The sequence below is a fragment of the Frankia torreyi genome, assembly GCF_000948395.1.
Taxonomy (GTDB): domain Bacteria; phylum Actinomycetota; class Actinomycetes; order Frankiales; family Frankiaceae; genus Frankia; species Frankia torreyi.
Map to the genome: position 1 here is coordinate 173015 of NZ_JYFN01000006.1, position 42376 is coordinate 215390.

Consider the following 42376-nt stretch of genomic DNA (forward strand, 5'->3'; position numbering starts at 1 on the left):
CCTAGTTTCAGTGCCGAGGCAGTGCGCGCGAGAAGTGCACGGCGGCGGGCCCGGCGGCCCACTGCTCCGGTTCGCACAGTGACCGACCGAACGATCAGCCGCGTCGCCGGCCAGGACGACCGCCTCAGTGGATGAGGACTTCCAGGGCGACGAGGACCAGGCCGAGCAGGGAGCTGCCGGTCGCGTAGCGAACCAGCCGCCAGCCGCCGAGGCCCGCGGCCCGCCCGGCACGCAGCCCCCAGAGGGCCAGCAGGGCGACGCACGTCCACAGCGCCGCCTCCTGCGCGTCGTCGACGGAGGCGCCGGCGAGCCGCGCCAGCACCAGCACGCCCAGCGGGAGGATCGAGGCCCGTGCCAGCGGCCAGTTCGCCACCAGCGCCGTCCACGCCAGCCGCGGGCCACGGACCCGGGGGCCTGAGGATGGATCGGCCGGAGCGCGGTCCGGGGCGGGACGGCGGCTCACACCGGCGGCCGACCCGGGCGGGTCGGGGCCGGGGTCCGCGTCGCCGGGGCGATCAAGGGCCCCGCTCGGCTCGCCCCGGGCCAGCGGGTGGCCGACGGCATGGGCGTAGCCGTGGGCCAGCCAGAACACGGTCACGGTGACCAGGACGTCGAGCACGATGCCGGCCATCGGGTCGTGCCGCGGGTCCTGGGCGGCAAGCAGGCCCGCGGTGAGCACCGTGCCGTAGATCCCGCTCTCCGGACGCCCCCCGCCCGCTCCCCTCGCCATCCGCCCTCCGCCTCGCCCGCCGCCCCGTCGCTCGCCGCCCTCGCGTCGCCCGCCGCCCCCTCGCCTGCAGGCGGAACCGGTCGGCTCCGTCCATGCTCGGCGCTCGCCGCCGGCACCGCAGGTCGGTGACGGCGGCGTCCGACCTGCGCGGTACGCCGCCAACAGACAAATCGCTGCGCGGGCATGGCGCGGGACGCACCAGGCCACGGGTGGTGTCCGGGGTCGGTACGGTCGGGGCATGCCGCTGACACATGAGGAGTTCGCCGGACTCACCCACCTGGGTTCGGGCAAGGTTCGGGAGCTGTTCGCGGTCGGGGACGACGCCGTGCTCCTGGTCGCCAGCGACCGCATCTCGGCGTTCGACGTGGTCCTGCCGACCGAGATTCCCGACAAGGGCGCCGTGCTGACCGGGCTGTCGCTGTGGTGGTTCGACCAGCTCTCCGACCTCGTCCCGTCGCACGTCATCAGCTCGAACGTGGACGAGTACCCGGCCGAGCTCGCGCCGTACACCGAGCAGTTGCGCGGCCGGTCGATGCTGTGCCGCCGGCTGGACATGGTGCTCATCGAGTGCGTGGCCCGCGGCTACCTGACCGGCAGCGGGCTGAAGGACTACCAGCGCACCGGCGCGGTCAGCGGGCACCCGCTGCCGGCCGGGCTGGTCGACGGCAGCAAGCTGCCGACGACGATCTACACCCCGTCGACGAAGGCGCCGATCGGCCAGCACGACGAGAACATCAGCCGCGCGGACGCGGCCGGGCGGGTCGGTGACGAGCTCGCCGCCGAGCTGGAGCGGCTCACCCTGCAGATCTTCGGGCGGGCCAGCGACCTCGCGGCCGAGCGGGGCATCCTGCTCGCGGACACGAAGTTCGAGTTCGGCCACGACGCCGAGGGCACGCTGCGGCTCGCCGACGAGGTGCTCACCCCCGACTCGTCCCGGTTCTGGCCGGAGGATACCTGGTCGCCGGGCGTCTCCCAGCCGTCGTTCGACAAGCAGTACATCCGGGACTACCTGACGAGCACCGGCTGGGACAAGACCGAGCCGGGACCGGAGCTGCCGGACGACGTCGTCGAGGCGACGCGGGCCCGCTACGTCGAGGCGTACGAGCGGCTGACCGGCATCTCGTTCAAGGACTNCCTCTCCNCCTCCTGAGCCCGCCGCACCGCGGGCGGCAGGCCGGGGAGGCCGGGGTGGGGGCAGCCCCACCCCGCAACGGCGGGTGGCCACAGCGAGAACCCGGTAGCTCACCGCAGTGACCATGAACGCCGGGAACGAGATCGTCGTTCCATGCGCACGCCACCTCCTTCGCCAGCCAGTCCCCCAGGTCAGACAGCCGTCGCGCCCGCATCCGGCCGGCACGTCCGGCGGCCGGAGCAGGCCGACCGGCCGACGCATCTCGCCGCCCGGGCGGCGCGGTGGAGCGTCCGGCACCGGTGGCTGGCCGTCGGCGGCTGGCTGCTCGGCGTCGCCCTGGCGATCGTCCTCGGCAGCACGATCGGCACCCACACCCTGGCCGACGCCGATTACGGAACCGGGGAGGATGCCCGGGCCCAGCACATTCTCGACGAGCACGGCTACGTCAACCCGGCCGACGAGAACGTCCTGATCCAGCGCGCCACCCCCGCGGCGAACCCGCAGGCGCTGCTGGCCGACCCGCAGATCCGGTCGGCGCTGACCGACGCCGCCGCCCGGGTCCGGGCGAGCGGGGTGGCGACGGCGGTGCGCGGCCCGCTGCCCCTGCCCGGCGTGAGCGCCGACCCCGGCCTGGTCTCCCACGATCTGCGCTCGGTGCTGCTGGCCTTCAATCTGAAGGGCACCGACGACGATCCGGCGCCGGTCGAGCCGACGCTGAACGCCGTCGCCGCCGTCCGGGCGGCGCATCCCGGCCTGTCGATCGAACAGTTCGGGGACGCCAGCGCCGACAAGGCCCTCAATGCCACCGTCGGCAAGGACTTCCACCGCGCCGAGCTGCTCGCCATCCCGCTGACTCTCGGCATCCTGCTGGCCGTGTTCGGCGCGGTGGTCGCCGCGGTGATCCCGATGGCGCTGGCGCTGACCGCCTTCGTCGGGGCGCTGGGCCTGGTCGCCTTCGCCAGCCGGCTGTTCCCGACCGACGACACGGCGACCTCGGTCATGCTGCTCATCGGGCTTGCGGTCGGCGTCGACTACGCGCTGTTCTACATCCGCCGGGAACGCGAGGAGCGGGCCGCCGGCCACGGGCCCGAGCGCGCTCTGGAGATCGCCGCCGAGACCTCCGGGCACGCGGTTCTCGTCTCGGGCCTCACCGTCGCGGCGTCCATGGCGGGCCTGTTCATCACCGGCCTGTCGGTGTTCACCGGGGTCGCCGTCGGCACGATCATCGTCGTCCTGGTGGCCGTGCTCGGCTCGCTGACCGTGCTGCCCGCGCTGCTGTCGCTGCTCGGCGACCGGGTGGAGCTGCTGCGCCTGCCGTGGCACCGCCGCGCGGGACGGCCCGCCCGGCGCGGCCGCCTCGTGAGGCGGCGTGATCGGGCCGGCACCGAGCCGGTCGAGCCGTTGGACCCCGCCGCCCACGACCCCAGGAACGACGACCCCAGGCACGACGGGCACCGGTCGGGCGACCATCGGGAGGAGCTGCTCGCGCGGCGGCGCGCCTACCAGGAACAGCTCGCCAGGCCGGGGATCATGGGCCGACTGCTGCGCCGGCCCGGGATGGTCGCCGCGGTGGCCGGCGGACTGCTGGTGCTGCTGGCCCTGCCGGCACTCGGGATGCACACCGCCGAACCCGGCATCGATGACATCCCGAAGAACCTGCCGATCATGAAGACCTACGAGCGGCTCTCCGCGGCGTTCCCCGGCGGCGAGGTGGCCGCGGCGGTGGTCGTCTCCGGCGCCGACGGCAACGACGTCACCACCCCGCAGGCGCGGGCCGCCATCGACGCGCTGCGCACCCGGGCGCTCGCCAGCGGCCGGATGTTCGAGCCGGTGGTCGTCACGATCACCGCCGACCATCGGGTCGCCCGGGTGAAGATCCCGATCGCGGGCAGCGGTACGGACAGGGAGTCGGTCAAGGCGCTGCACACGCTGCGGTCCGTGGTGATCCCGGCGACCATCGGCGCCACGCCGGGCCTGCACGCCGACGTCACCGGCACCACCGCCGGCTCCGCGGACTTCAACGCCCGCCTCAACAGTCGGATCCCGCTGGTCATCGGCTTCGTCATGGTGCTCGCCTTCGGGCTGCTGCTGGCCGCGTTCCGCAGCACCCTGGTCGCGGCCGTGGCCGTCGGGCTGAACCTGCTGTCGGTGGGGGCCGCGTACGGCCTGCTCGTCGCCGTCTTCCAGCACCACTGGGCAGACGGGCTGCTCGGCTACACCTCCACCGGGGCCGTCACCAACTGGCTGCCGCTGATGCTGTTCGTGGTGCTGTTCGGGCTGTCGATGGACTACCAGGTCTTCGTGCTCAGCCGGGTGCGGGAGGCCCGGGAGGCCGGGCTGTCCATGCGCGACGCGGTGACGGTGGGGGTGCGGCGCAGCGCGGGGGTGGTGACCAGCGCGGCGGTCATCATGGTCGCGGTGTTCTCGATCTTCGCGACGCTGTCCCAGGTCAGCATGAAGCAGCTCGGGGTGGGCCTGGGCGCGGCGATCCTCATCGACGCCACCCTGATCCGGGTGATCCTCATGCCGGCCGTGCTCACCCTGCTCGGGGAGCGCGTGTGGCGCGGCGGCCAGCCCGGGTCCGACGGCCCGCGCCGGCCCGACCTGCCCACCCAGCCGATCGGCACCGCCGCCACGGCCGGCACCGCCGCCACGGTCGGCGCGGCCGGCGCGGTCGGCACCCGGGTACCTGCCCGTTCGGACCGCCGGGCGATGCCCCCGGGGTGACGCTCCGCTGTCGACCCCTCGCAGGGGCGCGGGGCACGGGCGCGGGGCTGGGGAAACGGCACGTGGATCATCGGGACGATGCCCGGATCACAGGGAGTCGCGGCGAGCATTGCGGGCGAGTTACAGTGGCGCTCGACGTCCGGTACCCCACCCGAGGACTGGAACGGAAACCATGAGCATCGTCTCCTCCACCGCGCCCGACCGCGCCCCGCGCCCCGGCCGGCCCACCGGTTCCGAGTCCGTCGCCGCCGAGCCTGCAGCGACCGCCGATCCCGCGGCGGCGGCCCGGCCCACGGCGGCGGCCGCCGAGCTTCCCGCAACGGCGGCGCGGCCCACCGCCATCCCCAGCCCGGCGCCAGCGCCGGGCGGACCCGGTCGGCCCGTGCTGGCTCGCGACCGGGCCGAGCTACGGGCCGCCCTCGTCGCACTGGACCGGGCGGCCGGCGCGCACCCGCGAGCCGCCGCCGCGGGCGAGGCGGGGCCCGCCCGCGCGGCCTCGCGGCACGACCGGCCGGTCCGCGCCGTCGTCATGACCATGGGGGCGCTGCACGAGGGGCACGCCAGCCTGCTGCGCGCGGCCCGCGCCCGGGCGGACCAGGTGGTGGCCACGATCTTCGTCAACCCGCTGCAGTTCGGCGCGGGCGAGGACCTCGACCGCTATCCGCGCACGCTCGCCGCGGACCTCGCGGTGTGCGCCCGGGAGGGAGTCGACGTGGTGTTCGCCCCCGCGGTGATCCACGATCCGCCGCCGCTGGTCCGGTTCAGCGCCGGCCCGCTCGGCGCGGTGCTGGAGGGGGCGTCCCGCCCCGGCCACTTCGACGGGATGCTCACCCTCGTCGGGACCATGCTGCACCTGGTCCAGCCCGACCTGGCGTTCTTCGGGCGCAAGGACGCCCAGCAGCTCGTCTGCATCCGGCGGATGGTCGCCGACCTCGCCTTCGACGTGACCGTGATCGGGGTGGAGACGGCCCGCGAGCCCGACGGCCTGGCGAGGTCGAGCCGCAACGTCTACCTCACCGCCGAGCAGCGGACCGACGCGCTCGCGCTGTCCCGGGCGCTCGCCGCCGGCGCGGCGGCCGCCGGCGACGGGGCGCCGGCGGTGCTCGCGGCCGCGCGCGCCGTGCTCGACGCGGCGGACGGCGTGGACGTCGACTACCTCGAACTGGCCAGCCCCGAGGACCTGGGGCCGGTGCGCGGCGGCCCCGCGCTGCTGCTCGTCGCCGCCCGCGTGGGCACGACCCGCCTCATCGACAACATCTCGCTCATCCTCCCCACCGACACCCAGGGAGCCTGACCGTGCTGCGCACCATGCTCACCGCCAAGATCCACCGGGCCACGGTCACCCAGGCCGACCTGCACTACGTAGGCTCGGTGACGATCGACGCCGACCTGCTCGAGGCCGCCGACCTGCTCCCCGGCGAGCAGGTGACGATCGTCGACATCAACAACGGGGCCCGCCTGGAGACGTACGCGATCGCGGGCCCGGCCGGCAGCGGCGTGATCGGCATCAACGGCGCGGCGGCCCGGCTGGTCCAGCCCGGGGACCTCGTCATCATCATCGCCTACGGGATGATGGATGACGCCGAGGCGCGCCGGCACGTCCCGAGGGTGCTGTTCGTCGACGCCGAGAACCGGATCATCGGCCGTGGGCACGACCCGGCCGAGGCGCTTCCCGACGATCCCTCGAGCCTGCGCGGCGACGTCGCCGTGCCGGCCAACCCGGTGACGGCCGCCGCCCGCCGGGGCACCCCGGTCCACCAGGCCCCCGTCGCGGTCGCGGCGAGCCGGACGGTCGTGGCGCCCCGGTGATCGTGCTACCGTGCCGGCTCGGCGCGCCGCGTCCAGGATGGAGCCGCGCCGCGGACATCGTCGTCATCGGATCGGGGATCGCCGGCCTCACCGCGGTCCTGCACCTGCGCCGGGAGCTGCCCGCGGCCCGGGTCCTGCTGGTCACGAAGGCGCATCTCGACGCCGGCTCCACCCGCTGGGCGCAGGGCGGGATCGCCGCGGCGCTCGCCGCCGAGGACTCCCCCGCCGACCATCTCGCCGACACCCTCGTCGCCGGCGTCGGCCTGTGCGACCCGGACGCCGCGCGGGTGCTGGTCGACGAGGGACCGGCCCGGGTGCGGGAACTCGCCGAGCTCGGCGCGCGCTTCGACCGGGCCGACGACGGCTCGTTCGCCCTCACCCGCGAGGGCGGACACCTGCGCAACCGGATCGTCCACGCCGGCGGCGACGCCACCGGGCTGGAGGTCGAGCGGGCCCTGATCGCCGCGGTGCGGGCCGATCCGGCGGTCGAAGTGATCGAGAACGCGCTCGTCCTGGACCTGCTGCGGGATGCCGACGGCCGGGCGGCCGGCGCGACCCTGCACGTGCTCGGCGAGGGCAGTCAGGACGGCGTCGGGGCGGTCACCGCGCCCGCGGTCGTGCTCGCGACCGGCGGGATGGGGCAGATCTTCGCCTCGACCACCAATCCGGGCGTCTCCACCGGCGATGGCGTGGCACTGGCGCTGCGGGCCGGCGCCGTCGTCGCCGACCTGGAGTTCGTCCAGTTCCACCCGACCGCGCTGTGGCTGCCGCCGGCGGAATCGGCCCAGGTGGGCGCCCAACCCGGCGGCCAGCAGCCGCTGGTCAGCGAGGCGATGCGCGGCGAGGGCGCCGTCCTCGTCGACGCCGCCGGAGCGCGGGTGATGGCCGGTGCCCACCCGCTCGCCGACCTCGCCCCCCGCGACGTCGTCGCCAAGCAGATGTCGCGGGTGATGGCCGCGCAGGGGGTCGAGCACCTCTACCTCGACGCCCGGGGGCTCGGGGCGCAGACGATCGAGCGACGCTTCCCCTCGATCACCGCTCGCTGCCGCTCCGTCGGCGTCGACCCGGTGACCATGCCGATCCCGGTCGCGCCGGCCGCCCACTACGCCTCCGGCGGGGTGCGCACCGACCTGTGGGGCCGCACCACCGTCCCCGGCCTGTACGCCTGCGGGGAGGTGGCCTGCACCGGGGTGCACGGCGCCAACCGGCTGGCGTCGAACAGCCTGCTGGAGGGCCTGGTCTTCGCCGCCCGCATCGCCCAGGACATCGCGGGCGCCGAGCACGCGGGCCGGTGCCGGGACGCGGTGCCGGCCGCCCCGGTCGTCGGCCGGGGCAGCGGACTGACCGATCCGGCCGAACGCGCCGAGCTGACCCGGGCGATGACCGACGGCGCCGGGGTGCTGCGCAGCGCCGACAGCCTGCGGGCGACGGCGAAGGTCCTCGCCGGCCTCGGGGACCTTCGGGTCAGCGGCGCAACCGTGACCGCCGGCCCGCCGGCCTGGGAGATGACCAATCTGCGTACCGTCGCAACCGCGCTGGTCGCCGCCGCCGCGACCCGCACGGAGACGCGGGGCTCGCACTGGCGGGAGGACTTCGGTGACCGCGACGACGCGCACTGGCTCGGCCGGATCCTGACCCGGCTCGACCCGGAGGGGGAACTGATCATCAACGTCGAACCCATGCGGCCGGCGCCGTGAGCGGGACCGACGTGCACGGCCAGACCGACGGGCACGGCCAGACCGAGGTGCACGGCTGGACCGAGGTGCACGGCTGGACCGAGGTGCACAGCGGTCGGCTGTCCCCCGCCACCCGCAGCGCGCTGGCCGCGGCCGGCCTTGACCCCGAAGGCGTCGTCGCGGTGATCGGCCGGGCCGTCGCCGAGGACCTGCCGAGCTGCGAGCCGGACGGCCCGGGCGGCGCCGGCGCGGTCGACGCCACCTCCGAGGCGACCGTCGACGCTGCCCTGGTCGGGCACGGCGCCCTGGTCAGCCGCGCGGCGGGGACGGTCGCCGGGCTGCCGGTGGCCGCGGCCGTGTTCGAGAGCCTGCTCGGCCGGTCCGTGACCGTCACCCTGACCGCCCGCGACGGCGACGCCGTCTCCCCCGGCACGACGGTGGCCCGGGTCAACGGCCCGGTCCGGGGCCTGCTCACCGCCGAGCGCACCGCGCTGAACCTGCTGTGCCACCTGTCCGGGATCGCCACGCTGACCCGGGCCTGGGTCGACGCCGTCGCCGGGACGGGCGCGGCGATCCGCGACACCCGCAAGACACTGCCCGGCCTGCGCGCCCTGGAGAAGTACGCCGTGCGCTGCGGCGGGGGCAGCAATCACCGGATGTCGCTGACCGACGCCGCCCTGATCAAGGACAACCACGTGGTCGCCGCCGGCGGGGTGGCGGCGGCCTTCGCCGCGGTGCGGGCCCGGTTCCCGGGGCTGCCCGTCGAGGTCGAGTGCGACACCGTCGACCAGGTCGCCGAGGCGGTCGCCGCGGGGGCGGACCTCATCCTCTGCGACAACATGACCCCGCGGGACCTGCGGGCCTCGGTGGCCGTCGCGAGGCCCGCGGGGGTACGCCTGGAGGCCAGCGGCGGGCTGAGCCTGCGGGTGGCCGCGGACATCGCGGCCACCGGGGTGGACTATCTTGCGGTCGGCGCCCTGACCCACTCGGCGCCCGCTCTCGATCTCGGCCTCGATCTCGATCCCGGCCGGCAGTCGGGACCGGACTGCGCGGGCCCGAGCCCGGCGGGCCCGACCGTGGAGGAGTCCTGATGCTGCTCGCCATCGACGTCGGCAACACCAACACCGTCGTCGGCGTCTTCGACGGCGACGACCTCGCCGACTCCTGGCGGGTCCGCACCGATCCGCACGCCACCGCCGACGAGCTCGTGCTGCTCTACCGCGGGCTGCTCGGCGAGCATCGGATCACGGGCGTGTCGATCTGCTCGACGGTCCCCGCGGCGCTGCGGGAGCTGCGCCGGATGGTGGTCCGCGCCTTCCGCGACATTCCGGTCGTCATCGTCGAACCGGGTACCCGGACGGGGGTGCCGATCCTGATCGACAACCCCAAGGAGGCCGGGGCGGACCGCATCATGAACACGCTCGCCGCGCATCACCTGTACGGCGGGCCGGCGATCGTCGTCGACTTCGGGACCTCGACGAACCTGGACGTGGTCTCGGCGCGGGGCGAGTTCATCGGCGGGGTGCTCGCGCCCGGCATCGAGATCGCGCTGGACGCGCTGGCGTCCCGGGCGGCGCAGTTGCGCAAGGTCGAGCTCACCCCGCCGCGGTCGGTGATCGGCAAGAGCACCGTCGAGGCGCTGCAGTCCGGGATGATCTACGGGGTCGCCGGGCAGGTGGACGGGCTGGTCCGACGGATCCGCGCCGAACTCGGCGCGCACGCGACCGCGATCGCCACCGGCGGGCTCGCCTCGCTCGTCGTCAAGGAGAGCGAAACGCTCGACCGGCACGAGCCGCATCTCACACTCATCGGTCTCCGCCTGGTCTTCGAGAAGAACATCTGATTCCGGCCCCGGCGTGATTCGTCCGGCGAGCGGCGGACGAATTCTCCCCCGGATGGTGGTCGGACAACCGACAGCCCGCCGGATCCGGGGTGCGCGACCGGTTCCACCGGTTACGATTCCAAGCTATGCGGGACCGATCCTCGGAGGCTTGGACGGGTGACGGGCCCGGCCGGGCCGGGCGTCTCGTCCGGCCCTTCCTTCTCGCGCTGTCGACGGTATTTCTGTATACCGCCGTGACGGCGTCGTCCGGATGGAATGCACCGGCGTTCGCGGCGGCGCGCCCCCGCACCCTGGCGGTGCTGGGCGACTCCTACTCCTCCGGCGAGGGCAGTCCGCCCTTCGACGTGCTCACGCCCCGCTGTCGGCGTAGCAACCAGGCGTGGCCGCGAAAACTCGCCACCATGGAGCCGCCGGCCACCGTCGCGCTGTTCGCCGCGTGCGCCGGGGCGACCACGGACGCCCTCAACGAATCGTTCAAGGGCGAAGTGCCACAGCTCACCCAGTTGCGGCGGCTGCGCACCGCCCCGGATGTCGTCACCATCACCATCGGCGGCAACGACGCCGGTTTCAGCAACGTAATCCTGAGCTGCTTCGCCTGGAAATGTTTCTGGGATGGCGAGGACAAGCGCGAGCGAAATCTCATCACCAAGGAACTCCCGGACGTCCTGAGCGCGAACTATGCTGCGGTGAAGGCGGCGGCGCCACACTCCAGGATCCTCGTCGTCGGATATCCCGACATCTTCCCGAGCAGCCAGCGCAAGAACACCTGTAAATGGCTGAGCAACACCGAACGGCGCCAGCTCACCAACCTGAACAGCCAGTTGAACCGGGTGATCCGACGGGCGGCGGCCGACGCGGACGTGGAGTACGTCGCGACCGACCGGGCGCTGCGCGGCCACGAGATCTGTACCAAGGACTCCTGGGTGGCCCCGATCGGCCTGCTGCCGCCGGCCCGCGACCTCAGCGCGCACCCGACGGCCCGCGGCCAGCAGGCCATCGCCACGGCGGTCGACCGCTACCTCGCCGATGACCGCCGCTGACCCTCCGTCCGGCGGTGCCCGGGGGCGATCGCGGCCGGCGATGGCACGATCAGGTCCTGAAGGAGGGGTGGTCTTCAGCCGGTACCCGAGGCGGCTGGCTCCCCTGAACGCTAGGCTCTCACCTAACGCAGATGTCGGCGGCTTGGAAGCAGACAATCATGACGATACGTAGTGCAGACCAGGTCTATACGATACGTATCGAACCGGCGGAAATCGACGGCGGCTACATCGCGGAGGTCCTCGAGCTCCCAGGGTGCGTGTCCCAGGGCGACAGTCTCGACGAGACGGTGGACAACATCCTCGACGCGATGATCCTCGTCCTGGAGGTCCAGAGCGGCCAGCACCTCAGCGTGGGCCGGCACGAGCAGCCCGACGCCGACAGACTACCGACGGAGCTGTCCGTCCCGGTCCGGGTGGCGGCCTGAGCTCCGCGGCCCCTACGACAGCGGATCGTCAGCGCCGCCGGAAGTAGTCGCAGTACTCCTCCGGGGTGAGTCCGGCTCGTTCGATGAGCTTGGCCAGCAGCGGCCGCTTGACCTCCTGTCCATTGCAGGGCACCGAGAGATTCGCCTGCACCCCGGCCCGGCGGAGCACGACGTGGCTACCGCTGCGGCGAGCCACCTCCCAACCCGCCCGTTGGAACGCGGCCACATGCCGGTCTCCGACCGCGACGGGAAGATCTTTCAGCCCCATCAACCCTGGCCTATTCGTCGTCGAATGGAACAGACTTGCGTAGCGCCGTAACAGCCGGGCCGTGAACAGAAGATCTCCGACCCGTGCACACGCACCGTACCGGCAAGGGATGCACGATCCCCGCCCAGGTACGCACACGGATCGCCGAGAGCTACAAAACGTTCCATAACGGACACAACGTGTCAAGCTGACACTGTCGCGGTAGGTGATCGGCGACTTTCCGGTATGGGTGGCCACGGCAGATCACAGCGCCCCAGTCGTGCCGCGCCGCCGGGCCGACCACGCCGCCGCGCCGCCGACCGATCTCGCCCACCCGTTCGCGCCAACGGCTCGCACCCCGCCACCTGCGGTGCGGCACTCCAAGGTGACCTGCGGATGCGCGACGCCGACGACCCGAGGACAATCGGCCACGTTATGCAGTCGGGTGCGAGCTCGCGGCCAACTCCGGCGCGAGCGCCGGAGGACGGCGGATGTCGGTTCTACCACTTGCACGCAGGGTGGCGGTGAGGTGCCGCAGAGCCCACAACGGATAGGGGCCGCGGAACACCTCATGCCCGGCATGCATGCCGGTGGGGCCACACGCATTTGACAGCAAGCCTGAAGTTAGCCTTACCTAAGTAAATGCTCGTGCCACTGCCGGCTCCCGCAACGCCGCGGGAGCCGGCCGCCGAAGGCGGATCCTCGCCTCCCCGATCCCCACGGGAGTCGAGCGCGACCGCCGCCCAGGGAATGGTCCCGCCTAGCCTCGCCAGCGCGCTGGAACCTCGCAGCCTGTGTCACGGCGTGCCGACCGGCCCCGGCTGGGCGGACTGCGCCTTCCTCTCCGGCCCGGCGGGAGTGACGCGGTCGCTGGCCCGGATCGCCCGGTCCCATCCCGGCGCCAGCCCCGAGGTCGCCGCGAGCTACCTGGCCAACTGGTACTCCGCCGCCGTCGTCGCGCCCGCCATCGCCTCCTACGTGCTGCTGCGGCGAGTCCCGGACCTGGGACCGGCGGGAATGTCGCTGCGGGAGCTCGACAGCGGCTGGTTCGACCGGACGGCGCTGCACCTGCCCGTCGGGACGGCGCTGGCCGACTCCGCGCCAGCCGAGGGCCCCGTCGACCGGGCGACGCGGCCCCACGTCGGGTCGGACCGGGTGGTCGGCGATCTCGCCGCGCTGCGGGAGGTCCTCGTGGACGAGGTGCTCACCCATCTGAGTCCGTTCGTCCGCGAGCTGCGGGCGCGGGTCCGACTCGGCTACCCGGCCCTCTGGGGCGCCGTGGCCGCTCAGTGCGCCCGGGCCTTCCTGCTGACCGAGCGGGCCACCGGGGACCCCGATGCGGGACGGCAGGAGGCGGACGCCTTCTTCGAACGGGCGGCCCCGACGATGCGTGCCCGCCCGCGTTGGCACGAATTCGTCCATCGCGGCCGGCCCTACACCGGGATGCGCTGTGGATCGTGCTGCCTCGCGCACCGCCTCGGGGACGAGTACTGCACGACCTGCCCCTTCACCGACGACACCGAACGGGAGCGGCGCATGCGTGCCTGGATAGATACGCAGGGTAATGGAGGTCTTGCGGTCTGACCTGCGTTCGGCACGCGGTCCGCGGTTGGCGCACGTAAAGTAGCTATAGGAAGGCGTTGAGTCCGACAATTGCAAGATCTTTAAAGTCTTGACGCCGAACAGTAACATCAAAATGACAAAGCGATGTGCATGTGGCGCCAATCACAACAGAAGGCACCCCACCATCGACTACCGTCGGTAGCGACGAGGGAGAGTCGGCTCGGGCGGGAGACCGCCTGGCGGGCGGATCCCACCGCCCCGAGCGGGCGGGCGGCGATGGTGCCGCGCGGCTCGAGTCGTTCTGCTCTTGGCGGAACGACGTGACGGAATCATGGCTGGTCGGCCACGGTTGCCCTAGGCGTCTCCGCTGGTCGGACCGGCAGTTGAGCTGGTCCTCCGTCCCCGACGAAGTGGACGGAGCCGGCGGGTAGGTTTCTGTTCGATGCGTGAGGACATGCCTCGGCGGAGCTAGCATGCGGATACCGGCTGTCGTGTGGTCGGTCGCAGCTCGAAGGAGCGCACATGTTCGAGAGATTCACCGACCGGGCACGTCGGGTCGTCGTCCTGGCCCAAGAAGAGGCCAGGATGCTCAACCACAACTACATCGGGACCGAGCACATCCTGCTCGGCCTGATCCACGAGGGCGAGGGCGTCGCCGCCAAGGCCCTCGAGTCCCTCGGCATCTCCCTTGAGGGTGTGCGGTCTCAGGTCGAGGAGATCATCGGCCAGGGCCAGCAGGCACCGAGCGGGCACATTCCGTTCACCCCGCGTGCGAAGAAGGTCCTGGAGCTGTCGCTTCGGGAGGCCCTCCAGCTCGGCCACAACTACATCGGGACCGAACACATCCTGCTCGGCCTGATCCGCGAGGGCGAGGGCGTCGCCGCCCAGGTGCTCGTCAAGCTGGGCGCGGACCTCAACCGCGTGCGCCAGCAGGTCATCCAGCTCCTGTCCGGCTACCAGGGCAAGGGCGAGACGGCCACCTCCGGCGCTCCGGCCGAGGGCACCCCGTCCACCTCGCTGGTGCTCGACCAGTTCGGCCGCAACCTCACCGCGGCGGCGCGCGAGTCCAAGCTCGACCCGGTCATCGGGCGCGAGAAGGAGATCGAGCGCGTCATGCAGGTGCTGTCGCGCCGGACCAAGAACAACCCGGTCCTGATCGGCGAGCCCGGAGTCGGCAAGACCGCCGTCGTCGAGGGCCTGGCGCAGGCGATCGTCAAGGGCGAGGTGCCCGAGACCCTGAAGGACAAGCAGCTCTACACCCTCGACCTCGGCGCCCTGGTCGCCGGTTCCCGCTACCGCGGTGACTTCGAGGAGCGGCTGAAGAAGGTCCTCAAGGAGATCCGCACCCGCGGCGACATCATCCTGTTCATCGACGAGCTGCACACGCTGGTCGGCGCGGGCGCCGCGGAGGGCGCGATCGACGCCGCGTCGATCCTCAAGCCGATGCTCGCCCGCGGTGAGCTGCAGACCATCGGTGCCACCACCCTCGACGAGTACCGCAAGCACCTGGAGAAGGACGCCGCGCTCGAGCGCCGCTTCCAGCCGATCCAGGTCGCGGAGCCGTCGGTGGCGCACACCATCGAGATCCTCAAGGGCCTGCGCGACCGGTACGAGGCGCACCACCGCGTCTCGATCACCGACGCCGCCCTGGTCGCCGCCGCCTCCCTGGCCGACCGGTACATCTCGGACCGCTTCCTGCCGGACAAGGCGATCGACCTGATCGACGAGGCCGGCTCGCGGATGCGCATCCGCCGGATGACCGCGCCGCCGGACCTGCGCGAGTTCGACGAGCGCATCGCGGGTGTCCGCCGGGACAAGGAGTCCGCGATCGACGCGCAGGACTTCGAGAAGGCCGCCTCGCTGCGGGACAAGGAGAAGACCCTCCTGTCCGAGAAGGCGAAGCGGGAGAAGGAGTGGAAGGCCGGCGACATGGACGTCGTCGCCGAGGTGGGCGACGAGGAGATCGCCGAGGTGCTCGCCATCTGGACGGGCATCCCGGTCTTCAAGCTCACCGAGGAGGAGACGGCCCGTCTGCTCCGCATGGAGGACGAGCTGCACAAGCGGGTCATCGGCCAGCAGCAGGCCATCAAGGCCGTCTCGCAGGCGATCCGGCGCACTCGTGCCGGGCTGAAGGACCCCAAGCGTCCCGGCGGGTCGTTCATCTTCGCCGGCCCGTCCGGTGTCGGTAAGACCGAGCTGTCCAAGACGCTCGCCGAGTTCCTCTTCGGTGACGAGGACGCGCTCATCCAGCTCGACATGTCCGAGTACATGGAGAAGCACACCGTCTCGCGGCTGGTGGGCTCCCCGCCCGGCTACGTCGGCTACGAGGAGGGCGGCCAGCTCACCGAGCGGGTGCGGCGCAAGCCGTTCTCGGTCGTCCTGTTCGACGAGGTCGAGAAGGCGCACCCCGACGTCTTCAACACGCTCCTGCAGATCCTGGAGGACGGTCGCCTGACCGACTCCCAGGGCCGACTGGTCGACTTCAAGAACACCGTCCTGATCATGACGTCGAACCTGGGCACCCGGGACATCTCCAAGGGCCCCGGCATCGGCTTCGCCACCGGTCAGGGCGCCGTTGACTACGAGCGGATGAAGGCGAAGGTCCAGGACGAGCTCAAGCAGCACTTCCGGCCGGAGTTCCTCAACCGGATCGACGACATCATCGTCTTCCACCAGCTCTCCGAGAACGAGATCATCCAGATCGTCGATCTCATGCTGGCCCGGGTGGACATCCAGCTCAAGAACAAGGACATGGCCCTCGAGCTGACGTCGGCTGCCAAGGCGCTGCTGGCGAAGAAGGGCTACGACCCCGTGCTCGGCGCCAGGCCGCTGCGCCGGACGATCCAGCGGGAGATCGAGGACGTCCTGTCCGAGAAGATCCTGTACGGCACGCTCAAGCCGGGCGAGATCGTCGTCGGTGACGTCGAGGGCGAGGACGAGGACGCGAAGTTCGTCTTCCGCGGCGAGACCAAGCCGAACCAGGTGCCGGACGCGCCGCCGATCGACCTCGCCAAGTCCAGCGAGTAGCGCCAGCGGCGCGTCACCAGCGCCGCCGGACTGCGGCTGAGCCCCGGTACCCCACCAGGTTCCGGGGCTCAGTCGTTTCCGCGGCCCGCGCAATCGGCTCCGGCGCAGGCTCAGGTGTAGGCATCCCAGGCGAGGCTCGCGGCGAGGCCGAGCGCGGCCAGCCCGATGAGCACCCGCAGGATGTCGCCCGGCAGCCGGCGCACGATCAGCGGCCCGACCGCGCCGCCGATCAGCAGACCGACGGCCAGGGGCGCCACCGCGGCCCAGCGCACCGGGCCGAAGACGGCGAACCCCGCCGCCGCGACCAGATTCGCGAAGCCCGACGACACGTTCTTGATCGCATTGACCCGGGCGAGCGGCTCGGGGATCGCCACCGCGAGCACGGCGAGCAGCGCCACTCCGCCACCGGCGCCGAAATAGCCCAGGTAGATCCCGGTTCCGAAGACCGCGGCGAGCACCGCCGGGCCGCCCTCGGCCGGCGCTTCGGCCCGTCGGGCGAGGATCCGGGGCTGCGCCCACAGCAGCACGGCCGCCCCGGCGATCAGCACCGGCACCGCTCGTTCGAACGTCCGCTCCGGCAGCGTGAGAAGCAGGACGGCGCCCACCGCCCCGCCGGCGAGGGCCATCGCCGCGAACCGGGCGACCCGGTCGGTCTGACCCGCGAGCTCGGGTCGCGACCCGGCGGCCGCGCCGACCGCGACGAACAGCAGCGCCGTCGTGTTGGTGACGTTCGCCGCCAGCGGCGGCAGCCCGGTCGCGAGCAGCGCGGGGTAGGAGACGAGCGACGCCAGCCCCGCGACGGTGCTGGTGATGCCGGCCAGCACGCCGGCGCCCACCAGCAGGGCGATGTCGGCGGCGGTCAGGGTCACCCCCCGGTGTCACCCGTCCCTGGGACGGCGGGCGCCTGCGGCGTCACCCGGACAGTAGGGGATCACGGGTTCGGCCCCGGTGGCGGCGCAACGTCGGCTACCCCACACGACGTTCGGTCGATGGGCGGCCGCGGGCCATGGCACCATGCTCGTTGGTCGGCAACGAGACCAGCTCAGGTGAGACCAGCTCAGGCGGGACCAGATCGGACGGGACCGGATCAGACGGGACCAGGTCAGACGGGACCAGGTCGGACAGCAGGCGGGATCGGGTGGAGTGACGGGCGGTGCCGACGACGCCCACGGCGTCCATCTCACCTTCGGCGCCGAGCCGGCGACGGTCATGGTCGTCTCCTGGCTGACCCGCGGCCCCGTAACCCGGCCCGCGGTGCGCTGCGGGTCCCAACCCGGCACCGTCGGCGAGCCGGTCCCGGCGACCACCCGCTCCTACCGGGACGCCCGCACCAGCGAGCAGGTCTTCGTCCATCACGCGACCCTGACCGGGCTCGAACCCGCCACGGACTACGCGTTCACCCTCGAGCACGACGGCCGCCCGCAGGCTGCGGACGGCTCGTTCCGCACGGCTCCGGGCTCGCGGGCCGCCTTCGGCTTCACCTTCTTCGGCGATCAGGGCACCGACCGCCCGTACGACCCGTTCGGCTCGCCCGCCTCCGGGTACGCCGTGGCCGGCGTCGAGCGGTGCGCACCGCTGTTCGCGCTCACCGGCGGGGATCTGTCCTACGCCAACCAGCGTGAGGACCCGGTACGCACCTGGTCCGACTGGTTCACGATGATCAGCCCGTCCGCGGGGTCACGGCCGTGGATGCCCTGCGTCGGCAACCACGAGATCGAGCGGGGGAACGGGGCGCTGGGGCTCGCGGCCTACCAGACCTACTTCGAACTGCCGCCGAACGGGGGCGAGGGCTACCTCGCGGGCCTCTGGTACGCCTTCACGGTCGGGGCGGTCCGTTTCGTGGTGGTCAGCGCCGACGACGTCTGCTACCAGAACAGTGGCCCGATCTACCTGCGCGGGTTCAGCGCCGGCCGGCAGACCGCCTGGCTCGCTCGGACGCTGGAGCAGGCCCGGGCCGACCCGGACATCGACTGGATCGTGGTCGTCATGCACCATGCGGCCCTGTCCACGTCGGCCGATCACAACGGCGCCGATCTGGGCATCCGGGAGGCCTGGCTGCCGCTGTTCGACCGGCACGGAGTGGACCTCGTGCTCTACGGGCACGAGCACCACTACGAACGCAGCCACCCGGTGCGGGGCACCGTCCCGGGCAGCCGGACCCTCGCCCCCCGACCGGTGGTGGGGGCGGTCGGGTCCGGCGGCGCCGTCGTGGACACGTCGGCGGGCACGGTCCACCTGATGGCGGGCACCGGAGGCTCGTCGTCGCCGTCCACGGACACGCTGCTCGATCCGCCGGCCGGACGGATCGTGGTCGGCGTCCGTGACCCCGAACCGGGGCGCCGGCACCGGACCGCCGTCCGCGAGCTCGAGGACGCGGCCTGGTTGGCTTTCCGAGCCCCCGATCATCCCTACGCCTTCGCCGGGTTCGAGGTGGATCCCGGCGAGCCCGGCGGGCTGACCAGCATCCGGATCACCGCGTACGACTCGGGTTCCCCCGACCCGGTGCCGTTCGACCGGGTGACTCTGGTCCGGCCCAGAACCGACGCGGCGCCGACCGGCTGACGCCGGGAGCAGGCCCTGGACCTCCGCCGACAGTTGACGTCCGCCGACAGTTGACGTCCGCCGCGAGGTCCGAAGACGCCCCGAGGAGAGAATGCGGAAGTCACCGGGGTGCGCCTCGATCGGCGATCTTCCGATCGTTCACCGCTCGCCTTCGGTGACGAAATATGTTCCGGTCGCGCCGCCGAGCCGAATTAACGTTACGCCCGGTGAAGAAGGCCGCCCCCGCCCCCGGCGCGACGAGATGATCGCGCGCGGTCCCGAGCTCCTTTCACCGGACAGTCCGGCCACCCCGGCGGTGACCGCCGGACATCCCGCGGAACATCGAACCGACATCAGCACTGCAACGTCCGCCCATCTTTGCCGGAAACCCCGGCGCGGCGTTCGGAGCAGACGTACGTAACGACAGCCGGGCCGATCATCGACCACCGACCCTTGGCGCACCGCAAACGGGAACAACGTGCTGCACATGCCGCTGCACGGGGCACCTGCCTTCGGCTCCGTCACGCGGCGGAGCCGAAGGTAATTCCCGCCGCCGGCACGGTCGCTCCCGGCGGCGGCGTCCGGAGATCCAGCCACTCGGGCCTGGATGATTTTTTCGGACTTTCGCTGGACCGACCGGGGGTCCAAGGAATAACTTTCGCGAGTAGGCGGTAATCGACCGACTACACGATCATTGTCGACTACGGCGAACCGGGAGGACGTCCATTGTCAGGGAAGCAGCGGACGCCGAGTGGGGGCAGCTCGTCCCGTCCATGCGCCGAAACCCGGGCCTCCATTGTGCGGGAGCATTGCCTGCCAGCAAATCAACGGCAGTCCCGATACCCGTCGAAGGTCGGCCTCGCACCGGCATACCCGACGCGGAGGAATGAACGTCCGCGGGGCCGGTGGAATGCTTCGATGCTGCGCGGGACGGCCTTCACCCGGAGCCTTCGGTGAGCACCGCGACCGGCCCGGTTGCCACCCTGGACCTGCGCTCGGGCTGCCGGCGGCGGGTGGCGCGACGCCCCTGGGCCCCCGGCACCCTGCGGACCCTGCTCACCCGACGCCCGCGGTTCGACGTGGGCGCTGCGGAGCGTCTGCTGATCGTCGACGAGGCCCGCACGGCAGCGGCTCACCAGGCCGGACTGGCTGCGCTGACCACCGGGCGCCCCGCCGAGTCGGTGCTGCTCGTCCTGGTGGGGCCGGTGCCGGGCGAGATCACCGCGCCCGGGACACACGGAGCGCCGGCGCCGGCGGACACCGGCGCCGACCCGTGGCGCGGCACCGGTGCCCAGGACGAAGGTGCCCAGGACGAATTGTTCGGCGCCGTGCCGGGTGACGAGACGCTCCCCGACCTCGACGCCCCCTACAACCCGGCCTTCTATGCCTTCGTCGACGACACCGCCTTCGTCGACGACGGATCCCTCGGCGACGACGCACCCGAGGGATCCGCGCGGCCGACCGCGGCGGCCGCGTCTGCGGCGCCCGGCAGTGCGCCCACCATCCCGGCGATCCTCTGGGTCGGGGCGGTCGAGGGCAGACCGTCGGCCGCCGCGGTGGACTCGGCCGGGCCGGCGCTACGGGTGCTGCTCGACGCGCTGCGCAGCCCCGAGGTGTTCGACGAGGTCACCCGCGCGGTGTCCGCCATGCCCGGCTGCCTCGCCTTCCCCGGCATCCGCGCCGTCGTCGGCCGGCTCCCCGGCGAGTTGCTGCGCGGGTTGCAGATCGGGGCCACATCCTGGTCGGATGCCCCCACCGATGCGGCGGTGGTCCCCGAGCTTGCCGGCGAGGGGCGGTTGGCGCTGTTGGATCCCAGCTCCGACGCTGCGACGATCATCGCCTTCGCGCCACGGGTTGCCCGCCCGGAGCCGCCACCGCCACCGCCGGAGACGGACGGCGCCGGCCCGGCGGACCCGGTCGGGCCGACCATCGAGATCGTCTGGACCGCGGCGACGATGCTCGCCGGCGTGCTGCGGCTGACCCCCGCGCGGGACGCCGACGTGCTGGGGGTCCTGTTCCCGGGGCTGCGACCGTGAATCGCGCCGCCCCCGCGGCCTCGGACCACGCCCCCGCGGCGCGGGACGCCACCTCCGCGGTGACCCGTCTGGACCAGATCGTCTACGCCTGGTCCAGGCGGACGCGGGCCGGCGCCGAGGGCTACTTTCCCATCGCGAGCTCGCTGAGCTCCGCGGTGACCCGTTCGTGGAACGGCCTGCTCGCCGCCCAGGTCGAGGCGGGCGACAGCCCCGTCGACCAGCCGCCGCCCGCGCTCGCCTACGTCGTCGGCGCACCCGACCGGCCCATCCGGGACGATCCGGACGACGTGCCGGACGCCGCGCTCGTCCACCACGTCCACGTCGCCGGCCGAAGCGGCGCCGGTAGCGGCCGGCTACGGGCGCACGTCCTGATCGGCCGGGCCGACTACCTGACCGAACGGGTCGCGCTGGCGCTGTACGCGGCCGGCGGGGCCACGGCCGGTGGGGCCACGGCCGGTGGCGCCCGGACCACACCGCGGCTGAACCCCCTGCACCTCGATGATCTCACCGCGCAGCGACGGGTCGGCGAGCGGACGCTGCGCCAGGCCGCCCGAGCCGCCGCCCGGCGTAACCGGCTGACCGTCCTGGTCTCGGCGGCCCTCACCTGGTCGTGGACGGACCGACCGGTCGTGGTGTCGCACACCGGCTCGGACGAGGCCGTCACGCTGATGTGGGCACTCGTCGAGATGCTCGAAGGGGTGCTCCCCTACCGGCTCACCTTCTCCATCCACGCCGCCCCGCCCGCGCCCCGTCCCACGTCGCCCACCGCCCGCGCCGCCGATGCGAGGCATGAGCCGGCGGATGAGCCGGCGTGGGCGTCGAGCGGCTCGACGTCGGCCGCGGACCACGGACCGGCGGCGTCGGCCGGGACGGCCGTCGGCCAGGGCCGATCCGATCCGCGGTTCCGATTCGTCCCGATCCCGCCAGAGCTCGGGCCCGGCACCGACCCGGCGGCGATCTACGTGGATCCCCGCGTGACGCCGCCGGTCCCCCCGGCCGTCGCCGACGCGGCCCACCTGCTCGTCGGCGTCTACGGGCGGAGCGGGATCCGCGGCGTCGCCGACCTGCTCGCCCAGGTCGGCGACGAGGCGTTCCGGCCGCACGATCCCGAGCGCTGGTGCCGCCGGCTGGTGGCAACCAGCGGGCGGGACGCGGCGGTGGCCGGGTCAGGTGTGCGGCCGGGCCCCGACCCGACCGGCTCCCTCGCGGCCGACTGCCACCCGATCGACCCCCACCCGATCAGTCCCCGCCCGATCGACCCCCACCCGATCAGTCCCCGCTCGATTGGCGAACCGTCCTCGAGCTGGGAGGCCTCACCGGCTCGGCCGTCCCCGGGGCAGCCCGCACCCCCACCGGCGGATGCGCGATCACCCGCGGCGGCGTTCGCGGGGCGAGGGGCCGCCGGGCAGGCGCGCGCGGTCGCCGAGCACCTGCACGACGCCTACGAGCTGTTGCTGGCGCCGGGAGGCGCCGGCGGGGACGACGCCGACCCGGCAGGTCGCCTGATCGCGATCCTGGCCCACCCGGTCGGCCTGCCCGCCGACCTGCCAAGCGCCGAACGGCTGCGCGGGCAGCTACACCGCGTCGCGGGTCGGCTGACCGTTCCGGGTGCCTCCGGCCGGCCGCCGAGATCGCCGACGGGGCAGGAGGCACGCACCGGGCCGGCATCACGTGAGCAGGGCCGCGCCATGATCGTGGCTGGCGTCCTCGACCGGCTGGGGGAGATGGATCCGGCCGATCGTGCCCGGGTCGCCGTGGACGTCGAGGCCGCGGTCGTCGAGGAGCAACGGCAGGTCGAGGGGGCACTGACCGCGCTGGCCGACGATCTCGCCGCGCTGCGCGGTCCGTCGCCCACCCGCGGCGCCGAACAGTCGATGCGCCGGGCGATCCCGCCCCTCACGGCCGGCCTGGAATCGGTCTTCTCGTCCTACCGCCTCGCGACGGCCAGCGGCAGCGCGCTGCGGCTCGCCACCGAGACCCTCGACGCACTGCGCGCCGTCCGCCCGGCAGCCCCCCCGCCCACCGCCGCCCAGCCCGACCCCACCGCCCAGCCCAGCCTCGCCGACCGGCCCGACCCCAGCGGGCGACCCGACGTCTCCGTCACGAGCCGGGAGGGCGGCGGCGCCGGAGCCGACCGCCCGGTCGGAGCGGAGACCGACTTCGAGGTGACGGTGACGGTCCTGCCGCCGGCGGCTGCCTCCCCCGCGGCTGCCGCCACCGCGCCCCGGCAGGAGCTGGAGCGGGCCGCCCGGGTCGCGGTCACCCGGCACGTCGCGGCCGCCTACCGGACGGAGTGGTCGTACTGGGACGGCCGGCTGCACCCCGTCGACCGGCTGCTGGCCGCGCTCGGCGTCCCGCTGGGGGTCTCGCTGGCGCAGGCGGGTCCCGATCCGCTGGCCGATCCGCTGGAATCGCCCACCGAGCTGCGTGAACTCGCCGCGCTGCGCGACCTGTTCGGCCCGCTGTGCCCGCCGGGCTCCCGGTCCCGGCCGCAACCTGACCGCCCGCCTGGTCGGCCCGCCGACGTCCTGGCCCGCGCCGCCAGCGACGTCACCCAGGCAATCACCCGGCTGGCACCGGACGCCCACCTGACCGAGGTGGACCGGGCGGCCTACGTCACGGCGATCCACACCGCCGTCGCGGAGATGCATCGGCAGATCGTGCAGCTACTGGCCGGGCTGGTCGCGGATCTGGCCGCCCTGCCGGTCGCAACCGAGGCCGGCCCGGATCGGCCGGACGAGGGCCACCGCGCCGCGCGCGTCCGGGACCTGCTCACCTCCGCCCTGCGGACCGTGTTCGACCGGTTCGGGCTTCCGGAGGGGTTCGCGTTCGCCGACGCTCTGGCCGACGAGCTGGCCTGGCTGACCGCCGGCGCGGCACTCCCCGCGGCTGCCCTTCCTGCGACGGCGTTCCCTGCGACGGCCGAGTCGTCGGCCGCGGCGGCCGAATCGTCGGCTGCGGCGGTGGTGCGGCTGCTGCGGGAGACCCGAGCGTGGGGAGCCGACGCCTTCCGGCTACTCGTCCTGTACGCCCCGGGCTGGTACGGAGCCGAGGACATCCGGTATGCCATCGCCGCCGCCGTAACGGCCGGGCCGGGCGGGTTCGGGCTGCCAGGAGCCGACGACGACGGATCCGGGCTCCTCGCCGCCGGCGCCCGCCCCTTCTTCGAGCGGCTGGCGACGGCCCGGCCGGGCGGGGGCCAGGTGATCGACACCGTTGCTCGCCTTCTGGAGCTGTACGCCCGCGGCGGGGCCGGCGAGACACCCGGCGAGGACGGCGAGACACCCGGCGGAGGCGGCGAGGCCCGGCGCGAGGCCGGCGCGGACCGGGCGGCGAGCGCGGTGCAACGGTCGCGGCGGCCTGCCTCGTCCGCAGCGGAGGTGCACGCCCTGGGTGCCGAGCTCACCGCGCGCATCCCGCCGACCGCGGCGGCCCCGCGGGATCCGGCGGTCGCGTTCCTCGACGCGTGCGCGTCGGGCCGGCCCGACGCGGCCCGGATCTTCGGCCTGCTCGTCCGGTACGTGCCGAGCTGGGACGATGCCTGGGACCTCTACGAGGCGATCTGGAACCGGGGCACGCCCCAGCACGGCAGCAGGGCGTCGCCCGAGCCACCCTCGGAAGCGGAGCTGGGCGTGGCGGCGGAGCGGTACTTCCGCCACGCCCTGCACGCCGGCGACGACTACGACGGCGACTACGACTACGACGGCGACTATGACTTCGGCCCCGGCAGCGCCGACGACTACGCCGCCGACGACTACGGCGCAGCGGCCTACAGCGGAGCAGCGGCCTACAGCGGAGAGGCCGGCGGCGGGCCGCATGCCGCCGACCTGGAACGCGTCGTACGCCGGCTGGTGGCGCTCTACCTTCCGGACGATCCACGCCTGCGGGCCGCCCACGAACTACCCGGCTTCGTCGAGTCCCGGGTCATCGCCGAGATCGCCGCAGGCGGCGCGGCCCGGCGTCGGCGGCGCTCCTTCGGGCTCCCCGTGTTCGCTCTCACCTTGGCCGCCGCCGTGCTCGCCCTGCTCGTCGTCGTCCGGTGACAGCACCGGTCGCCGGGCCGCCGGGCGACGACCGCGAGGCCACCCGGCCGGGAGGACGATCACCGCGGCTGTCCCGTTCGCCCTACTCGGGGTCGGTGGAGTCTGGAACAATGACCAGCACTTGTGTCGGTGTCGCGACACACCCGGGGTTCGCGGTGCGTCGGTGCCCTTGGGTAAGAAGGAAGACGGCTGGCGACACGTCCCGACAGCGTGATCGTGAATGGTTCGGCGAGGACGGAGGCCATGGGTAGCTCGCTGGTGCCGATCATGCTCATCGTGGTGCTGCTGGTAGCCCTGGTGATCTACTTCGCCCTGAACAACCGGCCGGTTCGGCAGGGAAGCCAGCGCCGCAGCCGCGGCTTGGACCATCAACGGCATCGATCCGGTACGGTGCCGCTGCGAGACGGCTCCGACGCCGCCGCGCCGGACGGGATCGTGCCGGGCTTCACCGAGCCGGCGCCGAGCCCCCCCGCCGAACAGACGGCCGACGACGCGAGCGACGGCCCGGAGGCGGGCGCGTCGTGGGGAGGGGATGTGACCACGCAGGTTCCAGTCGGAGAAGAGAACAGTCGCGATCCCGACGCGACCGGTTGGACTCCTCCGCCCGCTGCCCCGCCGCACCAGGCCGAGTCCTTCGAGGACGAGCGGGAGGACGCCACCCGCTACTACGACCCGCAGACCGGCGACTACCCGATCGCGCCGCCCACGACGACCTTCGCCGCGCAGTCGGCCGCGGTGGGAGCGGAGCCGGCCGGGGGGCGGGCCACCGCGGGCGACCCGCGGTGGGAGAGCACACCGACCGCGACCACCTATCCCAACGCCGCCGCCGCGCCGCGGGAGCAGGCTGCCGACCTGATGGCGACCGAGCCCGAGCAGACCACGGCCGCCCCGCTGCGGCTGGCCGCCGCCGGCCGGACCCGCCGGGGCAAGCGCGGCGGTCCCAACGAAGACGCCTTCGTCGTCGTGGACGGCCTGCTGGCGGTCTCGGACGGCGTCGGCGGGGAGGCCGCCGGCCAGATCGCCTCCACGCTGACCGTCACCACCGTGGCCGGCTTCCGGCCGCAGTACGCGGAGGATCCGCTGGAGGGCCTGCGCAGGGCCGTGGAGCGGGCGAACCGGGTGGTCCGCACCCGGGCCCGGGAGGAACCGACCTGGCTGGGCATGGCCTGCACGCTGGACGTCGTCATCCTCGGCCGGCAGCACAACACCGGCGAGTACCTCACCGTCGCCCACGTCGGCGACAGCTCGGTGTGGCTGCAGCCGGGCCGGGGACGTCCGCGGGCGCTGACCACCCCGCACGCGATCCGCAACGGCCCCTTGCTGAACGCCGTCGGCCTCGCCGACGAGATCGAGGCCGACATCTTCAGCGAGCCGGTCCGGGCCGGCGACCGGGTCGTCCTCGCCAGCGACGGCATCACCAAGGTGATGACGCCCGAGCAGCTCGACGGGCTGCTCGGCGAGCTGGGCTCTGAGCCGCCCGAACGGGCCGCGGACGCCCTCGTCGAGGCGGCCCTGCTGGCCGGCGCCCGCGATGACACCACCATCGTCGTCGCCGACCTGGTATCCGAGCCCTCCTCGCGGTGAGACTGATCGGGCGTCCGGCACGGCGCACCCGGCGCCGACGATCCCGAACCCGCCCTCGGCAATCCGACCGAGACGGCCCCGGTGATCAGTCGCGGCACACCCGGCGGCCGGGGCGGGCGCCCCGGCCCCGGCCATCGGCTGGAACGCTGGGCGAACCGGCCGCTGCTCGTCGCCGGGCGGTTGGCCCGCTGGTTGCGCCGCCATCTGCTGGGGACGTTCGCCGTCCTCGGGGTGATCGCCTTCAGCCTCGGTCTGCTCGGGATGTACCGGCAGTTCCGCCACGAGCCGGCGATGTTCAACTGGCCCAACATCGTGTTCTTCACCGCGACGCTCTTCCTGGCCGACGGGACGGTCTTCCAGGACGGCGGGCGGTACCCGGTGGCGCTGGAGATCGCGCGGTTCCTCGCCCCGCTGGCCACGGCCGTCGGAGTCGCCGACGGGGTGAGCACGATCTTCGCCCAACGCTTCGAACGGTTCCGGGCCCGCCATGCCCGCCACCACGTCATCGTGTGCGGCACCGGCCCCACGGCGTCGGCGCTCGTCGACAAGCTCTCCCGGTCCAAACGGGTGGTGCTGGTCGCCGAGGACGCGGAGCGGGAGTATCCGGACGCCGAACTCCCGCCCGGCCTGCTGCGGGTCGTCGGCGACCCGATGGAGCCGCTGGTGCTGGCGAAGGCCGGAGTCGCCCGCGCGGACGTGGTCTACGGCTGCCTGCCGGACACCTCGTCGAACCTGGCCATTGCCCTGGCCACCCGGCTGCTGGCCGCCGACCGGGCGGACCAGCCGCTGCGCTGCGTGGCCCAGGTGGGCGACCTCTCCCTCATCCCGCACCTACGGGCCCGCCGGATCGGGTTCAACGACCACAGCGGCTTCCGGCTGGACTTCTTCGCCGTCGAGGTGCTCGGCGCGCGCGCCCTGCTCAACCGCTACCCGCCGAGCTGGGCCGCCCCGGATCACGCTGAGGAACCGCCCGTCGAACCGGCGCCCCTGGTCGTTCTCGGGCTTTCCGGCCTCGGCCGCGCCCTGGTGCTGGAGCTGGCCCGCCGCTGGTCGGCCCTGGTCGGGGCGGCCGGTCCACTGCTGCCCATCGCCGTGGCCGATCCGGCGGCTGATGAGATACTCGCCGCGTTACGCATCCGGGAACCCGCGCTCGCCCAGGTCGAGCTCACCGGTCACGACACCCCGCACGGCGAGCTGCCGCCGGCCGTGACGGACGCGCCTCCTCCCGAGTTCGTCTACGTCTGTCAGAGCGACGAGGAACGGGCGCTGCTGTACGGACTGGACACGGCGCAGGTGCTCAACGGCCGGTTCGGGTTCGCGCGGACCACGGTCATCGTGTGCACCGGCCGGCAGCGCAGCCTGCAGGACGTCTTCGGCCGACCGCAGTACCCTCGCCCGTCGACGCCGCGGCCGGGCCCGTTGCTGGAGGACCTGCTCGGCCGGGTGCGCTTCTTCGCCGTCAACGACGAGGCGCTCCCGCTCGACCTCGGCGACACCGACCTGATCGAGCGCTTCGCTCGGGCGAGCCACGAGCGCTACCTGGCGTCGGAACGCCACCGGGGCACCCCGATGAGATCCAGGCCGGCGATGGTGACGTGGGAGGAGCTCCCGGCCAACCTGCAGGACTCCAACCGGGCGCAGGCCGCCCAGTTCGGAGAGATCCTGCAGTCGGCGCAGACGCTGATGCTGATGCCGGCCGGGGTGGCCGACACCGACTTCGCGTTCACTCCGGACGAGATCGAGGAGTTCGCCCAGCAGGAACACGAACGGTGGCGCCGGGAGCGGGAGGCCAAGGGCTACACCCTGGGACCGACCCAACAGGACGGTCCCGACCGCCGCCACCCCGCGTTGGTCGACTGGTTGGCGTTGTCCGACACCGACCGGGAACGCGACCGCGAAGTCATCCGCAGCCTGCCAGCGATCCTCGCCCATGTGGGGCTGCGCATCGTCCGCCTCGACGATCCCGACTGATCTCGACTGATCCCGGCTGATCTCGACTGATCTCGACTGATCTCGACTGATCCCGAGGCTGGTCCAAGGCTGCCCCGGGATGTTCCGGGCTGCCCCAGGCGGGTCCGTCGTCAGGAGATGCGCTGATCCACCGGGCAGTCCAGGGCGCTGGCCCGGGTCAGGCCGTCGACCGAGAGCCGGGCGGACAGGCGCACCGGCCCGGACGCCTCGGTGAGGATGCCCGTCCAGCCGCCGGCGGCGCGGAACACGCACGCCCGGCCCTCCGACAGCCGCCAGTAGGGCGTGTAGTGGACGAGCACGGTAGCGACCCCGGGCGTGCGGAAGTCCACCCCCACCGAGCTCACCCCGAGCTCGGTGAGGCTCGCCGGCCCCTGCACCAGTCCGGCGGAGTCGGTGACGAGCCAGACCTTCCAGTGTGGGTTGTGCCAGGCGAGCTCGAGGTAGGGCAGGCCCGCCCGCAGCAGTTTCGCCTCCGCAACGGCGGACGGGTCGAGCTCCACGTCGGGCAGGGCGACGTAGCGGATGCCCCGGGCGATCAGCCACTCGTGGTAGGTCTCGGCGTTGAGGCTGCCGTCGTAGAACAACGCGTTGTACTTGCTGTCGAGCTGGCGCAGCCAGCCCCGGGCCATCGGCACGCTGGGCGCCACGAAACGCGCCTCCCAGTGGGCCCGGGTGAAGGGAACCTCGACCCGGCCGGCCGGCACCGGCGCGCCGCGGTCGAGGTAGTCGAGCAGCTCGGTGTAGTACCCGGCGGACGAGGACGGATCGCCCTGGGTGAGCAGCGCGCCGTGGATCGGACCGATCTGCCAGCCGATCAGGGGGATCGCCACGATCGCGAGCACCCGGCGGCGGTCGGCGAGCAGCAGCGCCGCCGCGGGGCCGGCCAGCAGCGTCGCCGGCCGGGTGATGTTCCCCCCGACCTGGGACGGGATGAAGAAGAACACCGCCGCCGCGGCCGCCCACAGCAGCAGGCCGTGGCGGATTGCCCGGGCACCCTTCGGGACTACCAGCAGTCCCACCGCGATGAGCGCCAGCAGCGACAGGAAGGTCAGCGCCGGGAACGGTTGGTAGCCGTCCTCGGGGAAGGCGAGCGCGACGACGATGCCGGCCCCGGCGCCGGCGAACGGCAGCACGCGCCGCCAGCCGATGGTCAGCAGCAACGCGGCGCCGACGAGCAGCACGAACCCGGCAGCCAGGGGCGAGGCCAGCGACGACAGCACGGCGCCGGCCCAGGTCAGCTTCGTCCGGCGCTCGCGGGCCCCGAGCAGCGCCAGCGCGCCGAACGCCATGCCGAGGGCGAACGGCATCCGCCCGACGACAAGGTTCGACACCGTCGCCACGGCGAACCACACGAGGACGAGGTCCTGCCCCGACCGCCGGCCCGGCCCACGCAGCAGCCGGGTCACGATCACGGTGGAGGCGACGCAGGAGATCGCGCCCAGGAGCTGCACCCCGAGCAACGCCCCCAGCGGCGGGAACAGCACACTGTACCCGGGTATGGTGTGGCCGCCGTACCATTGATCGTCCCAGAGGACCGCCCCGCCGTGGCGGAACAGCCACACCCGGTATTCCTGGGCGGGGGTGTCGGGGCCGGTCACGCCGAGCCCGACGCACAGCAGGCACAGGGCCGCGGTCAGCGTCCAGGGCCACCGGCGCACGGCCGCGACGAGGACGAGCAGGCCCCGCACGACCGGCCCGTGGTGCCGCGGCGGCTCGAGGGCGATGAAGGGGGTCTGGGGCAGTGGAGCCACGCGAGACTCGGTCTCGCCCGCCGGCACCGCCACGGCCACGGTCGTCGGCCGGCTACCGCGCGTGGCGTCGATCGGGGAACCGGGCGCCGCGAGCGCTGTCACCCGCGACCTCCCAAGGCACCGACGACGGTCCGTCCGCCGCATCCCACCGATCATCTCCCGACGGCCCGCCGGTCGGCGAACGGCCGGCCGCGGCTACCACCGCCGCGGCGGCGCGCGGCGGCCGCGGACCATCCGCCGTCAGGCGCCCGACCAGCGTCATCTGGTTGATCCTCGGCGGAGCCGGCGCCGCAGTCGTGGCCATGCTGGCCGAGGGGCGGCTCGGCCCACGCGATCCGAACGTCGCCGACCCCTCATCCTGGTGGGGAATTCTCCCATCGACCCCGCCGACGGAGACGGCAAGGGGCGTTCTGGCCGGACTGTCCGCGCTCAGCGTCATCACGCTATGCCTGTGCTGGGTCCTCCTGGTATGCGCGATGGCCGCCGGGCGGGTGTCCACCCGCGCCGGGCTCGCGGCGGCCGCCGCCTGGAGCCTGCCGTTCGCCGTCGGGCCGCCGCTGTTCAGTCGGGACGTGTACGCCTATGCCGCCCAGGGCGAGCTGGCCAGGCTCGGCCTGGACCCGGCGACCCACGGGGTGGCCACCCTGCTGACGTCCGGCGCGCCGGACGGTTCGGGCCGGGCGTTCGTCCAGGCCGTCGACCCACGGTGGTGGCACACCCACTCCCCCTACGGCGGTGCCGCGGTCGCGGTCGAGAAGGCCGCGGCGGCGATCGGCGGCGGCCCGGCGGGGACCATCGCGGTCCTCCGGGTGATCGCCGTGCTCGCCACGATCGCCCTGATCGGCCTGTCGCTGCGCCTCGCCGGGTCAGAGCCGTCCCGGCGCCGCGCGGTCGCGGTCCTGGTCGCGGCGAATCCCGTGGTCGTCATCCACCTCGTGGGCGGCGCGCACCTCGACGCGATCGCCGCCGCGCTCGTCGTCGCCGCCCTCGTGCTGGACCGCGCCCCCCGCCAGGCGGTGCGCGGGATCCTGCCGGGCGCCGCCGCGACGGGACTGGCGTGCCTCGCGGGCAATGTCAAGGCGACCGCCCTGCTCTGCGTCGGCTGGCTGGTGCTGGCCCACCTGCTGGCCGCGCGGCGGGCGCCGCGACCGGTGCGGGCGGGGGCCATGCGTCTCGCCGCCGACGCCGTCGCCGTCGCCGTCGCCTCGGGCCTGAGCATCGCCGCCGCCGGCTTCGGCCCGACCTGGATCCACGCGCTGTCGACCTCGGGCACCCTGACCACCGGAATCGCTCCCGCCGCGGTCCTCGCGGCGGCGGCGGACGGTGCGCTCGCGCTGGTCGGCGTGCATACCGCGGACGGCGCGACGCAGCGGGTGACCCGGGCGCTGTGCCTGGCGGCCGCGGCGGGCGTCGTCCTCGCACTCGCCCTGCGCGCCTGGCGCCGCTCCCCCGAGGCACCGCCGGCGGGCGGCGACCGGGCGTTCCGGGCGTTCGCCGGCAGCCGGCCGGACCTGGTCGTCGTCGGCTTCGGCGGCCTGGCCGTGGCGCTCGGCAATCCGGTGGTCTACCCCTGGTACCTGGCGCTGTGCCTGACGCCGCTGGCCATCCTGGCGGCCGGCGGCGCCCCGGGCGGGCGACGGGCGGGGCGGGTGCCGGGCACGGCCGCGGGACGCACGGTCGCCGCGCTGGTCGTGACCTCCACCTGGCTGTGCCTCGCGACCCTCTCGCCGCTCGCGGCCACCTGGCGGCTACTCGGTCCCGCCGGGGTCGCCGCCCTGGTCACGGTCGCCGCGCTCGCCGTCGTGGCCGCAGCCGCACTGGTGGCGGCCCGGCGGCGGCCCGCACCGCCCACCAGCACACCATGAGCAGACCGAGGTTGCGCCCGACCAGCAGCAGGCTCAGCACGATCCGGCCCTGGATGACGTCGTTGTACCGCCACGGGTAGATGAGCTGGGTCAACGCGACGCAGGCCAGCAGCGCCACCGGCAGTCGCCCACGGACGCTCACCGCCGGGGAGCCGACGGCGAGTCCCGCGGCAACCAGCGCGAGGATCCACACGAGGTACTGCGGGCTGAGCACCCGGGCGGTCACGACGACCACGACGACGAGCGCGAGGGCCCGCCCGGCGAGCGTCGCGGCCACCGTCCGGGCGGTCCCGGTCTCCGCCGGCGACCGACCCCGCGTCCACCACCACACCGCCGCCGCGATGATGGCGACGGCCTCGACCAGGCTGCACGCGGTGGCGACGGCGCGTGCCACCGGACCGTCGAACTGCAGGGAGCCGTAGGAGTATTCGGGCGCCGGGCCGCCGAGCATGTGGGCGACGACGAACGGCGTCGCGGCCACCGCCTCGACCTGCAGCCCGCGGGCCTGCTGCGCGCCGAGGAAGCCGAGGACGTCGCGCCACCAGCCGGTCAGCGCTGCGACGACGGCCAGCAGCCCCACCGCGCCCGCCACCCCGCCGACCAGGCGAGCCGCCCCCGCCCGCAGCCAGGCCGGCCACCGGCCGGGGGAGCCTGCCGGCGCCGGCATCGCGACCAGCAGCAGCAGCGGCCACACCTTGAGCAGCGTCCCCACGCCGAGGTGGAAGCCGGCGCGGCCGAACCGGGCCCGCGACACGGCGAGCACCGCGGCGAGGGCCGCCGCGGCCGGCAGCAGGTCGAACCGGGCCAGCGCCACGGGGCCGAGCGCGGTGATCCCGACCACCCAGAACAGCGCCGCGCCACGGTCGCGCCGCGCCAGCGCGACGGTCACGGCGAGGTCGGCGAGGAGCGTCAGCACGACGAACGCCACCCGATAGGGCACCGCCGAAAGGGTGTGAGCGAGCTCCGGTAGGACCAGCGCGACCGCCGCCCCCGGCGGGTACTGCCAGCGGTCATCGCCGACGGGCAGCCCGCCGCCGTGGCCGAGATCGTGCGCCCAGCCGGCGTAGATCCGAAGATCACCGAGGACGGTCTGCTGAGCACCGAACGTCTGGCCGGTCAGGACGCCGGCGACGAGCAGCGCGCGAGTGAGCAGCCAGCCACCCCACAACCGGCGAGCGGCCGGTAGGGGGGCACCCGGACCGGTCCGGGATGTGGCCGCCGCACCGGCGGCGGCGGTCGGCTCCGGGGCCGGCAGGCCGGCCGGCCCGCCGGACAGGGCCGACTGATCCGCGCGCACGTCCGCGACCGTACCCGCCCGTTCGGGCGGCCCGAGGCGCGCCCTCGATGCGCCGGGCGGGAGGGCTCTGCTGTCACCTATTGTTTGCGCCATATCGAGTCACTGCCACGGTGCGCAACGGAGCGCGCCGTGGCCGACGAACCCGGCGGCGCGTTCGGCGGCGGAGGGTGGCTCGAAACGCGCCGCGGAGGTGCCTGTGATCCTCGGATCCGGCTCAGCATGGGACACGGCCTGCGTTCAACTGGGGAACGCGGCCCGTCATCTGGGCCTCGACGACGGACTGCACGAACTGCTCCGCACGCCCCGCCGGGCGATCACCGTCAGCGTGCCACTGCTGCGTGACGACGGATCGCTGATGGTGCTGACCGGCTACCGCGTCCAGCACAACCTCGCCCGCGGCCCCGGCAAGGGCGGCATCCGCTTCCACCCCAGCTGCGACCTCGACGAGGTCAAGGCGCTGGCGATGTGGATGACCTGGAAGTGCGCGCTGATGGGGATCCCCTACGGCGGGGCGAAGGGCGGCATCGCCGTGGAGCCGGGGCTGCTGTCGCGCCAGGAGCGCGAGCGCATGACCCGGCGCTACGCCGCCGAACTCGTCCCCCTGATCGGGCCGGAGAAGGACATTCCGGCCCCCGACGTCGGCACCGACGAGCAGACCATGGCCTGGATCATGGACACCTACTCCGCCCACACCGGCCACACCGCGACCGGCGTCGTGACCGGCAAGCCGCTGTCGATCGGCGGCTCCGCCGGACGGGCCGGGGCGACCAGCCGCGGCGTCCAGCTCGCGCTGTTCGCCGCGCTGCGCCAGACCGGGCGGGACCCGCACTCCACGACCGTCGCCATCCAGGGCTTCGGCAAGGTCGGGGCGCTCGCCGCCCAGTACCTGCACGACGCCGGCTGCAAGGTCGTCGCCGTCTCGGACGTCAAGGGCGGCGTGTACAACCCGCAGGGCCTCAACCCGACGGCGCTGATCCGCCACCTCGCCGAGGGGGCGGAGACCGTCGTCGGTTTCCCCGGCACGGACACGCTCACCAACGACGACCTGCTCGAACTCGACGTGGACGTACTGGTCCCCGCGGCCCTCGAAGGCGTCATCACCATCGAGAACGCCGACCGGATCAAGGCGAGGATCATCGTCGAGGGGGCCAACGGCCCGGTGACGGCGGACGCCGACCGGATCCTGGAGGACCGGGGCGTGATGGTCGTGCCGGACATCCTCGCCAACGGCGGCGGCGTCGCGGTCTCGTACTTCGAGTGGGTGCAGGACATGCAGGCCTACTTCTGGTCCGAGGACGAGGTCAACGACCGGCTGCGGACGCTGATGGAGCGGGCCTACAGCGAGGTGGCGATGCTCGCCACCACGCAGGGCGTCAGCATGCGCCAGGCGGCGCACATCATCGGGGTGAGCCGGGTCGCCGAGGCCCACCAGACGCGCGGCCTCTACCCCTGAGCGACCCGCGGCCGATCCGCGGTTCCCGCCTGGACCAGCCGTCCTCTCCCCCACGGGGACGCAGTCCCGACCGACGGGACATCCGCCGGCGCGAGGTGACGCGCCGGCCCCGGAACGGGCCGCGCCGGGCGGCATCCCGGGATGCCTGGGACTGCCACCGGCCGGTGCCGGTCGCCGAGTTGCCGGGGGTGACCACGGTCAAGGCCACCGATCGTGCGAGCTCTCGGCAACTCGTGCGGCTGCCCGACCTGGCCGCGTCGAACCTGGCCGCGTCGAACCTGGCCGCCGGCGCTCAGCGGCCCCGCCCGGCTCGGGCGCGACGCCGGGGCCGGGGCCGGGGACCGGCCGAGCCCGGTCCGATCGGGGACCCCCCCGCCGGAGGGCCCGCCGCCGGGAAGGCCCCTTCGGCGGGGAACACCGCCGCCGTCGCCGCCGCGGCGGCGACGGCGAGCAGGGCGTCGCGGTCGTCGGCCGGCGCGGTGCGGTTGCGGCGGCGGTGACCGCAGCGCTCGCAGGCGTGGGTGAGGATCACGTCGTGCGTCCGGGCCTCGACGGCCACCGGGCGCATCACCCCACCGCAGGCGGCCGCACGGTCGCCGGGATGCACGTCGACGTGGCGCGAGCACAGGCAGGCCGGGCAGTGGTTGGTGTACCCGTCGCCGCGCACGGCGGTCCCGCAGACGAGGCAGTCGAAGTCCTCCGTGGTGCGGGTGAATCGCCGGCTCACCGGTCCAGCGTAGAGCCCGCCGCACCGACGCAGGCTTTGTTGTGCCGTGGCCCGCCGTCGCGACGGCTGCCCGGCATGTGTGTTCCCGGAGACGACCGGAGATGTCGGACCCACAGGATGAAATAGTGGGCGAACCATACCGGGCGTGGCGTGGCCGCGTCCGACCGCGCTCGTCGTCCCGGCTGCGTCCCGAGGAGGTCCCGCTGTGCAGGCAGCTCAACCCCTGCCGCCCGAGGAACCCGGGCGGGCGAGCACACCGGCCGCGGAGCTGTCCGACCGTGACCGGCGCATCCTTCGCTTCGAGCAGGGCTGGTGGCGTCATCCGGGGGCAAAGGAGGAGGCGATCCGTGCCGAGTTCGGCCTGTCCTCGACGCGCTACTACCAGATCCTCAATCGACTGATCGACTCGGACGCGGCACTGATCACCGATCCGATGCTCGTCCGGCGGCTACGCCGGCTGCGCGAGCAGCGCCGGGCCGCCAGGTCCGGCCGCCGGGACCGGAGCGAGGAGTAAAGCCGCTCATGACGCATGGCACGAGCGCGCCGCCGCGACGCCGCCCCCCGGGCCGGCGCGCGGACCGGCTGCACGCCGTGGCGGCGGGGGCCGTCGCTGTCCTCGCCGTGCTCGCGGGCATCCTGCTGGTCAACCTGTTCAACGGCACGTCCGACCCCGAGCGGCCGAAGCCGGTCGCGGCGCCCATCCACACCCCGGACGGCGGCAGCCCGAGCCCGTCGCCCGCGGTGCACCGCACGACGCCCGCGGCCTCGCCGACCCGTCGCCCGAGCCCGGCCGCGACGACGCCGCCCGCCGAGCGGCCACCATCCTCGACACCCGCGCCGCCGCCGGCACCGCACAGCCAGCGGCCCACCGTGACGGCGCCGGTGGTCGTGCTGAACAACTCCCGGATCTCCGGCCTGGCGGAGGTCGCGGCCGGGCGGGTCGAGGCCGCCGGGTTCCCCGTCGAGCGGACCGGTAACTTCCAGTCGGTCTACAACGTGCCGGTCTCGACGGTGTTCTATGACGACGACGACGCCGCGGCCGCCCAGGCGCTCAAGGACGCCGTTCCGGGCATCGAGAAGATCGTCCCCCGCTCGCAGACGAGGATCGTCTCCACCAACACCCTGATCCTCGTCATCACTCGCGACTTCCCCGCCGACCCGGAAAAATGATCAGTGATCGTCCCGTCTGGGACATCCCCCGGTGGGCATGTCCGCCGGTCCTCGACCATCGACCCCGGGAAGGCTCCGTGAGCGATTCCGCCCAGCACCGCGCGCCAGCGCCCCGCACCCCCGCCGGGGGTGCGGGGCTCGCCGCCCTGCTCACCGCTCCCGACCGCGCGCTGATCGCCCTCGACTACGACGGCACGCTCGCCCCGATCGTCGCCCGCCCGGCCGACGCCGTCCCCGCCCCCGGGGCGATCGAGGCGCTGCGCCGGATCTCCCGTGCGGTGGGCACGCTGTCGATCATCACCGGGCGGCCGGTCGACGCGCTGCTGGAGCTGACCGGGGTGGAGAAGCTCCCCGACCTCGGCGAGCTGGTCATCCTGGGCCAGTACGGACTGCAGCGGTGGGACTCGCGGTCGCGCGCGATCACCAGCCCGGAGCCGCTGCCGGGCGTGGGCGCCGTCCGCGCCGCACTGCCCGAGCTGCTGCGCGACGCCCCCGCCGGCACGGTGGTCGAGGACAAGCACCAGGCGCTCGTCGTGCACGTGCGCCGCACCGCCGACCCGGACGCGGCGCTGGCCGCCCTCGCCCCGGCGCTGACGACCCTCGCCGAGGAGCACGGGCTGGAGGCCGCCCCCGGCAAGAAGGTGCTGGAGCTGCGCCCGCCCGGTCACGACAAGGGGGGCGCGCTGCGCGAGCTCGTCGCCGCCCGCGGGGCGCGCTCGGTGCTCGTCGCCGGGGACGACTACGGCGACCTGCCCGCCTTCTCCGCCGTCGACGAGATGCGGGCGGGCGGCCTGCCCGGCATCACGGTCTGCAGCGACAGCCCCGAGGTCCCCGCCGTGTTGCGGGAGCGCGCCGACCTGGTCGTCGGCGGTCCCGCCGGGATGGTCGCGCTGCTGGAGGTGCTCATCGAGCGTCTCGGCGGCTGACCGGCGCGTCGGGGCGATCCGCGGCGAGGGCGTCGAGCTGGTCGGTGAACCAGACCCGCGGTGGCAGCCGGCCCGCCACGGCGGCGAGCTCGCCGGCGCGGCGCCGGCGGTCGGCCGCGGGCATCGTCAGCGCCGCATGCAGGGCCTGCGCCGTCGCCTGGATGTCGAACGGATTGATCACCAGCGCCGCCCGCCCCATCTCCGCGCAGGCCCCCGCCTCCCGGGACAACACCAGCACGGCGTCGCGCCGCGACACGACCGGCCCCTCCTTCGCGACGAGGTTCATCCCGTCCCGGATCGGGTTGACGACGAGCACCTCGGCGAGCGAGAGCGCGGCGATCGACCGCGGATAGTCGTCGGTGATCTCCAACCGCAGCGGCAGCCAGGTGTCCGTGGCGAACTCGTCCTCGATCTCCGCGGCGAGCCGCTGCACCGCGGCCGTGTACTCGCGGTACTCCGGCAGGTCGTGCCGCGAGGGGTAGGCGCAGACGAGGTGCATCACCTTGCCGCGCCACTCCGGGCGGGTCCGCAGCAGCTCGCGGTAGGCGGCGAGGCCGCGCACGATGTTCTTGGACAGCTCGGTGCGGTCCACCCGGACGATCAGGCGCCGGCCCTCGGCCAGCTCGACGAGCTCCGCCGCCCGGGCGGCGACGTCGGACGCGTCGGCCCGGTCGCGCAGCTCGTCGGCGTCGACGCCGAGCGGGTGTACCCCGATGCGCACTGTGTGTCCGGCCTCCGTCGCCCCGGCGGGCGGCGCCACCGTGATCGAGCGCCGCTCGACCCGCACGCCGGGCAGACCGCGGACGCACTCGGTGAAGGCGTCGGCCCACGCGTCGGTGAGAAACCCCAGCCGGTCGGCGCCGAGCATGCCGCGCAGGATCTGCTCGCCGACGTCATCGGGCAGCATCCGGAAGTACTCCGGCGGCGCCCACGGGGTGTGGCTGAAGTGACCGATGCGCAGGTCCGGGCGCAGCCGGCGGAGCTGCCCGGGGACGAGGGTCAGGTGGTAGTCCTGGATGAGCACCGAGGCGCCCGGGGCGGCCTCGTGCGCCAGCGCCTCGGCGAACATCGCGTTGTACGCCTCGTAGGCCGCCCAGTCGCGGCGGAACGACGGGCCGAACACCGGCTGCGAGGCCGGGGCGTAGAGCAGGTGCTGGATGAACCACAGGATGCGGTTCGCGACCGCGTTGTAGGCCCGGTCGAACACGACCCGGTCGACGTCGAGCATCCGCACGGCCGTACCGCCGGTGTCGTGGCCGGCGAGGTCGAGCCGGCCGGCCGGTGCGGCGCGGACCGCGCGCCGGTCGGCATCGCCGAGCGCGGCGCACACCCAGACCATCGGCAGGGCCTCGGGCGGGGCGTCGACCGCCGCCTGGCCCAGACCGCTGACCAGCCCGCCCGCCCCCCGGCGCAGCACCAGCTCCCCGCTGTCACCGGTGACGAAGGCCACCGGCCCCCGGTTGGAGGCGACCAGCACCCGGGCCGTCCCCAGCGGCGAAGGACCCCCCGACGTGCCCTGCTCGGCTTCCCGCATCCGCTGCACACTGCGGAGGGTAGGCCATTCGGACGGTCGTCCAGGCCCGACCGCCGGCCACACCGCGGCCATCCGGCGCGGGTTCCGCCGGATATGGCCGGACATCGTCCGTCCGGTGTCCGGCCGCCGTCCGGTCCGCCAACACCAGGCGAACCAGCCGCGAACCGGCTGCCGGCGGGCGGGTCAGACGGCGGGCGAGTCAGACGGCGGGCAGGTCAGACGGCGACGGCCGTCCGCACCGCGCTCGCCCATCCCGCGCCGACCGTGCCCGCCTCGACGGTGACGTTGTCGTACCGCTCGAGCAGGGCGGTGATGTCGGGGTGGCGCAGCGCGTTGGCGACCAGGTGCATGCGCCCGACATGCGGGGCCATCGCCAGGTCGCTGGCGGAATCGCCGATCGCGATCGCCTCGGCCGGGGACACGCCGCGCCGCTTGAGGTCGTAGGCCACCGCGTCGCCCTTACCCACCCCGTCGGGGACGAGGTGGTAGACGTGCGGCGCCACGCCCAGCCCAGGCATGTGGGCCGGCGAGATCAGACCGTTGTCACGCATGCTCAGCCAGGCGAAACCGGTCTCGGCGAGCCAGCCGTCGACCTCGGGCACGTCGATGCGGCCGCGGAGCATCACGTCGACCTCGCGGCCGGCGTGCCAGGGGGTGTGCAGCTCCAGGCGGCCCGGGTAGCGCTCGATCAGCCGGTCGAGCAGCGACTCGGGGACCTGGTCGAAGTCCGGCGGCATGGCACCGCGCAGGATCTCGCTGTCCCGCCCGTCGTTCCAGCCGACGATGGCGCCGAGCTCCCCGATGAAGCCGTCCGCGCCGAAGATCTGTGCCGCCTCGACGAGCTGCGGCCGGGTGCGGCCGCTGACCAGCACCAGCGCGACGCCGGCCGAGTGCAGCTCGGCGAGCGCCTGCGCCGGGTCCAGGGTGATCGTCCCGCCCTCGGCGCGGAAGAAGCAGCCCTTCGGGCCGACCATCGTGCCGTCGAGATCGGTGTAGACGACGCGAATACTCACTGTCACGGACTCCCTGGTCTGCGAGGTGGGTCGGCCCGCCGGCACCGGCTGCCCAGGCACCGGGCGCGAGCGGCGGTCACCGGACGCGGGCCCGGCGTGCCCGGCGCCGGTGAACCGTGCCCGGCGCCGGTGAACATTCTGGGGGCCGGGGCGGGCTGCACCCGGCGAAACACGATCTCATGGCCGTGAACCACGAAACACTGGTGCACGATCTCCGGCACACGGTCTACAGTACGGACAGACAACTTCATCTGGCTCATCCAGAGGGGCAGAGGGAACGGCCCAGTGAAGCCCCGGCAACCACCCGCATCCGATGCGTGGCAGGTGCTAATTCCGACCCGTGGCAGGTTGCCCCGGGAAAGATGAGGAGCTTCTTCATGACTCTCGCGCCCGAGCGTGCCGACACCACCGCCCTCGACGTCGCGAACCCCGCGGTCGGACTGTCCTGTCGCCACTGCGGCGCCACCTACCCGCTCTCCCCGACCCACGTGTGCGTGGAGTGCTTCGCCCCGCTGGAGATCTCCTACGACCCCGACCTGCTCGGCCGGGTCACCCGGGAGTCCATCGAGCGCGGGCCGGCCAACCTGTGGCGCTACGTCGGCCTGCTGCCCGCGGGGCATGACCCGGCGCGCCGGGTGTCGCTCGGCGCCGGCTGGACGCCGCTGCGCCCGGCCCCGCGCCTGGCCGCCGAGCTGGGGATGAAGACGCTCTACGTCAAGGACGACAGCGCCAACCCGACGCATTCGTTCAAGGACCGCGTCGTCTCGGTGGCCCTCAGCGCCGCCCGCGAGCTCGGATTCACCACGGTGGCCTGCGCCTCGACCGGCAACCTCGCCCAGTCCGTGGCCGCGCACGCCGCCGGGGCCGGCCTGCGCTCGGTGGTGCTGGTGCCGCACGACCTGGAGGCCGGCAAGACCGTCTCCACCGGCGTGTACGGCGGGACCCTCGTCGCGATCCAGGGCAACTACGACGACGTCAACCGGCTGTGCAGCGAGCTGGCCGGCGAGTACGAGTGGGCGTTCGTCAACGTCAACGTCCGCCCCTTCTACGCCGAGGGCTCCAAGACGCTGGGTTACGAGGTCGCCGAGCAGCTCGGCTGGCGGCTGCCCGAGCAGGTCGTCGTGCCGATCGCGTCCGGCTCGCTGCTGACCAAGGTCGACAAGGCCTTCGGCGAGCTCGGCAAGCTGGGCCTGGTGGAGCCGACGCCGTACCGGGTCTTCGGCGCGCAGGCAGCCGGCTGCAACCCGGTGGCCGCCGCGTTCGCCCGCGGGGTCGACACGGTCGCCCCGGTGCGACCGTCGACGATCGCCAAGTCGCTGTCCATCGGCAACCCGGCCGACGGCCCGTACGCCCTCGACGTCGCCCGCCGCACCGGCGGTGCGATCACGGACGTCAGTGACGACGAGATCCTCGAGGGTATGCGGCTGCTGGCCCGCACCGAGGGCATCTTCGGCGAGACCGCCGGCGGCGTCACGGTCGCGAACCTGCGCCGCCTGCTGCGCGAGGGCCTGCTCGACCCAGCCGCCGAGACCGTCATCTACAACACCGGCGATGGACTGAAGACCCTCGACCCGTTGGTCGAGACCGGCGGACCGACGGCCACTATCAAGCCGTCGCTGCGCGCCTTCGAGGCCGCCGGCCTCGGCGACGACTGATCACCCCCGCCTCCTCCCGGACCCGCGGTCTGGGTCCCTGCGGCACGGTTCCTTGCCCTTCCAGAGGGACGAATCAGGCACGAAACCCTCCAGAAGGGCAAGGAAGTCGCCGGCCCTGGCGGGCCTGGCGGCCACCAGCGCCGCGACCTGTCGGCTAGCGGACACCGAGCCGGCAGCCGGCAGGCTCGCCGCCCGCACACGAGGCTGACCGGGGATGTCGCCACGCCGCACCCGGTCGCGGAACGGGCCGTGGAAGCTGCGGTGCGCAACGCGGCGAAGCGACGGCGAGCTTGCACTCTCCCATGCCGAGTGCTAAACAGGACTTGGCACTCTCACCTAGGGAGTGCCAAGGCTGAAACGGCGAGGCTGCCCGTTCACCCGGCGTCCACGGTGGTTGCACCGAGGTCGGAGCCGGCGGGAGCCGTCCGTCGCGGGCGTCGTTGTGGCCAGGCCATCGAACCTGCCATCCCACTGGGAGGACCCAGAAACCATGCCGAAGATCATTGCCTTCGATGAGGAGGCTCGGCGCGGCCTGGAGCGCGGCATGAACCAGCTGGCCGATGCGGTCAAGGTCACGCTCGGTCCGAAGGG

At 73.7% G+C, this 42376-nt stretch carries 30 protein-coding genes and 1 riboswitch; of the genes, 22 read left to right on the plus strand and 8 right to left on the minus strand.

What is annotated here, in order from left to right; translation table 11 throughout:
* Positions 1 to 124 precede the first annotated feature (124 nt).
* Entirely contained in the window at positions 125 to 730 is a 606-nt protein-coding gene (locus tag FF36_RS06075) for a hypothetical protein (RefSeq protein ID WP_052680974.1), read from the minus strand.
* 238 nt (positions 731 to 968) lie between these two features.
* On the opposite strand from FF36_RS06075, the gene FF36_RS06080 reads away from it, so the two are divergent.
* The 9 genes from FF36_RS06080 to FF36_RS06120 all read left to right on the plus strand — a co-directional run.
* On the plus strand, positions 969 to 1863 hold an 895-nt coding region (locus tag FF36_RS06080; protein WP_242422335.1), incomplete at its 3' end, for a phosphoribosylaminoimidazolesuccinocarboxamide synthase.
* Between the two features lie 152 nt (positions 1864 to 2015).
* Positions 2016 to 4589 carry an MMPL family transporter gene (locus FF36_RS32410; protein ID WP_044883976.1) on the plus strand — a complete coding sequence of 858 codons (2574 nt, stop codon included), beginning with the start codon at positions 2016 to 2018 and terminating at the stop codon, positions 4587 to 4589.
* 172 nt (positions 4590 to 4761) lie between these two features.
* A complete protein-coding gene (panC, locus tag FF36_RS06090; RefSeq protein ID WP_236705759.1) occupies positions 4762 to 5883 on the plus strand; it encodes a pantoate--beta-alanine ligase in 1122 nt (373 codons plus the stop codon).
* A 2-nt stretch (positions 5884 to 5885) separates the two neighbouring features.
* Positions 5886 to 6398: an aspartate 1-decarboxylase gene (panD, locus tag FF36_RS06095; protein WP_044883977.1), complete on the plus strand. Its 513-nt coding sequence runs from the start codon at positions 5886 to 5888 to the stop codon at positions 6396 to 6398.
* Positions 6395 to 8095 (plus strand): L-aspartate oxidase, encoded by a 1701-nt coding sequence (locus FF36_RS06100; RefSeq protein WP_044883978.1) that lies wholly within the window; start codon positions 6395 to 6397, stop codon positions 8093 to 8095. The genes panD and FF36_RS06100 overlap by 4 nt, the downstream gene beginning before the upstream one ends.
* A complete protein-coding gene (gene nadC, locus FF36_RS06105) occupies positions 8092 to 9165 on the plus strand; it encodes a carboxylating nicotinate-nucleotide diphosphorylase (RefSeq protein WP_422615073.1) in 1074 nt (357 codons plus the stop codon). Before FF36_RS06100 ends, nadC begins: the two co-directional genes overlap by 4 nt.
* Entirely contained in the window at positions 9165 to 9917 is a 753-nt protein-coding gene (locus FF36_RS06110) for a type III pantothenate kinase (protein ID WP_009741643.1), read from the plus strand. The genes nadC and FF36_RS06110 overlap by 1 nt, the downstream gene beginning before the upstream one ends.
* 233 nt (positions 9918 to 10150) lie before the next feature.
* Positions 10151 to 10957, plus strand: coding sequence for an SGNH/GDSL hydrolase family protein (locus FF36_RS06115; protein WP_082121707.1), 807 nt, complete (start codon positions 10151 to 10153; stop codon positions 10955 to 10957).
* A 158-nt stretch (positions 10958 to 11115) separates the two neighbouring features.
* Entirely contained in the window at positions 11116 to 11382 is a 267-nt protein-coding gene (locus FF36_RS06120) for a type II toxin-antitoxin system HicB family antitoxin (RefSeq protein ID WP_035923406.1), read from the plus strand.
* Positions 11383 to 11410: 28 nt separating this feature from the next.
* Here the strand turns inward: FF36_RS06120 and FF36_RS06125 are convergent, their stop codons facing one another.
* Positions 11411 to 11608 (minus strand): type II toxin-antitoxin system HicA family toxin, encoded by a 198-nt coding sequence (locus FF36_RS06125; RefSeq protein WP_206778444.1) that lies wholly within the window; start codon positions 11606 to 11608, stop codon positions 11411 to 11413.
* An 825-nt stretch (positions 11609 to 12433) separates the two neighbouring features.
* Here FF36_RS06125 and FF36_RS06130 point away from each other — a divergent pair.
* The gene (locus FF36_RS06130) at positions 12434 to 13213 is read left to right on the plus strand and encodes a (2Fe-2S)-binding protein (protein ID WP_242422336.1); all 780 of its coding nucleotides are present in this window, start codon (positions 12434 to 12436) and stop codon (positions 13211 to 13213) included.
* Positions 13214 to 13714: 501 nt separating this feature from the next.
* The gene (locus FF36_RS06135; RefSeq protein ID WP_044883982.1) at positions 13715 to 16219 is read left to right on the plus strand and encodes an ATP-dependent Clp protease ATP-binding subunit; all 2505 of its coding nucleotides are present in this window, start codon (positions 13715 to 13717) and stop codon (positions 16217 to 16219) included.
* A gap of 110 nt (positions 16220 to 16329) precedes the next feature.
* Here FF36_RS06135 and FF36_RS06140 read toward each other — a convergent pair whose 3' ends face one another.
* Positions 16330 to 17088, minus strand: coding sequence for a sulfite exporter TauE/SafE family protein (locus FF36_RS06140; protein WP_236705762.1), 759 nt, complete (start codon positions 17086 to 17088; stop codon positions 16330 to 16332).
* 274 nt (positions 17089 to 17362) lie between these two features.
* Between FF36_RS06140 and FF36_RS06145 the strand changes: the two genes are divergently transcribed.
* The 5 genes from FF36_RS06145 (at position 17363) to FF36_RS06165 (ending at position 28394) form a co-directional block, all read left to right on the plus strand.
* On the plus strand, positions 17363 to 18781 hold the full coding sequence (locus FF36_RS06145) for a purple acid phosphatase family protein (protein ID WP_044883983.1): 1419 nt from the start codon (positions 17363 to 17365) through the stop codon (positions 18779 to 18781).
* 932 nt (positions 18782 to 19713) lie between these two features.
* On the plus strand, positions 19714 to 20796 hold the full coding sequence (locus FF36_RS06150; RefSeq protein ID WP_044883984.1) for a hypothetical protein: 1083 nt from the start codon (positions 19714 to 19716) through the stop codon (positions 20794 to 20796).
* Positions 20793 to 24839, plus strand: a complete 4047-nt coding sequence (locus FF36_RS06155) for a hypothetical protein (protein WP_044883985.1) — start codon at positions 20793 to 20795, stop codon at positions 24837 to 24839. Before FF36_RS06150 ends, FF36_RS06155 begins: the two co-directional genes overlap by 4 nt.
* Positions 24840 to 25082: 243 nt before the next feature.
* Entirely contained in the window at positions 25083 to 26423 is a 1341-nt protein-coding gene (locus FF36_RS06160) for a PP2C family protein-serine/threonine phosphatase (RefSeq protein WP_044883986.1), read from the plus strand.
* A gap of 81 nt (positions 26424 to 26504) precedes the next feature.
* Complete coding sequence (locus FF36_RS06165) at positions 26505 to 28394, plus strand: NAD-binding protein (RefSeq protein ID WP_044883987.1); 1890 nt, start codon at positions 26505 to 26507, stop codon at positions 28392 to 28394.
* 110 nt (positions 28395 to 28504) lie between these two features.
* Here FF36_RS06165 and FF36_RS06170 read toward each other — a convergent pair whose 3' ends face one another.
* Complete coding sequence (locus FF36_RS06170; RefSeq protein WP_422615074.1) at positions 28505 to 30247, minus strand: hypothetical protein; 1743 nt, start codon at positions 30245 to 30247, stop codon at positions 28505 to 28507.
* Positions 30248 to 30447: 200 nt separating this feature from the next.
* Between FF36_RS06170 and mptB the strand changes: the two genes are divergently transcribed.
* Entirely contained in the window at positions 30448 to 32010 is a 1563-nt protein-coding gene (gene mptB / locus FF36_RS06175) for a polyprenol phosphomannose-dependent alpha 1,6 mannosyltransferase MptB (RefSeq protein ID WP_044884032.1), read from the plus strand.
* On the opposite strand, the gene FF36_RS32415 is transcribed toward mptB, so the two are convergent.
* Complete coding sequence (locus FF36_RS32415; protein ID WP_236705763.1) at positions 31925 to 33307, minus strand: glycosyltransferase 87 family protein; 1383 nt, start codon at positions 33305 to 33307, stop codon at positions 31925 to 31927. The two genes, mptB and FF36_RS32415, sit on opposite strands and share 86 nt — an antisense overlap.
* A 196-nt stretch (positions 33308 to 33503) precedes the next feature.
* On the opposite strand from FF36_RS32415, the gene FF36_RS06190 reads away from it, so the two are divergent.
* Positions 33504 to 34760, plus strand: a complete 1257-nt coding sequence (locus FF36_RS06190) for a Glu/Leu/Phe/Val family dehydrogenase (protein ID WP_044883990.1) — start codon at positions 33504 to 33506, stop codon at positions 34758 to 34760.
* 292 nt (positions 34761 to 35052) lie between these two features.
* On the opposite strand, the gene FF36_RS06195 is transcribed toward FF36_RS06190, so the two are convergent.
* Complete coding sequence (locus FF36_RS06195) at positions 35053 to 35487, minus strand: RNHCP domain-containing protein (RefSeq protein ID WP_044883991.1); 435 nt, start codon at positions 35485 to 35487, stop codon at positions 35053 to 35055.
* Positions 35488 to 35692: 205 nt separating this feature from the next.
* Between FF36_RS06195 and FF36_RS06200 the strand changes: the two genes are divergently transcribed.
* The 3 genes from FF36_RS06200 to otsB all read left to right on the plus strand — a co-directional run bounded on the left by FF36_RS06200 (position 35693) and on the right by otsB (position 37583).
* The gene (locus tag FF36_RS06200; RefSeq protein WP_044883992.1) at positions 35693 to 36001 is read left to right on the plus strand and encodes a DUF3263 domain-containing protein; all 309 of its coding nucleotides are present in this window, start codon (positions 35693 to 35695) and stop codon (positions 35999 to 36001) included.
* A gap of 8 nt (positions 36002 to 36009) precedes the next feature.
* The gene (locus FF36_RS06205; protein ID WP_044883993.1) at positions 36010 to 36657 is read left to right on the plus strand and encodes a LytR C-terminal domain-containing protein; all 648 of its coding nucleotides are present in this window, start codon (positions 36010 to 36012) and stop codon (positions 36655 to 36657) included.
* 77 nt (positions 36658 to 36734) lie between these two features.
* Complete coding sequence (gene otsB, locus FF36_RS06210) at positions 36735 to 37583, plus strand: trehalose-phosphatase (protein ID WP_044883994.1); 849 nt, start codon at positions 36735 to 36737, stop codon at positions 37581 to 37583.
* Here otsB and FF36_RS06215 read toward each other — a convergent pair.
* Complete coding sequence (locus FF36_RS06215; protein WP_044884033.1) at positions 37561 to 39117, minus strand: alpha,alpha-trehalose-phosphate synthase (UDP-forming); 1557 nt, start codon at positions 39115 to 39117, stop codon at positions 37561 to 37563. The two genes, otsB and FF36_RS06215, sit on opposite strands and share 23 nt — an antisense overlap.
* 215 nt (positions 39118 to 39332) lie before the next feature.
* Entirely contained in the window at positions 39333 to 40130 is a 798-nt protein-coding gene (locus FF36_RS06220) for an HAD hydrolase family protein (RefSeq protein ID WP_044883995.1), read from the minus strand.
* A 253-nt stretch (positions 40131 to 40383) separates the two neighbouring features.
* A riboswitch (SAM riboswitch) is annotated at positions 40384 to 40499 on the plus strand.
* A gap of 8 nt (positions 40500 to 40507) precedes the next feature.
* Between FF36_RS06220 and thrC the strand changes: the two genes are divergently transcribed.
* Complete coding sequence (gene thrC, locus FF36_RS06225) at positions 40508 to 41785, plus strand: threonine synthase (protein WP_044883996.1); 1278 nt, start codon at positions 40508 to 40510, stop codon at positions 41783 to 41785.
* The last annotated feature ends 591 nt before the right edge of the window (positions 41786 to 42376 follow it).

Bases quoted from the DNA above. Each gene is read 5' to 3' on its own strand.
- FF36_RS06075 (WP_052680974.1), bottom strand. From the start codon at position 730: ATGGCGAGGGGAGCGGGCGGGGGGCGTCCGGAGAGCGGGATCTACGGC.
- FF36_RS32410 (WP_044883976.1), top strand. From the start codon at position 2,016: ATGCGCACGCCACCTCCTTCGCCAGCCAGTCCCCCAGGTCAGACAGCC.
- panC (WP_236705759.1), top strand. From the start codon at position 4,762: ATGAGCATCGTCTCCTCCACCGCGCCCGACCGCGCCCCGCGCCCCGGC.
- FF36_RS06110 (WP_009741643.1), top strand. From the start codon at position 9,165: ATGCTGCTCGCCATCGACGTCGGCAACACCAACACCGTCGTCGGCGTC.
- FF36_RS06120 (WP_035923406.1), top strand. From the start codon at position 11,116: ATGACGATACGTAGTGCAGACCAGGTCTATACGATACGTATCGAACCG.
- FF36_RS06135 (WP_044883982.1), top strand. From the start codon at position 13,715: ATGTTCGAGAGATTCACCGACCGGGCACGTCGGGTCGTCGTCCTGGCC.
- FF36_RS06160 (WP_044883986.1), top strand. From the start codon at position 25,083: ATGGGTAGCTCGCTGGTGCCGATCATGCTCATCGTGGTGCTGCTGGTA.
- mptB (WP_044884032.1), top strand. From the start codon at position 30,448: ATGCTGGCCGAGGGGCGGCTCGGCCCACGCGATCCGAACGTCGCCGAC.
- FF36_RS06205 (WP_044883993.1), top strand. From the start codon at position 36,010: ATGACGCATGGCACGAGCGCGCCGCCGCGACGCCGCCCCCCGGGCCGG.
- FF36_RS06215 (WP_044884033.1), bottom strand. From the start codon at position 39,117: ATGCGGGAAGCCGAGCAGGGCACGTCGGGGGGTCCTTCGCCGCTGGGG.
- thrC (WP_044883996.1), top strand. From the start codon at position 40,508: ATGACTCTCGCGCCCGAGCGTGCCGACACCACCGCCCTCGACGTCGCG.